Annotated in this window: 55 protein-coding genes, 1 tRNA gene and 1 pseudogene (1 of these 57 running past the window's edge); 32 read left to right on the plus strand and 25 right to left on the minus strand. The window is 45.4% G+C overall.

The features are described from left to right. Positions 1–427: 427 nt before the first annotated feature. Positions 428–1708, plus strand: a complete 1281-nt coding sequence (gene serS / locus QUB11_RS08685; RefSeq protein ID WP_333205942.1) for a serine--tRNA ligase — start codon at positions 428–430, stop codon at positions 1706–1708. Between the two features lie 224 nt (positions 1709–1932). Here the strand turns inward: serS and QUB11_RS08690 are convergent, their stop codons facing one another. Next, the gene (locus QUB11_RS08690) at positions 1933–2949 is read right to left on the minus strand and encodes a hypothetical protein (RefSeq protein WP_333205941.1); all 1017 of its coding nucleotides are present in this window, start codon (positions 2947–2949) and stop codon (positions 1933–1935) included. A 246-nt stretch (positions 2950–3195) separates the two neighbouring features. On the opposite strand from QUB11_RS08690, the gene QUB11_RS08695 reads away from it, so the two are divergent. Both QUB11_RS08695 and QUB11_RS08700 read left to right on the plus strand, forming a co-directional pair. Next, the gene (locus QUB11_RS08695) at positions 3196–5064 is read left to right on the plus strand and encodes a 3-oxoacyl-[acyl-carrier-protein] synthase III C-terminal domain-containing protein (RefSeq protein WP_333205940.1); all 1869 of its coding nucleotides are present in this window, start codon (positions 3196–3198) and stop codon (positions 5062–5064) included. Beyond that, the gene (locus QUB11_RS08700) at positions 5064–5993 is read left to right on the plus strand and encodes a DUF6999 family protein (protein ID WP_333205939.1); all 930 of its coding nucleotides are present in this window, start codon (positions 5064–5066) and stop codon (positions 5991–5993) included. The genes QUB11_RS08695 and QUB11_RS08700 overlap by 1 nt, the downstream gene beginning before the upstream one ends. A 259-nt stretch (positions 5994–6252) precedes the next feature. On the opposite strand, the gene QUB11_RS08705 is transcribed toward QUB11_RS08700, so the two are convergent. Beyond that, entirely contained in the window at positions 6253–6390 is a 138-nt protein-coding gene (locus QUB11_RS08705; protein WP_333205938.1) for a hypothetical protein, read from the minus strand. A 317-nt stretch (positions 6391–6707) separates the two neighbouring features. On the opposite strand from QUB11_RS08705, the gene msrA reads away from it, so the two are divergent. The 4 genes from msrA (at position 6708) to QUB11_RS08725 (ending at position 8890) form a co-directional block, all read left to right on the plus strand. After that, positions 6708–7361 carry a peptide-methionine (S)-S-oxide reductase MsrA gene (msrA, locus tag QUB11_RS08710; RefSeq protein WP_333134197.1) on the plus strand — a complete coding sequence of 218 codons (654 nt, stop codon included), beginning with the start codon at positions 6708–6710 and terminating at the stop codon, positions 7359–7361. Between the two features lie 126 nt (positions 7362–7487). Further along, positions 7488–7811 (plus strand): hypothetical protein, encoded by a 324-nt coding sequence (locus QUB11_RS08715; RefSeq protein WP_333205937.1) that lies wholly within the window; start codon positions 7488–7490, stop codon positions 7809–7811. 121 nt (positions 7812–7932) lie between these two features. Continuing rightward, positions 7933–8274: a YtxH domain-containing protein gene (locus QUB11_RS08720; protein WP_333205936.1), complete on the plus strand. Its 342-nt coding sequence runs from the start codon at positions 7933–7935 to the stop codon at positions 8272–8274. Positions 8275–8311: 37 nt separating this feature from the next. After that, a complete protein-coding gene (locus QUB11_RS08725) occupies positions 8312–8890 on the plus strand; it encodes a DUF948 domain-containing protein (protein WP_333205935.1) in 579 nt (192 codons plus the stop codon). Between the two features lie 14 nt (positions 8891–8904). Here the strand turns inward: QUB11_RS08725 and QUB11_RS08730 are convergent, their stop codons facing one another. Both QUB11_RS08730 and QUB11_RS08735 read right to left on the minus strand, forming a co-directional pair. Then, positions 8905–9741 (minus strand): Rpn family recombination-promoting nuclease/putative transposase, encoded by an 837-nt coding sequence (locus tag QUB11_RS08730; RefSeq protein ID WP_333205934.1) that lies wholly within the window; start codon positions 9739–9741, stop codon positions 8905–8907. A 159-nt stretch (positions 9742–9900) separates the two neighbouring features. Beyond that, the gene (locus QUB11_RS08735; protein ID WP_333205933.1) at positions 9901–10401 is read right to left on the minus strand and encodes a DNA-binding response regulator; all 501 of its coding nucleotides are present in this window, start codon (positions 10399–10401) and stop codon (positions 9901–9903) included. Positions 10402–10628: 227 nt separating this feature from the next. Here QUB11_RS08735 and QUB11_RS08740 point away from each other — a divergent pair, with 227 nt between their 5' ends. Further along, the gene (locus tag QUB11_RS08740) at positions 10629–10844 is read left to right on the plus strand and encodes a hypothetical protein (RefSeq protein WP_333205932.1); all 216 of its coding nucleotides are present in this window, start codon (positions 10629–10631) and stop codon (positions 10842–10844) included. Between the two features lie 312 nt (positions 10845–11156). After that, positions 11157–13511, plus strand: coding sequence for a dynamin family protein (locus QUB11_RS08745; RefSeq protein ID WP_333205931.1), 2355 nt, complete (start codon positions 11157–11159; stop codon positions 13509–13511). Positions 13512–13724: 213 nt separating this feature from the next. Here QUB11_RS08745 and QUB11_RS08750 read toward each other — a convergent pair whose 3' ends face one another. From QUB11_RS08750 to QUB11_RS08765, 4 genes are all read right to left on the minus strand, one after another. Continuing rightward, a complete protein-coding gene (locus tag QUB11_RS08750; protein ID WP_333205930.1) occupies positions 13725–14096 on the minus strand; it encodes a XisI protein in 372 nt (123 codons plus the stop codon). Continuing rightward, the gene (locus tag QUB11_RS08755) at positions 14084–14503 is read right to left on the minus strand and encodes an element excision factor XisH family protein (RefSeq protein WP_333205929.1); all 420 of its coding nucleotides are present in this window, start codon (positions 14501–14503) and stop codon (positions 14084–14086) included. The genes QUB11_RS08750 and QUB11_RS08755 overlap by 13 nt, the downstream gene beginning before the upstream one ends. A 241-nt stretch (positions 14504–14744) precedes the next feature. Next, positions 14745–15143, minus strand: coding sequence for a type II toxin-antitoxin system VapC family toxin (gene vapC, locus QUB11_RS08760; RefSeq protein WP_333144407.1), 399 nt, complete (start codon positions 15141–15143; stop codon positions 14745–14747). Beyond that, a complete protein-coding gene (locus QUB11_RS08765) occupies positions 15140–15340 on the minus strand; it encodes a type II toxin-antitoxin system VapB family antitoxin (RefSeq protein ID WP_333144406.1) in 201 nt (66 codons plus the stop codon). The genes vapC and QUB11_RS08765 overlap by 4 nt, the downstream gene beginning before the upstream one ends. Before the next feature lie 436 nt (positions 15341–15776). Here QUB11_RS08765 and QUB11_RS08770 point away from each other — a divergent pair, with 436 nt between their 5' ends. Both QUB11_RS08770 and QUB11_RS08775 read left to right on the plus strand, forming a co-directional pair. Next, the gene (locus tag QUB11_RS08770; RefSeq protein WP_333205928.1) at positions 15777–15986 is read left to right on the plus strand and encodes a BrnT family toxin; all 210 of its coding nucleotides are present in this window, start codon (positions 15777–15779) and stop codon (positions 15984–15986) included. Positions 15987–16172: 186 nt separating this feature from the next. Continuing rightward, on the plus strand, positions 16173–16469 hold the full coding sequence (locus QUB11_RS08775; protein ID WP_333205927.1) for a hypothetical protein: 297 nt from the start codon (positions 16173–16175) through the stop codon (positions 16467–16469). 119 nt (positions 16470–16588) lie between these two features. Here the strand turns inward: QUB11_RS08775 and QUB11_RS08780 are convergent, their stop codons facing one another. Then, positions 16589–16852 (minus strand): DUF4926 domain-containing protein, encoded by a 264-nt coding sequence (locus QUB11_RS08780; RefSeq protein WP_333156511.1) that lies wholly within the window; start codon positions 16850–16852, stop codon positions 16589–16591. A gap of 163 nt (positions 16853–17015) precedes the next feature. Then, positions 17016–17927, minus strand: a complete 912-nt coding sequence (gene argB, locus QUB11_RS08785; RefSeq protein WP_333079227.1) for an acetylglutamate kinase — start codon at positions 17925–17927, stop codon at positions 17016–17018. 246 nt (positions 17928–18173) lie between these two features. On the opposite strand from argB, the gene QUB11_RS08790 reads away from it, so the two are divergent. Then, on the plus strand, positions 18174–18965 hold the full coding sequence (locus QUB11_RS08790) for an HAD family hydrolase (RefSeq protein WP_333205926.1): 792 nt from the start codon (positions 18174–18176) through the stop codon (positions 18963–18965). Positions 18966–19045: 80 nt separating this feature from the next. On the opposite strand, the gene mreD is transcribed toward QUB11_RS08790, so the two are convergent. The 3 genes from mreD to QUB11_RS08805 all read right to left on the minus strand — a co-directional run bounded on the left by mreD (position 19046) and on the right by QUB11_RS08805 (position 21514). Continuing rightward, on the minus strand, positions 19046–19612 hold the full coding sequence (mreD, locus tag QUB11_RS08795) for a rod shape-determining protein MreD (protein WP_333205925.1): 567 nt from the start codon (positions 19610–19612) through the stop codon (positions 19046–19048). Then, positions 19612–20415 carry a rod shape-determining protein MreC gene (gene mreC / locus QUB11_RS08800; protein WP_333205924.1) on the minus strand — a complete coding sequence of 268 codons (804 nt, stop codon included), beginning with the start codon at positions 20413–20415 and terminating at the stop codon, positions 19612–19614. The genes mreD and mreC overlap by 1 nt, the downstream gene beginning before the upstream one ends. Positions 20416–20506: 91 nt before the next feature. Next, positions 20507–21514 (minus strand): rod shape-determining protein, encoded by a 1008-nt coding sequence (locus tag QUB11_RS08805; protein ID WP_006632285.1) that lies wholly within the window; start codon positions 21512–21514, stop codon positions 20507–20509. Between the two features lie 330 nt (positions 21515–21844). Here QUB11_RS08805 and QUB11_RS08810 point away from each other — a divergent pair, with 330 nt between their 5' ends. The 3 genes from QUB11_RS08810 to QUB11_RS08820 all read left to right on the plus strand — a co-directional run bounded on the left by QUB11_RS08810 (position 21845) and on the right by QUB11_RS08820 (position 25358). Beyond that, positions 21845–22204 (plus strand): single-stranded DNA-binding protein, encoded by a 360-nt coding sequence (locus QUB11_RS08810; protein WP_333205922.1) that lies wholly within the window; start codon positions 21845–21847, stop codon positions 22202–22204. Between the two features lie 47 nt (positions 22205–22251). Further along, entirely contained in the window at positions 22252–22773 is a 522-nt protein-coding gene (locus QUB11_RS08815; protein ID WP_333205921.1) for a tetratricopeptide repeat protein, read from the plus strand. Positions 22774–23597: 824 nt separating this feature from the next. Then, a complete protein-coding gene (locus QUB11_RS08820; protein ID WP_333390280.1) occupies positions 23598–25358 on the plus strand; it encodes a hypothetical protein in 1761 nt (586 codons plus the stop codon). 269 nt (positions 25359–25627) lie between these two features. Here QUB11_RS08820 and QUB11_RS08825 read toward each other — a convergent pair whose 3' ends face one another. Next, positions 25628–26689: a hypothetical protein gene (locus QUB11_RS08825; protein ID WP_333205919.1), complete on the minus strand. Its 1062-nt coding sequence runs from the start codon at positions 26687–26689 to the stop codon at positions 25628–25630. 52 nt (positions 26690–26741) lie between these two features. Between QUB11_RS08825 and QUB11_RS08830 the strand changes: the two genes are divergently transcribed. The 5 genes from QUB11_RS08830 to QUB11_RS08850 all read left to right on the plus strand — a co-directional run bounded on the left by QUB11_RS08830 (position 26742) and on the right by QUB11_RS08850 (position 32040). Beyond that, complete coding sequence (locus QUB11_RS08830; RefSeq protein WP_333205918.1) at positions 26742–28046, plus strand: metallopeptidase TldD-related protein; 1305 nt, start codon at positions 26742–26744, stop codon at positions 28044–28046. 213 nt (positions 28047–28259) lie between these two features. After that, on the plus strand, positions 28260–29084 hold the full coding sequence (locus QUB11_RS08835) for a DUF3153 domain-containing protein (RefSeq protein ID WP_333205917.1): 825 nt from the start codon (positions 28260–28262) through the stop codon (positions 29082–29084). 200 nt (positions 29085–29284) lie between these two features. Continuing rightward, complete coding sequence (locus tag QUB11_RS08840) at positions 29285–29674, plus strand: LapA family protein (RefSeq protein ID WP_333205916.1); 390 nt, start codon at positions 29285–29287, stop codon at positions 29672–29674. Positions 29675–29740: 66 nt separating this feature from the next. Continuing rightward, positions 29741–30559, plus strand: coding sequence for a segregation/condensation protein A (locus QUB11_RS08845; protein ID WP_333205915.1), 819 nt, complete (start codon positions 29741–29743; stop codon positions 30557–30559). A gap of 317 nt (positions 30560–30876) precedes the next feature. Further along, a complete protein-coding gene (locus QUB11_RS08850; protein ID WP_333156524.1) occupies positions 30877–32040 on the plus strand; it encodes an NDP-sugar synthase in 1164 nt (387 codons plus the stop codon). Between the two features lie 252 nt (positions 32041–32292). Here the strand turns inward: QUB11_RS08850 and speA are convergent, their stop codons facing one another. From speA to QUB11_RS08865, 3 genes are all read right to left on the minus strand, one after another. Continuing rightward, positions 32293–34302, minus strand: a complete 2010-nt coding sequence (gene speA, locus QUB11_RS08855) for a biosynthetic arginine decarboxylase (protein ID WP_333205914.1) — start codon at positions 34300–34302, stop codon at positions 32293–32295. Positions 34303–34612: 310 nt separating this feature from the next. Further along, positions 34613–35761, minus strand: a complete 1149-nt coding sequence (locus tag QUB11_RS08860; protein WP_333205913.1) for a helix-turn-helix domain-containing protein — start codon at positions 35759–35761, stop codon at positions 34613–34615. A gap of 175 nt (positions 35762–35936) precedes the next feature. Beyond that, positions 35937–36527 (minus strand): DUF3611 family protein, encoded by a 591-nt coding sequence (locus QUB11_RS08865; RefSeq protein WP_333205912.1) that lies wholly within the window; start codon positions 36525–36527, stop codon positions 35937–35939. Positions 36528–36694: 167 nt separating this feature from the next. Here QUB11_RS08865 and QUB11_RS08870 point away from each other — a divergent pair, with 167 nt between their 5' ends. From QUB11_RS08870 to QUB11_RS08890, 5 genes are all read left to right on the plus strand, one after another. Then, a complete protein-coding gene (locus QUB11_RS08870; RefSeq protein ID WP_172186391.1) occupies positions 36695–36865 on the plus strand; it encodes a hypothetical protein in 171 nt (56 codons plus the stop codon). Between the two features lie 354 nt (positions 36866–37219). Continuing rightward, entirely contained in the window at positions 37220–37513 is a 294-nt protein-coding gene (locus QUB11_RS08875; protein WP_333134164.1) for a hypothetical protein, read from the plus strand. Between the two features lie 90 nt (positions 37514–37603). Then, a complete protein-coding gene (locus QUB11_RS08880; protein ID WP_333257387.1) occupies positions 37604–38200 on the plus strand; it encodes an IS607 family transposase in 597 nt (198 codons plus the stop codon). 31 nt (positions 38201–38231) lie between these two features. Further along, on the plus strand, positions 38232–39281 hold the full coding sequence (locus QUB11_RS08885) for a transposase (protein WP_333205910.1): 1050 nt from the start codon (positions 38232–38234) through the stop codon (positions 39279–39281). A gap of 72 nt (positions 39282–39353) precedes the next feature. After that, entirely contained in the window at positions 39354–39782 is a 429-nt protein-coding gene (locus QUB11_RS08890; protein ID WP_333205909.1) for a heavy metal-responsive transcriptional regulator, read from the plus strand. A 469-nt stretch (positions 39783–40251) separates the two neighbouring features. On the opposite strand, the gene QUB11_RS08895 is transcribed toward QUB11_RS08890, so the two are convergent. Continuing rightward, positions 40252–41175 (minus strand): fused MFS/spermidine synthase, encoded by a 924-nt coding sequence (locus QUB11_RS08895; protein WP_333205908.1) that lies wholly within the window; start codon positions 41173–41175, stop codon positions 40252–40254. A gap of 402 nt (positions 41176–41577) precedes the next feature. Here QUB11_RS08895 and QUB11_RS08900 point away from each other — a divergent pair, with 402 nt between their 5' ends. Continuing rightward, positions 41578–41841 (plus strand): ISAs1 family transposase, encoded by a 264-nt coding sequence (locus QUB11_RS08900; protein WP_333205907.1) that lies wholly within the window; start codon positions 41578–41580, stop codon positions 41839–41841. Between the two features lie 162 nt (positions 41842–42003). On the opposite strand, the gene QUB11_RS08905 is transcribed toward QUB11_RS08900, so the two are convergent. The 5 genes from QUB11_RS08905 to QUB11_RS08925 all read right to left on the minus strand — a co-directional run bounded on the left by QUB11_RS08905 (position 42004) and on the right by QUB11_RS08925 (position 48136). Beyond that, positions 42004–42231 carry a type II toxin-antitoxin system HicA family toxin gene (locus tag QUB11_RS08905; protein WP_333205906.1) on the minus strand — a complete coding sequence of 76 codons (228 nt, stop codon included), beginning with the start codon at positions 42229–42231 and terminating at the stop codon, positions 42004–42006. Further along, on the minus strand, positions 42224–42436 hold the full coding sequence (locus QUB11_RS08910; RefSeq protein ID WP_333148509.1) for a type II toxin-antitoxin system HicB family antitoxin: 213 nt from the start codon (positions 42434–42436) through the stop codon (positions 42224–42226). Before QUB11_RS08910 ends, QUB11_RS08905 begins: the two co-directional genes overlap by 8 nt. Positions 42437–42581: 145 nt before the next feature. Further along, positions 42582–44213: a GTPase gene (locus QUB11_RS08915; RefSeq protein WP_333390285.1), complete on the minus strand. Its 1632-nt coding sequence runs from the start codon at positions 44211–44213 to the stop codon at positions 42582–42584. Between the two features lie 100 nt (positions 44214–44313). Beyond that, the gene (locus QUB11_RS08920) at positions 44314–46872 is read right to left on the minus strand and encodes a GTPase (RefSeq protein ID WP_333205423.1); all 2559 of its coding nucleotides are present in this window, start codon (positions 46870–46872) and stop codon (positions 44314–44316) included. A 13-nt stretch (positions 46873–46885) separates the two neighbouring features. Then, entirely contained in the window at positions 46886–48136 is a 1251-nt protein-coding gene (locus QUB11_RS08925) for a hypothetical protein (protein WP_333205424.1), read from the minus strand. Positions 48137–48351: 215 nt separating this feature from the next. Between QUB11_RS08925 and QUB11_RS08930 the strand changes: the two genes are divergently transcribed. From QUB11_RS08930 to QUB11_RS08940, 3 genes are all read left to right on the plus strand, one after another. Continuing rightward, positions 48352–49755 (plus strand): NB-ARC domain-containing protein, encoded by a 1404-nt coding sequence (locus QUB11_RS08930; RefSeq protein WP_333205425.1) that lies wholly within the window; start codon positions 48352–48354, stop codon positions 49753–49755. Further along, entirely contained in the window at positions 49752–50537 is a 786-nt protein-coding gene (gene xth / locus QUB11_RS08935; RefSeq protein WP_333205426.1) for an exodeoxyribonuclease III, read from the plus strand. Before QUB11_RS08930 ends, xth begins: the two co-directional genes overlap by 4 nt. A gap of 171 nt (positions 50538–50708) precedes the next feature. Beyond that, on the plus strand, positions 50709–51584 hold the full coding sequence (locus QUB11_RS08940) for an SDR family oxidoreductase (protein WP_333205427.1): 876 nt from the start codon (positions 50709–50711) through the stop codon (positions 51582–51584). Between the two features lie 174 nt (positions 51585–51758). On the opposite strand, the gene QUB11_RS08945 is transcribed toward QUB11_RS08940, so the two are convergent. Both QUB11_RS08945 and QUB11_RS08950 read right to left on the minus strand, forming a co-directional pair. Then, complete coding sequence (locus tag QUB11_RS08945) at positions 51759–52880, minus strand: EAL domain-containing protein (RefSeq protein WP_333205428.1); 1122 nt, start codon at positions 52878–52880, stop codon at positions 51759–51761. A 618-nt stretch (positions 52881–53498) separates the two neighbouring features. Next, positions 53499–53572: transfer RNA gene (locus QUB11_RS08950), tRNA-Pro, on the minus strand. Between the two features lie 91 nt (positions 53573–53663). Here QUB11_RS08950 and lipA point away from each other — a divergent pair. The 3 genes and pseudogenes from lipA to QUB11_RS08965 all read left to right on the plus strand — a co-directional run. Then, positions 53664–54539: pseudogene (lipA, locus tag QUB11_RS08955) on the plus strand (lipoyl synthase); the annotation flags it as partial. A 992-nt stretch (positions 54540–55531) separates the two neighbouring features. Further along, positions 55532–56797: an RNA polymerase sigma factor SigC gene (gene sigC, locus QUB11_RS08960; protein ID WP_333205429.1), complete on the plus strand. Its 1266-nt coding sequence runs from the start codon at positions 55532–55534 to the stop codon at positions 56795–56797. 465 nt (positions 56798–57262) lie between these two features. Further along, positions 57263–57671 carry the 5' portion of a transcriptional repressor gene (locus QUB11_RS08965; RefSeq protein WP_332943884.1) on the plus strand. It continues 119 nt past the right edge of the window, so 409 of the gene's 528 nt are visible here — the first part of the coding sequence; the start codon lies at positions 57263–57265; the stop codon falls past the right edge of the window.

Below are 57671 nucleotides of genomic sequence, written 5' to 3' on the forward strand. Positions count from 1 at the left end.
CCGTCCTTTTTGGACGGGCGGGACGCCCATCCCACAATAACAATTAAAATTGTAAGTTATTTAATTCGCGATCCTAACCTAGTCCAGGACGCAAAAACCCTGTTTCTTGACGTAATTGCCTCATTTGAGACGATAATCGCGAGAAACCGGGTTTTTTTAGACTGATAGTGCATTCAGGGCTTCAATTCCATGCCACACAACAAAAAAACCCCTACCATCGCTGGCTGGGGTAGAAAATTATCAGGGTGCATCTACTAATATTTGCAACTATAACATACATTTGTGGGGTGTCACCCTTCAGGGGTAACACCCAACGACGATTTTAGGTCAGAATAAATTATGATTTAATATGCCAATGATTAACAAAGCTTTTATATCATCTCGTTCTGTCCCAGCCGATCTAAAATTTAAGATTTAGAATAAATCTGTGCTAGACCTCAAATTAATCCGAGAAAACCCGCAAGCCGTGCAAGAAAGCCTCAACCTGCGCGGAGGTAACTATGAAATCGAGCCGATCGTCCAATTAGACAAACAGCAGCGGGAGTTGGAAGGCAAGCGATCGCAACTACAAGCCCGCAGCAACGAAATTGCCAAACTCATCGGTCAAAAAAGAAAATCGGGTTTACCCCTCGAATCTCCCGAAATTCAGGAACTGCAGGCAGAAGGCAACGCAGTCGGCACTGAATCGAACGAATTGCAAGCAGAGGAAAAAGACCTAAAAGCTCAAATAGAAGCTTTATTGCTACCGCTGCCAAACTTGCCGGGTTCCTCAACGCCGATCGGCAAAAATGAAGAGGAAAACGTCGAAATCCGGCGCTGGGGAGACGAATACATTCCCCAAAATTCCGGTATTTTGCCGCACTGGGAAATCGGCGAAAAATTAGGAATTCTCAACTTTGAACGGGCAGTAAAAATTGCTCAGCCCCGCTTTGTGAGCTTAATGGGAGCTGGTGCAGCCATGGAAAGAGCGATTATTCAATTCATGCTAGACCGCCACACAAAAGCCGGTTATGTAGAAGTAATTCCCCCATTTTTAGTTAACACAGAATCCCTCACTGCTACGGGTCAATTACCCAAATTTGCTGAAGAAAGTTTCAAGTGCGACCAAGATGATTTGTGGTTAATTCCTACTTCCGAAGTTCCGGTTGTCAATTTGTACAGAGGTGAAATTTTGACAGCCGAAGAGTTGCCAATTTATCACTGTTCTTACACTCCTTGTTTTCGCCGCGAAGCTGGCAGTTACGGCAAAGATACGAGGGGATTAATTCGATTGCACCAATTTAATAAAGTTGAATTGGTAAAACTTGTGCATCCGAGTACCTCCGAGGCAGAGCACGAAAAGTTAGTGCAGGATGCTGAGGGAGTTTTGCAGGCGCTGAAATTGCCTTATCGGGCGATCGCACTGTGTACCGGCGACTTAGGTTTCGCGGCCGCCAAAACCTACGATTTAGAGGTGTGGCTGCCATCGGCGGGCAAATACCGCGAGATTTCGAGTTGTTCCAACGTGGCAGATTTTCAGGCGCGGCGGGCAAATATTCGCTTTAAAGAAGCGGGTAAAAAAGGCACTCAATTCGTTCACGCCCTCAATGGTTCCGGTTTAGCTGTGGGCCGGACAATGGCGGCAATTTTGGAGAATTACCAGCAGCCAGACGGAACTGTAAAAGTGCCGGAAGCCTTACAACCCTATTTGGGGCGGGAAGTTTTATAGACAAGATGATTCGGCGATTAACTGGTTGCCCAGGCTCTGCCTGGGAACCGAAGTACAGAGGCTCTGCCTCGCTTGCTTGCGAAAATTGGAGGCAGAGCCTGTGGAGCTGCGTTACCAGGCTCTGCCTGGTAACGAGTAGAATATCCTCCTTATTTCTTAGTCCGCGTAGGCGGACTTTGTTTGAGAAGGAGCGGTTTCAACCGCCGAATCATCGCCGAATCATCTTACAGTTTAACTAATGCTTCCTTGATATCCAACGCTAAAAATCTATCCAATGCTAGATACATCCAATAAACAGATAATTGACTATCGCTGCTAGTCTTCTGAAATCCCAAAGCCAGGGACTGTTTTTCGTACATGGGGTGAATCATCAGGGTGTACAAGTCGCAAAGATTGGGAAAATCTGTTTGCATTTCGCCTAAAACTTTTTGTGCGTCTTCGAGAAAAGCAATGCGGTATTCTGACAAATACTGCGGATCGATCATCCAACTGCGGACAAATACTGACTGGCAATTTTGATCTCCTGGTAGCGCCATCTTGAAAGGATCGATATCGGAAATAGAACTTAAATGAAGGCTTTTGCTAGGAGCGTTAAAAAAATTGACTTCTGATTCGCTAGCTGTGGGATAAAGTAAGTAAAACCCGACTGGATTGAGATTATCTGAGCGGCGCAAAACTCGCATTCCCTTTGAGTATTTATCGGCCAAAAGCCGCAGGATTTTAGCAATTTTGTGGGGAACGGCGTTAGTGTTGCGGTTCATCCAGTTGTAATTGGTAGCTAATAAATTGGCAACGATAATTGCGTCGCACCGAGGGTTGAAATCATCTAATTCGAGTTGTACAGGCTTTTGAGGTTCGGCGGTTTCTAAAATTTCTGAAACTGGTTGAATTTGAATTGCCGTAGCGTTACCATCAAAGTGTTTTGCGATTAATCCGAGTGCTGCTAATTTATCTAACATCATTCCGGCGGCGCGATCGCTCCCGCGATCGGAATCGCAGTAAAATAGTTCGGCGGCTTCCCGGTGAGTGCACTGCACTTCTGTTGCTGGCACTTCCAGTTTCGCCAGCGGTGGTTTGAGACGGGGCTGGCTTTCCTGAAGCTGTTTCACCGATAAGTAAACCCAAAGCCTGATAAAGCATTCAGCCCTAGTGCGAGTTACGCCTACTCGTTTCATCAACAGCGAAACAACCGTGCGGCGTTGAGAAGGAGAATACCAAGTATCTAGTTTTGCAATATCCATTTCAGTCGGGAAGCTGCGAAGGAACTCTAGTTACATATTGGCTCAATTACATAAAACTTCACCCCGCTTCAGGTAACTTGTTGTCGCTGTTGCTCAACTTGCCTGATTTCCGGCGACTCTACAAGATAGCTGCTTCCTCCTTGCAACTTCACTGCTTCCCAAAGCACAATCAATTTTAGATGTTTTCTGGCTTGATTTAAGAAACCAACGCACCCGACTAAATTAGCAACTTTGGAGGTTTACGCCATGTACAGTGCTTATATCAATCGGATTGGAAAATTTTTGCCGGGAGAACCGATTAATAATGATGATATGGAAGAATATCTTGGCAAAATTGCCTCGCGCCCTTCGAGAGTCAGGCAGCGAATTCTCAACAGCAACGGGATTCAACAGCGCTACTACGCGATCGACAAACAGCAGCAAACACTATATTCTAACAGCCAAATGGCAGCGTTTGCCGTCCGTGACGCGATTTCTCAGTCAAATCTGGAACCAGGGGCGATCGACTTATTGGCCTGCGCTACTACTTTACCAGATTTATTAGTACCGGGATTTGCCAGCACAGTACATGGGGAACTTTCCGAATTATCTCCCCTAGAAATAGTCTCAACTCAAGGAGTTTGCTGTGCCGGAGTTAGTGCTTTAAATTACGCCGCCTCTCAAATCGAACTCGGCAAAAAACAAACCGCCATTGCCGTCGCTTCCGAATTTCCCTCGCGCCTGTTCAAAAACACCAAATTTGAAACAGAGACTTCACTGCAAGCGGGAAAAATCCTGCCTTTCGATACAGAATTTCTCCGCTGGATGCTCTCCGACGGTGCCGGAGCATTGTTGCTCCAAAACCATCCCAGCGCAACAGGAATTAGTTTAAAAATAGAATGGATTGAACTCGTTTCTCACGCCAATGCTTATCCTGTTTGTATGTATTCAGGATTAGCCAACGAAACATCCACTAAAAGCTGGCTGGATTATTCCTCCTACCTCGATGCAGCCACAGCAGGAGCTTTTGACTTGCGGCAAAATATTCGCTTGCTGGACAATGTAATGAAATTAGGCGTTGAAGGTTGGCTGCGGTTGATTAAAGCCGGGAGAGTTTGTCCGCAGGAAATCGACTGGCTGCTGTGCCACTATTCGTCTCACTTTTTCCGGGGGCAAATTGTAGAACTTCTGGAACAAGCAGGCTGCATGATTCCTGAAGAAAAATGGTTTACCAACTTATACACACGGGGAAATACAGGCTGCGCCTCGATTTATTTAATGTTAGAGGAATTGTTCAATTCGGGCAAGTTGCAGCCGGGACAGAAAATCTTTTGTTTTGTCCCGGAAAGCGGGCGCTTTACAACGGCATATATGATGTTAACTGCTGTGGAAAATACCCATAAGCCTATGATTTCTCAATTCTCTAACTTTCATGAGGTTCCGGAAGCTTCGCCTCTCGAAAGCGTTAAACCCGAACACCCCAACTCTCCGCAAGCTTATTTGTTGCGGGAGTTAGCCTGGATTTGGCTGAAGTTCGAGCGCGAAATTCGTTCTGTTCCTATTGTCCGCAAATTGTACCGCGGAGAGTTTACAATAGAAGATTATCAAGCTTTGCTGTGCAATCTCCGGCCGCAAGTTGTAGAGGGAGCTCGCTGGATTGCTCGCGCTGCTTCTAACATGAGTGACTTTCGCCTGCGATCGACTTTTATCGGCCATGCCCAAGACGAACATCGCGACTATCAAATGCTAGAACAAAATTATGTTTCTGTGGGCGGTGAATTGGCAAAAATTGTGGAATATGATAAGAATATTGGCAGCGAAGCGCTATCAGCTTTTATCTTTCACCAAGCATCGCGGGACAATCCGGTTGATTTAATTGGCAGTATGTTTATTATCGAAGGTTTGGGCAATCAGTTGGCGGGAAAGTGGGCAAGACAAATTCAAGAAACTCTCGGTTTGCAATCAGAACAAGTATCGTTTTTAGCTTATCACGGATCGAATGACGAGTCGCATTTAGCCAAACTGGAAAATTTGATTAATGCCGAATGGATGACAGATGATATTGCCCGTCGCATTGTCAAAACCGCTCGCGTTACTGCTCGTTTATATTTGCTGCAATTGGAGGAAATAGGCTAATGCAAAAGCTGCAAAAACAAGATACCGAAAATCTCCCAGATGAGCGAAAAATTCCTTACGCTACTAAACCCTACAACCGCCGAGATCCGAATGTTTGGGATGTGCTGTTTTGCGATCGATCTATTCCCGTCGATTTAGTGGCAAAAGCCTACATGATCCGGGATTTGCAAAACTGGACTCGCAGTTATTTGCTGATTCCGATCAAAGTAATTGCTAACTTGTTGCTGGCGGTAATTATGACAACAAAGCGCCTGTTGCCATTTCAATTCCGCGCTTACACTTTAATGCACAAATCGGCTGCATTTTTCCTAAATAATTTTGTATCGCCAGAAGCTTGTTATTTAATTGTCCGACACATCTGCATCGGCTCCAACATTATCAACTTCTTGATTGACAACGGCCCCGACACCCAGATAGAAAAGTCAAAGCTTTATCCGCGCACTGTTAGCGATTTAGCTGAGAATGCGTTTCTCGAACACGACTTAATTCTCTATAACTTTGTCTGGGATTACAACCAGGCAATGCTGACAAATCCTAACTGGTTGCAAGTCGTCAAAAAACGGGGAATAAATTATGATAGCATTCAACCTGTAGAAGTTGCCATAGATTTTGAAAAACGCAGATGGCTAAACATTCTGGATTTAGAATCGGCGATCGAATTGTTTAAAGTTTTTTATTCTTTGTGTTTGACTAGCGACGAATTTGCGCGAGCAGTGATGTCGCTTCAGTTAGATGAAAACTTCGGAGTGTACGTCAGCGAGATTATCGGAAATTGCGACTGGAATCATGTAATTGTCAATCGCCATCCGCTAGCGCCAAACAGTCCGTTTAATGCGGCACGCGACTTGTTTTTGCACGGGATAGTTTCGGAATATCTCTATCGGTATTTGGAACTGCAAAAAGAGATGAAATTAACTCCGATTAAATAACCATAAATACCCGTAGGGGCGGGTTTTACCAATAATATTTAAGAAGCGCAAACAATCTAGATAAACCCGCCCCCACACAATGAATAATCTACATCAACGCTGTCTGTGAACGAATGGAAAAAATGTACATTTGGATTGTTCGTCTTGGGAGGGCGGGTTTGTCAGATTATTCGTTTCCGACATAGATGGTTGGTAAAACCCGCCCCTACGCAATCTGAAATTATAGTTGATTTTTCAGGTATAAAATTAAGAGGAAAACTCAAGCGGCTGCTAGCTGTGCTTGTTCTGCGGCTTGGGGCAAATTTTGACTTACGACAATCCACTTGCCTGTAATTGGGTCGCGGTAAGTAATAAACGGATTAGATTTTAAAGGTTGACTGCAAGGTTTAGCGGCCATTTCTACACACTCCCAATAAATGGTATTGAATAACTACTACAACACCATACCTTTAATAATCGGCTGTTTTGCCTAAAATCCGCGTGATTTATACCTCAACAATAAGTGATATTTTAAGTATGTTTTGGTGACGTAGAACACTCCCTAATGTGATTTAAAACTAAGTTAGCAGTGAGCAATATCACCAAAAACCTTCCGTAAAAAAAATCGGCCTTCTGGTTTTTAGCTTCTACCTTTAAGAGGGCCACTATTTTCAGTATACATCTGATATTATTAAGTAAGGTAAAGACGTTTATCAGAGATCCCCTCACAAACTTATGGTGCTATTTGGATTTGGCAAAAAGTCGAGCCTGCCCTCTCCCCAAGAGGCATTACCGGGACGGGCAGAGTCGATGTCGGTACCGGCAAGTCACTTTGTTAACGGCAATCCGCTCAAACCTCCCTTTCCAAACGGCATGGAGACTGCCTTGTTTGGCCTGGGCTGTTTTTGGGGAGCAGAACGCAAATTTTGGCAACAAAATGGAGTTTTTTCGACGGCTGTTGGCTACGCGGCGGGGATTACTCCGAATCCTACTTACAACGAAGTTTGCAGCGGGATGACGGGACACAATGAAGTAGTTCTGGTTGTGTTCGATCCGAAAGTAATTAGTTACGAAACGCTGCTCAAAGTTTTTTGGGAAAGTCACAATCCTACTCAAGGAATGCGTCAGGGCAATGATTCGGGTACTCAGTATCGATCGGGAATTTACACATATTCAGCCAGCCAAAAGCAGCTAGCTGAAGCTTCGCGCGATGCCTACCAGCAGGCTTTGACTCCGGCCGGTTATGGCAAGATTACTACTGAAATTATTGATGCTCCTGAGTTTTATTACGCAGAAAGCTATCATCAGCAGTATCTTGCTAAAAACCCGAACGGTTATTGCGGCTTGGGCGGTACTAAGGTTTGTTTGCCTGCCATGTCTCAGGCTTAAAACTTTTACAAGGGGTATCTTGGGGCTGTTGCAGTCCGGCAGTCCGGCAGGGGTTTAAACCCCTGCCTCAAAGCTTAAGTCGTCTGAAGACGACTGACAGGTTATTGAGATGGTGAAAGGGATTAGTTGAAAGCAGGTAAAATAATGCTGGCTGGTGTGGTAATTATCAATTTAATGATATCTCTTGTCTGTTTTTATATCGCTGCGAAGGTGGGGAAAATTAGGCGGACGATCGCACGTTTGGAACTTCGGATCGCAGCAATCGAACGCTGTAGCAGCAATGTCCTCAGTACGTCGCCGGATTTCCTTGGTAAAAGGCAGCAAGGTACTCGCCAACTGCGACGGCGTTATCAACAACTAGAATTGCAACTGCAACAGGTTCAGCAACTTTTGGGATTGCTGGGTTTGGGACGGATGCTTTGGCCCAGGCGCGATCGACGTTTGAGGTAAGCTATCCTAAAACTGCCGCCCGTGCTAACTCCGTAGGATTTTCAACAATATTTCTACCTTTGTAAAGGGCTGCGATCGGGCAAACGCCCCTAAAATTGGTGTATGGAGAGAAGTTATAAAAATGTCAACTAAACGTTCAGGATTATTTATTGGCGGTTTGCTTGTGGGTTCTGCGATCGGGGCCGTGACTGGCTTGCTGATGGCACCGCGACCGGGCAAGGAGACGCGGCAGATATTGAAAAAATCGGCCGATGCTTTGCCGGAGTTGGCGGAGGATTTATCGACTAGCGTGCAGTTGCAGGCCGATCGACTTTCTGAAACTGCAATCCGAAATTGGGACGAAACTTTGATTAGACTCAAAGAGGCGATCGCGGCCGGTTTGGAAGCGACTCAGCGGGAACGCCAAACACTGGCGGAAACTGAAGCTGAAGTGAGTCCCCCGTCGCGCCCTCCCATCCGCTAAATGGCATGAAATTCTCAACCCCCAATCCGAGATTCAAGTGAGTGATCCCATATTTTGGCTAGGACTTTCGATTTTGCTAGTGGCAGTTAGCCTGACTGCTGTTTTAGTGACTTTAATACCTGCAGTGCAAGCGCTGGCCCGGGCGGCCCGCAGCGTGGAAAAGCTCGCTGACACGCTTTCTCGCGAATTTCCGCCCACTTTGGAGGCGATTCGGTTGACGGGGCTGGAAATTAGCGAGTTGACGGATGATGTCAGCGAGGGAGTACAAAGTGCGGGCGAGGTTGTCAAACAGGTCGATCGAAGTATTGGTAGCGCCAAAAAGCAGGCGCAAAATGTGCAGGTAACTACTCGCAGCCTGGTGACTGGGGTTAAGGCTGCTTGGAAAACTTTAACTCGGAAGCCGCCGATTTCTGGGACAAATCGCCGATCGACAGATAGATTGTCGCCGAGTCAAAGAAGTGCGATTTCGCTGAGGGATTCGGGTTTGGAGGATAGGTATTCTGGGGTTTACGGTGCGGGTGCGAGTAATGGGGAATCGCCACGGTTGAGGGGTAGCGAGGGTTCGGGTTTGCCGGGGGATGCTGAAGAGTTTGAGGAAGTGTCGAAGGATTCTTGATAGTCGATCGCTTTTTACCTGGCTTGTTTCAACTTTTGAATTTCCTCCATACTCAATCCTGTTGTTTGACTAATTGTTGCTTCATCTAACACATCCAGAAGTCCTTTGGCAATGTCGATCGCTTTTGCTTTCACAGCCTGCTTCACAGCTTTAATAGTAGCATTCCGCTGGTCTTGTATGTAAATTTCCTGATGTTCTAAATCTTCCAACTCTTCGCGGGTTAAATCGGCGCGATTGGCAACTTCAAAAGCTTTCTGAATTGCTTGGACTTCTCCCATTTGTTCCGGTACAACTTCTAAACTTTTGGCATTTTTCAGAAAATATATCCACTTATCGGTTAGAGTTTCTAATTCTTCTAATTTTTTGCCAAATTTCGGTAATTCAACAAACACTAACTCGATATCGTAAATTAGATAGTCAACCAGATAATCTCTTTCTTTGAGGACAAAGCGGGAAATTACTTTGTCGAGATTGGGAAACATTTCAAAGTCAGTAATAGTTAAGGCAATTACCGGATTGAGTAGCGTGTAATCTACTCCCGTGTCTAGTTGAATCGAATAAGCTTTAGCAGCATTGTACAAGATCCGCTTTTCAAAGCCTTCTACATTCAATACCTGCATTTTGATAATGACTGTTGGCTCGTTATTCAGCTTGGCTCGGATATCTAAGTAAGTATCTTTAACTCCTCTAATTTTGGGAGGTTGATAGGGATTGAGGATTTCTAAAGATTCGATCGCCGAATTACCTTGGTAGAGGATGGCGTTGAGAAAACTGATGAGGATTTCTTTGTTTTGTTCGTCGCCGAAGATTTTTTTCAATGCCAAATCTGTTTTGGGATTGATAAATCTCATTTTTAAAACCTCCCATGTGAAGGAATCGCTCTGGATTATAATTATACCATTTATACTGTTTGGTTGAGGGTATGATTAGAGCGCAAAGCTTTTCTATAAGATTGGTGGTTGAGGGGCGAGATCCCTTCAGTTAGATTAGTTATAGGGGCGATCGCCCATCTAATCCTCTTTATCCAAATCTTCTTTTTTCGGAGTTTCTGAAGTTGAGGGGAATTCTAGTCGAATGTTGATATCAATTGATACTGTACTTTCTTTAAAACCTATATTAACTATCTTTATTAATGCTTCTGTAGGTACAGAATTATTTATTTTAAATTCAGGAGAAGACTGAGTTTTATATCCGGCTTCCTGTAGCCGATCGCAAATATTGCGCCAATTTCCTACAGGTTCGTTAGGTACATCTGCGAGTTTTTTAACATATTGGTATAAAGTTTTACATAAATAAACCTCTGCACTTTTGGAACTCTGAAACAGTTGGCGGGCGATTTCGGCGGGACTGCAACCGGAAAGCAATCCTCGCAGGTAGAGTTTTTCTGTTTCTGTGAGTCCCCTGCGCGATCGAGGAGAGATTTGCCGTTTAGCTTCTGCAAAAGCTTGGTACAGCCTTTCTAAGTCCCAGTGTTTGGCGGCTTCGGCAAATAAGTCTTCTTTTGATGCCATTGTCGGGTGTGTTGAGATGTGGCTAACGATAGCATAACCGAAATTGCTAGCGTTTGTTAGTTGTTTGCTAACAATAGGTAGTCTAGTATTAAATTACCGACTCATCATCTAAGTGCAAATACTTAGAAAAGCGGGAAAGTGCGATCGTGATATTTCAAATTTTGCCTGTTTAGTTAACTTTCGTTAGTCAAAAAGTTAGTTTTTGTTCCTTACACTGAGGTATTTCAATGGCTAAAGGTGATGAAATAGCGAAAGCGGCAGGTTCCGCTGCTGCGGGTGCTGCTGCGGGTGCTGGTGTGGTAGCTGCTACAGGTTTGACGGCAGTTGGTGCCGTTGGCGGAGGTGCTGGTATTGGTGCTGCTGCTGGGCCCGTTGGTATAGCCGTAGGTGCATTAGCAGGTTTGGCATTTTACGGGATTAGCAAGGCTTTTTCTGACGACTAAACATTGACTCGCGCCAGGGACTTCAGTTTGCACCATTGTCAATAACGGGCAAGATGCCCGTTCCACAAAGAGTGAATTTCTTGTGGGATGGGCATCCTGCCCGTCCCTTCCACAAAGAGTGAATTTCTTGTGGGATGGGCATCCTGCCCGTCCGTTCCACAAAGAGTGAATTTTTCGTGGGATGGGCATCCTGCCCGTCCCTAAAAGGCTTATTGAGAATGGTGCAATACCTCAGTTAAAACCGACTGGAAACGCTCAGGCAATTATCTTTGTGTCTGTTCTCATATTTTATTCAATCAAGATTATTAACTTATGTCTTCTCAAGAATTTCAAGCAGCATACACCAGCATTGACAGTACAGGCACTTTCCTCTTAAAATATCTCAAAGAATTCCGTGACGGACTCCGCATTCAGGGAGATGAAAGTCAAGGACTACAAAGCATTGAAGATGAAATCAACAAAGCTTTAAAGGCTTTGCAAGATCAGAAGTATCAAGTAGCCGTCATAGCAGCAATGAAAGCTGGCAAAAGCACCTTCTTAAATTCTATCATCGGTGCTGATGTACTGGCGAGTGAAACGGCCGCCTGTACTATCTGCCGCACAGATGTCCGACACATTAAACCAGGCGAAACTCCTAAACTTTTAGAGTATCGAGAAGGACAAAAGAAACCAGTCATTCTTGTTGAGGGTGGCGCTGGCGAAATTCAGCAAAAATTCCTGCAGCGTACCCGTGAAATCCGAGAACAAGGCAATCCTGATAACACTACACGCTTTGAGATAGAGCATCCGATTGAAGCAATTAGCCAATTATCTTCTCTCACAGGCTTTACCTTAGTTGATACTCCCGGCCCTAATGAGTGGGAGTCTGCAAACTTCAACATAAATGAACTGAAGCAGACAGCACTAGAAGCACTGCGAACCTGCAATGCCATCCTGTTTATTTTAAACTACGCTTCCTACAAAGATAATGCAGTGGCTGATTTGTTTAAGGATGTAGTTGAAAATCGTAAGGATTTTATAGCTGAGAACACGGGAAAAATTTACTTTATTTTGAATAAAGTTGACCAAAAAACAGAGAGAGACAAAGAAATTGTTGATGTCATTAAAGATTTAGAGCGAGAGTTAGTTGGCTTTGGCTTTTGCAATCCAGTTATTTACCCTGCTAGTTCTCGACAAGGACTTTTAGCGAAACTGATTCAGCAAGGAAAAGCAACTGAAAAGGAGATAAAAGATTTTGAGGATTTCTTTAGTGCCAAATATGCTGAGAGAGATGAAAAAGGTAGGAGAGTAATTCCTTTACCTGAAGAGATTGCACCAAGAGCTTTGCAAGATAGCGGTATTCCGAGCATTCAAGAAACAGTCATTCAAAGGATTACGCAAAATTCAGGCTGGAATCTATTGAGTGAGGTTGTGGCAGAACTTGATAAAGCTGCTAAGGCAATTGAGGATACTCAGAATACACAGATTAGGGGTTGGGAAATAGGAATTGAAGCCCTAAAAGAAAAAGTAGAAGACTACAGAAGACGTTCGGAGAATGCGAGGGCGAACATTGAATCTGTAAAGAAAACTGTAGAGGAACAGAAGCAAACACTAATCAAAGGATTTAGTCAAGGCATTACCACATTTGCTAATGAGGCTAAAGCTCAGATAGCCAGTGAGATAGATAAAATTGCAAAGTCTCGTTCCGCCAACTCTCCAAAGCCAAAAAAAACTCAACAAAGTCGTCAACTACCACCAGCAACATCTGATAATATAGGCTGGGGACAAAGAGTAGGAGACATGGGAGAAGCCGTATTAGAATTAATCCCTGGCTTTGGTCAAAGCCTAGGGAGAGTCTTTAAGTTAGGTGCATCCTTGTTGGATATACTGGGTGAGTCTATTCCACAAGCTTTCAGTACCTCTGCCTCTGAACAGATTGTTGATAGTGAAGAGTTCGATCCGTGCATTATCCGGTGTAAAACGAAGGCAGAAGCTGGGAAAATTGTTGAAACTATCAATGAGTTTTGTGCGCCACACATTCATAATTGGTGGATAGATACTCAAGATGAGCTTGTTCGAGATGGAACAAATATTCGCAAAGAGTTAGCCAAAATAATTCAAAAAGATATCCAAAAAATCTCAGATGAACTGTCTGCTTATCTGGGCGATGCTTTGCAGGTGAAACTAAACATCAACCCGATTCAATTTCCCAGCTTTGATTTTCCCGGAATTGATGCACGGATTAAAGATGTCCAATTAGCAGTAGTTGTCGGAACTAGCAAGAAAGAAACAGGGAGAAAAAGTCGCTGTTGCAATTCAGATGAAGTCTATCATGCTGATGTTCCTGTAACGGAAAATCGCTCCTTCTTTGAAGTTGATTTACGCCAAACATTAGATTCGATCAACCGCAAAATAGATGAGCAGACAGCTAGAAATAAAAAACTGTTAGAGCGAGTCATTGGAAAACAGGTGGAAGCTGATTTCCGAAGTGCAGAACGGCAAATCAATGATTATATCAACAGGTTTCAGAATGACTTCGATCGCGTTTTGAAGGAACGGGAAACGAAAGAAGCAGAAGCGCCGGAAATTCTAGCTCGTCTTGAGTATCAAAAAGCCAAGCTTATTGAGTACCTCAGCCAATTAAGTTCGATTCGGGAATCTCTCAATAGTTGGAAGCCAGTTAAGTAAAGTTAGAGAAAGTACGATCGCCCTTATTGTCCCAAAGTGCGATCGTCCGTCTCTTGTCCCAAATCCATCCTTCGCTGCTACTTTAGCTTGCGTAAGTCAGGCAAGTCGGTATCTAGGAGGACTCGTCAAAGCTCGATCGCCCTTATTGTCCGAAAGTGCGATCGCCCTTTTCCTCCAAATAACCAAAAGGGCGATCGCTCTTCCCCTGCAAATTTAACCCACTTGCAATAATTCTTGAGACTGTATGGAATTTGGTACGCCATAAGCTGTATAAGCTCTTACTTCTGGCGGTTGAAGTCCTAAAACAATTAACTTAGGGGGAATGCCCGCTGCTACTAATTCTTCAGCGATCGAGCGATCGGTATTATTGGCTTGAATCCAAACTTGACCGTCGATAATATCCATGTGTATAACACAATCGTGAATTCTTCTCCCCTGAAACCATCCCATTGATAGTAACATATACCGATCGTTCTCTAAATCGAAAATTACTTGACTTTGTACCTCAATTTCAGAAGCAAAAAACCCTGAGTATTCAGTGAGAATCCCTTTAACAATCTGGCGGCAATCTACTAGGGTATCCATTTAACAATCTCCTCTATTTGTGGATTAAAAACAATCAACTTCAAATGATTATCGACCAATAAAAGATCGGCAAACTTATCTTCAATAAAAAGCTCCTCAAAAGACATCGCAGGTATGGCAAGATAGAGCGTTCTTTCCGGTTCAGTTTGTTCTAAAATTTTCTGATAAAGAATGTATTGTCCCAAAGCCTTCTCTAAATCTAAAATTTTAGAGTCACTGATAAAACTTTTAACTTCAACAGCTATCTTAGACTGATTATTTTCAGCGCCAATCAGTTTTTCTGCTCCGATATCTACAAATAGTTTTCGCTTAGCCCATTTCAATAACAACGGGTCATGAGTAACTTTCCAGCCAGCTTTAACAAGTGCCTGTTTCACAACTGGATGATAGTAATCTTTGGCTGACACTCTTGCTCCTTTTAAACGCTTTCGGACGATGCTTTAAGTATAGCAAAGAAATTACCGACATTACTACCAATGACCCGAAAGATGAATCTTTAGCTTGCGTAAGCCAGTTTGTCGGCATCTATGAGGACTCGTCAAAGCTCGATCGCCCTTTCCTTCCCAAAGTGCGATCGGCCCTCGGACATCTCAAATCCCAAAGTGCGATCGGCATCTCTAAGTTAAGATATAAACTGAGAAATTACCCTCATAGCAATACAACAGGAATGTGCGATCGGAAATTCTCAAAATCTTTATCAGTAGTGAAAATGCTGTAACCACGACGATGAGCAACGGCACATAACAGAAAATCAGTATTTGAACCCTGAATGCCATTACTGCGACAGGTATTGAAAAACTCTGCGGCTAACTCATAATCTTCAGTTGTTAGCTCTAAATCAGGAAAAGCACGAAGATACTCTTGTAATCGAATAAACTGTTCCTTGTAGCGCACCCCAGAAAGCACCTCCTGACGAATAGCCCCCAGTAAAACAACTCGTCCATCTGCAATCAAATCGCGTAGGACTTTAACGATCGCGATCGCATCATTTGTTGTGTTACGCCGCAAAGCCAGCGACCAAACCGAACTATCAACAAGAACATTCATGTTGTTTGTCGCTGTTGCTTGTAGTTATAATCTTCCTCGTATTCAATAGTACCAAACAATTCTAATATTTTTAATTGTTTGCGACGTTGGATGTACTCGCGTAAAGCTGCTTCGATTAATGTAGTAGGTGTTTGATGGTTACTCAAATCAAGGGCTTCTTGAAGAAGAGTTTTGTCAATTTCGAGCGTAGTTACCATGTATTTTCCTCGTGCAAGTAGGGTATCACGTAATTGCCACCGAACAAGGCTGTAATTTTAGTGTAGCACTGAAACTCTATCAATGGGCGATCGCTTTCTGCAATTAGTTCGCGGGAGAATGAAAGGCCTGTTTAGCTTGCGTAAGTCAGGCAAGTCGGCATTTATGAGAACTGCTCAAAGCTCGATCGCGATTTGGAAGTTTTGATTGCAGCCGGCATCCCGCGTCATTTATTTAAAATACTGACTTCCAACGATGACATCGATTTGAAGCCTGTAACGCAATACCTCAAAGCAGTCTCATAATGTCTTGAGTGTAGCGCAATTGTTCTTTTTCCGAAAGTGCGTGAAGCGGAGCTATCCCGTAGGGAATCGTCCTTATTGTCCGAAAGTGCGATCGCTCTTATTTAAATAATGTTAATATCGAAGCCTGGATAGTGTGTACAGACTTCAAGGCGTTGAGTTTGAATGGGACACAAACAAATTTCAGATTAACCTAGAAAAGCATGGCGTTAGCTTTGAAGAAGCCGCAGAAGTTTTCTTCGATCCATTCTATCAGGAGGGAGATGCAACGGCTAATGACGAACAGCGTAACTTTATCCTCGGTTACTCCCGCACTCAACGCCTATTACTGGTTGTTTATGTATAGCGATCCTAAATGATTCACAAAATTTGTAGGGGTAGTGCCCCTGTGCCTACCCCAGATAGAGAGGGGCAACCACGGGGGGATTGCCCCTACCAGAATTATACAAATGATTTAGGATCGCTATAGAACGCAGCTTGCGAATACGCATCATTTCTTCCCGTCCTGCTACCCGCACTAAAAGGAAATTCTATGAACAATTCTGAAGAAGAAATAAAATTGCAATTGCGACCTCGTACAGCGGAAATAGTCTCGCTAAACATTCCAATAGATACTTTAGCATCACTTCAGAAAATAGCGGCGAATCGAGATATGTCTGTAGAAGCATTGCTTAAGTTTTATATAGGGCAAGGCTTACGGGAAGACTTAGCTAAAGTTTTTTCGGAACGCTTGCTGGACAAAACTGCTCAAGTTTTGGCTAGACACCTAGAGTCAGCCGAAGAAATATCAACTATTATTCGAGAAATTCAAGCTGAAACTGCACGTTAAATGATGGCGCGATTTAAGTGCAAAACTAAAAGGCGATCGCCCTTATTTTCCGAAAGTGCGTGAAGCGCAGCTATCCCGTAGGGAATCGCCCTTATCTAACTTCTATTCTCCTCACATTACTAAGCAACTGCAAGTTCATATTGCAGAACTAAAATTTCATCAGCTTTCAACATAGCCATAGCATATTCACTCCCTTGACTATCAGCAAACTCCACCAAATACTGACATTCCTTTCCCATATCATACACTTCAATAATAGTTCCCACAAGTCCAACTGGCAAACTAGAAATAAAGGCGTATTCTGGTTCCACTAGCGCTAATCGCGTATTTGAAATCGGCTTAAGAATCGCAACAGAATCCAAAACTCTAAAGTGTTTGCTCATAGTTTAAGAAAAGCTGAAATTCAACAACGGTTAGAATTAGTTAAAGTAATTTCCCAAAAGTACCTTCTAAAGGTTGGTAGGGGCAGGTTTAGTTAGGATATACGCGATCGCAGCGAGTTTACCCATTTCACGCACCCGCCCTCCCCACGCTAGGATTTACGCCTTACTTAGGCCTTAAGTTCGCGCTGCTAAACTCAGAAGCAACAATCATCGACCCAATCCCCGCATCCGTAAATATTTCTTGCAGCAAAGCATGAGGAATTCGACCGTCAATAATGTGAGCACCCTTCACACCCTGAGCTAAACTCCGCACACAACAATTAACTTTCGGAATCATCCCCCCAGACACAACTCCCGACTCAACCAACTCTCTTGCTTCTTGAATATCTAACTTAGCAATCAGACTCTCTGGCTTGTGATAATCCTCTAAAATTCCCGCAGTATCAGTCATCAAAATCAACTTTTCTGCTCCCAAACCAGCCGCGATTTCTCCCGCCACCGTGTCAGCATTAATGTTGTAAGATTGACCTTTTTCATCCGCCGCCACGCTCGACACCACCGGAATATAACCGCTGTTCACCAAAGACTCCAAAATCTGGATTTTCACGCCGCTGACTTCACCAACAAATCCAATTCCTTCCCGGCCATCTGGACGAGCTTGAATCAGATTGGCATCCTTGCCACACAATCCCACTGCTTTGCCGCCAGCTTGGTTGATTAAGGAAACAATTTCCTTATTTACTTTCCCCACCAAAACCATTTCTACAACTTCCATTGTCGCCGCATCAGTCACTCTCAAACCATCCTTGAATTGCGGCTCAATTCCCAGTTTTTCCAGCCAAATATTAATTTCCGGGCCGCCGCCGTGAACCACAACCGGACGCATCCCCACGCAAGCTAGCAGCACAATATCCCGAACCACCTTGTCTTTGAGATTGCTATCTTTCATCGCCGCACCGCCATATTTGACCACTATGGTGCGACCGGCAAAGTGTTGAATGTAAGGCAGTGCTTCGGACAGCACCTCTACTCGATTAGTGTCCGAATTCCTAACAAAATCGCTTTGTTTGAGCATGGGTAAATTACACAAGACTAAAAACTTAATTCTAAACTTTAATGGCTAAAGCACATATCAACAGCCACAAAAATCACTTTTTCCCTTGAATTTATCCACGCACAGGCTCTCTGGCCCTTATTGAACCCCATCCTCAAAAAATTCATAGGTTTTTTTAATAAAAGCATTAAAATTTATGTATTATAACTTATACATTTTTTGCTACAGTCAAGAAATGTATAACTCCCTAGATTTACTTAACGTTTTATGTTAACTGCTGTCGCCCAAGACTCCGAAAACCTTCAGTACAAGCTACCATCAGAGGCTGACTCGTCCCCCCGGATGACGGTATTTTGCGATTTAGACGGGCCCATAGTCGATGTGTCCGATCGCTACTATGCCACCTATCAACAAGGATTAGCCGACACTCAAGCAGCTTATCTCGATCGGGGAATCAACCTCAACCTTCAAATACTCAGCAAACAGCAGTTTTGGCAAATGAAACAAAACCGAGTGCCCGATGCTGAAATCGCCAAAAGTTCCGGCTTGTCGGGAGAAGAAATTCACGTTTTTCTCGGATGCGTCAGTCAGATTGTCAATCAGCCAGACTTGTTGCACTTAGATCGTATCCAGCCGGGAGTGCAATGGGCGATCGGACTTCTGCACTCCCGGGGCGTGCGGCTGATTTTAGTCACCCTGCGGCCGAGAAATCAAGCCGTTCAACTGTTACAAAATTACGGTTTAGCCAGACTGTTTACCAGCATTCGCGGAACTCAGATGGCGGATGCCGCCTATCACAACTATACAGCCTTAAAAACTGAATTGTTGGCTGAAGTTGCAGAAGAATTTGAGTCATCGCTGGGTTCGGCTTGGATGATCGGAGATACAGAAGCAGACATCCTCGCAGGAAAAGCATTAGGAATACCTACAATTGCCGTTACCTGCGGAATTCGCAGCCGCTATCAACTCCAAAAGCACCAGCCTAATTTCATTCTCACCGACTTGATTATTGCCGTTCATCACTTATTAGGTTCGCGCCAACAAGTCATAGTAGAATGACTCCAGTTAACTGTTGACTGTTAACTGTTAACTGTTAACTGTTGACTAATGACTAATGACTAATGACTAATGACTAATGACTAAGACTTTTCTAAATTCCTGGTCATTTCCCACAAGCGATTGAGGGGAAAATAAATCACCGGAGCCCAAAGACTGCTAAGAATAGCAGAACACAAAGCCACTCGCTGGTGATAGCTCCAAATTTCCAGTAAACCCCGATCGCCCATAGAAAAAAATTGCAGCCCCATCACCGTTTCCGCTACCACTGCCATCCCAAACACAATTAACGCGATCGGAATCGGATCTCTCTCAACAATATCTACCGGAATCGACCAGGTTTTCTGCAAAACAACTGTTAAGACTCCTACAACAACTAGACTCACAGCGTGGCTGGGATGAGGAGCCGTCATCGCATCTTGAAGAAACCCCAAAACCAAGCCCATGCTAGCAGCTCCCCAAACTGTACGTTTCCGCTTAATACTCCAAGCTACCAACCAAATTAACAGCCAGTTAGGCCCAATTCCCAACAATTCCATTCCCGGCATCCGAGTGGGCAATATCAGTATGCACAGCATCACAGATAGAAATGTAACGGCGAAATTGAGAAATTGGCGCGATCGCGAAGACATCCGAGATAAAGCTTTCATTATTGCTGTGCTCCCTCAGATGCTGCTGAAGATTGACTCGGCGAATCCTTCGGTTCGGCTTGCTTAGAGTGGGGGTAAACCACCGCCCACTCCAGAGCATTCATCGGTGCAGAAAACTCAACCACAGCCTCTGGAGCCGGAGTTTTATTCATATCCACCGAAACCACTTTTCCCACCGGCAAACCAGGAGGGAACAACTGACTGTAAGAAGAAGTTGAAACCACATCCCCAGGCTTGACATTGGGAACATTCTCAAAAAACTCCATCACCGCCTGATTTCCGCCTTTCCCGCGCATAAAACCCATGTGACGACTGCGGGTAATTCCCACACCCAATTGACTCGTAGCGTCGCTAACTAACAGCACCAAGCTAGTATTAGGAGTAACGCTGACAACCCTGCCTACTAAACCGCCCGGACTCATCACAGTAAAATCTGTTTTGATGCCATCGTTACTGCCGCGCCCCAAGGTTACTTGCTGCCACCAGTGGTCGGCGCTGCGACCCACAATAGGAGCTACAATCCCTGCTGGTTTCTTAGCCGACACGTAACCTAAAAGCTCTTTTAGCTTCTGATTTTGATTGTCTAATTCTAATACCTGCGCTTGCAATTCTTGAGTGCGCGCTGAGATGAGTTCCTCTTGCGCTGATCCGTTGGCGTGAAACGGACGAGTCACCCAATTGTAAACTTCAAATACTGCCGCACCTTGTGTTTGTCGAACTCCCCAAGCGGCAGTTACAGCGAAACCTAGAAGAGCAATTTGCAGCCGCAGATCCCACCACTTTCGGAATGTATTTTTTAGCATAATTTCACTAATCTAAAATTGTTAAGTCAGGATTTTAGATTTGAGATTGCAGCCGTATTTATTTCTAAATCCACAATCCCAAATTTGTTAACTACATATTACGCGACGACTGCCCGCTGAAAACCCGTTCCAACTGTTTGTTTTCCAATACTCTACCAGTTCCCAAAACCACGCAGCACAGAGGATCGGCTGCCACGTGAGTGACAATTCCTGTTTCGTGACTGATCAGAGTATCTAAACCTTTCATCAGCGCGCCACCACCAGCCAGCATAATTCCCCTGTCAATAATATCTGCTGCTAATTCCGGCGGGGTGCGTTCCAAAGTACGCTTGACAGCTTCCACAATTACTGAAAGCGGTTCCGACATACTTTCGCGAATTTCTGGGCCCTTGATAGTAACAGTTCGCGGCAAACCCGACAGTAAGTGCAAGCCCCGCACTTCCATCATTACATCGTCATCCTCTGGAGTTGGATATGCAGAACCAACCTGAATCTTAATTTCTTCAGCAGTGCGTTCGCCGATGACCAAATTGTGAACTTTTTTCATGTATTGGACGATCGCCTCATTGAGTTCATCGCCGGCTACCCGCACAGACTCACTGATCACCGTACCTTGCAAACTCAAAACCGCAACTTCCGTAGTACCTCCACCTATATCTATAATCATATTGCCAGTCGCCTCAGCAACAGGCAGTCCAGCCCCGATCGCCGCCGCGATGGGTTCATCAATTAACCGTACTTCTCTAGCACCGGCCTGAGTCGCCGCCTCAATGACAGCACGCCTCTCGACTCCGGTGACACCGCTGGGGATGCCAATAATGATCCGTGGCGAAACTAAGCTTCGGCCTTCGTGAACCCTGCGGATAAAAGTCTTGAGCATTAGTTCTGCCGTATCGAAGTCTGCAATTACCCCGTCGCGAAGCGGGCGCAGTGCTATGACATTCCCTGGCGTGCGGCCGAGCATTTTTTTGGCTTCTTCTCCAACAGCCAGCGGTATTTTTAAATCTTGGTCGATCGCCACTACAGAAGGTTCCTGCAGAACAATACCTTTGCCCGATACATAAACGAGCGTGTTAGCAGTACCGAGGTCGATACCCATATCTCTAGATAACGAAAATCGATTGAGAAGACCCACTGATTCGTACCCCCCCCAAAAACTAAAATACTATTGTGTGCAATAATGTTGTTACAAAAGTGTAACCGAGGTGGATTCTATTACGTTTTTCATCCTGAGTCTAGTCAGAAATGTACATTGTCGAGCTCAGGTTGAGCGCAGACTTGCCAATCATCCACCATCAATATGTTCTCCTAACTCGGTGTACAATCAGGATGAAGCCTCACAAGCGTTGTTCCAAGTTCAGTTTGGAGGCTAATGCCCGTATGGACTGTTTAACTACATCACCGATCGACCACATTCCCAAAAAAGTTTATGAGTCTTAATGTTGTGCATTTAGTAGGCCGCGTCGGCGGCGACCCGGACGTAAAATATTTTGAGTCGGGTACAGTTCTGTGCAAGTTGACGCTGGCAGTGAATCGCAGAACCAAGAACAGCGATCAGCCAGACTGGTTCAATCTGGAAATCTGGGGCAAAACAGCGCAAGTCGCTGCTGACTACGTTCGCAAAGGCTCTCAAATTGGAGTAACAGGCTCTTTGAAGTTCGATCGCTGGCAAGACCGCAGTACAGGAGCTAATCGCTCGCTACCTATAATTAGAGTAGACCAGTTAGACTTGCTGGGTTCCAAACGCGACAACGAGTCGGGTATGTCGCAACACAACAGCGAATTCTAGTGTTTGGGGAATTTGGGAAGTAATATTTGTGAATTGGGTGGGTGCTCGTGACTTCAGAAAAGTTAGAAATTGTTCAAACTGAGTACCAAGCTGGGCAAGTAGCTTTTGAGAGTGGCCGGTATGCTCAAGCTGTGCAGAGTTTAGAAACAGCTACCGGTTTAGTCGATCGAAATTCCCGGTTGGGCGGTGAGGTGCAGATGTGGTTAGTGACCGCCTACGAAGCCTCTGGCAATACAGAAAAGGCGATCGAGCTTTGCCGTGCGCTCACCCGCCATCCCCGCCAAGAAACCCGCCAGCAAGCAAAGCGCTTGCTGTTCATTCTCGAAGCTCCCAAACTCACTATCCCTCCTGAATGGATGGTGAAAATCCCTGATTTGGCAGCTTTAGATGAAAATCAATCAATTAATTTTCAAGCTAATCCGAACGCTGATATCAAGTACGCTAAACCCAAGCCAGCCGTAGAGGAACCTGTAGATTTGAGTCAGGTTAATACGAAAGATAATAGGTTTATCTGGGTGGCGTTAATTGCAACAATTGTAACTTTTTGTTGTTTAGTATGGCTAAGTTAGTCATAATTAAATTTATAGAAGGGATAGCCGATTCATCAGGTACGGTAACAGCAGCTTTTCAACCAGTTTGTTAGATGTTACTGACTCCAAGATCCTCTATTTATCTGCCATCTGCTATAGGTTAAACGCAACCTTTGTAACAGGGTAAACGCATCTAATTTTTAAATTCCCATATATAGCGTTTGAGCAGAGACAAAAGCGCTACACGTGGATAAATCGTTCTCAATAAACAACAATAAAGCCGAGTCCGCAGTGCTAAAACCCCTCGTTATTGACAAGATGCGTTTACCCTGCTGCCGTGCGCTTGCGGTGCAACTATTATCGCTCGCCTGCAACTAGAGCGAGTGAACAACTTATTGATAATGATAATCGCTGGTGGTGGAGAGTCCGCAGACGGCGGACTTTCGCACTCTTACTCCTTGTTTGATTATCATTATTATTATTATTTAATAATATATCTACCCAAAGGGGTATTGACAAAATCTACTCCTTTTTAAAATTTTACCAAGGCTCCTTGACAGACTAGGAGATATTTGCTAGAGTTTCACAAGTAGCATTAGCAATTACGAAGTAAACGAGTTGAGTATTTGTTCAGTCTGACCTCAAAGCTCACGGTTGTAGATTAATATTGTTATTTTCCTGTAAGTTTCGATATTTTTCAACGTAACTTCTGATCCGAGTGTGTTAGCAAAACACTACTTCAAGAAAGCATCGAGAAAAAACTTGCATTTCTCGATCGAGTTGTCAGGTGCATCTAATATATTCCTGGAACACCTTTGAGAGTGTTAGTAAATTAAACAATTCTAAATTGGTATTTTTTGATAATGGCAAATATTTTAGGTACAGCAGCAATTGACTTTCTAAATGGAACCCCCAATGCCGACATTATCAGCGGATTGCAAGCACCCGACAAAATATGGGGGCTGGCTGGCAATGACCTGTTGTTTGGAGATCAAGGCAACGACATCATATACGGCAACCAAGGTTCCGACTCCATCTTCGGTGGCCAAAATGACGATGTTATTTACGGCGGCACGGGTAATGACTCTATCTCCGGCGGCAAAGGTAACGATTTTCTGATTGGAGAGCAAGGAGTTGACACACTGACAGGTGGCGCTGGCAATGACATATTTATGGTTGGGAGGGGCAGCGGCTTCAATGTACTAGGAGGACTCACGACTGACGAAGCTGATTCGATTACGGACTTTACTCAAGGTAAAGATCATATAGCTTTGGTAGATAGGTTGACTTTTAATGATGTGGCGGTTGTCTCTGTGAATGGCAACACAGCAATTCAGGAACTGGTAACAGGGAATTTTTTAGCGGTGCTGCCCGGTACGGTCAACCTTACAGAAACGGACTTTATTACATTACAAGTTGCTGGTGAGGGATTCATCACCATTCCTTCGCAAATTGCCGGACCAGCAGGTCCAACCGGTGCAACGGGCCTTCAAGGTCCAGCGGGAGTGCCGGGCCCAACCGGACCTCAAGGTTTAGCAGGAGTAGCGGGCGTCACGGGTGCAACTGGTGCTACTGGAGTTCAAGGGGTGCAAGGATTTACAGGAGCCACAGGAACTGCCGGAACTGCCGGAACTACCGGAGCCACAGGAGCCACAGGAGCCACAGGAGCCACAGGGGCCACAGGAACTACCGGAGCCACAGGAGCCACAGGAGCCACAGGAGCCACAGGGGCCACAGGAACTGCCGGAACTGCCGGAGCCACAGGAGCCACAGGACCTGCCGGAACTACCGGAGCCACAGGAGCTGCCGGAGCCACAGGACCTGCCGGAACTACCGGAGCCACAGGAGCTGCCGGAGCCACAGGAGCCACCGGAGCCACCGGAGCCACAGGAGCTGCCGGAGCCACAGGAGCCACAGGAGCTGCCGGAGCCACAGGAGCCACAGGAGCCACCGGAGCCACAGGAGCCACAGGAGCCACAGGAGCCACAGGACCTGCCGGAGCCACAGGGGCCACAGGAGCCACAGGACCTGCCGGAGCCACAGGAGCCACAGGAGCCACAGGAGCCACAGGAGCTGCCGGAGCCACAGGAGCCACAGGAGCCACAGGAGCTGCCGGAGCCACAGGAGCCACCGGAGCCACAGGAGCCACCGGAGCCACCGGACCAACCGGACCAACCGGACCAACCGGACCAACCATACCAACCGGACCAACCGGAGCCACAGGACCAACCGGAGCCACAGGACCAATCGTACCAACCCTACCAATCGTACCAACCATACCAACCGGACCAACCGGACCAATCGGACCAATCGTACCAATCGTACCAACCCTACCAATCGTACCAACCCTACCAACCGGACCAACCATACCAACCGGACCAACCGGACCAATCGGACCAATCGTACCAATCGTACCAACCCTACCAATCGTACCAACCCTACCAACCGGACCAACCGGACCAATCGTACCAATCGTACCAATCGTACCAACCCTACCAACCGGACCAACCGGACCAATCCTACCAATCGTACCAACCCTACCAACCGGACCAACCGGAGCTGACGGCTCCACAGGCTCCACAGGTGTGGCATCGGCGGATGCGGGGGGACTGCCACCGGAATAGGTATCGGAGGCATAATCTGAGCCAGCCGGAGCCACGGGAGCCAGGGGAGCGCCCTAGATGCCCTCTCCTGGGAGGGCCCCTCAATCATCAAGTCATCAGTTATCAGTTATGCTATTAACTTTTGACTGATGATTCTGTATCTCAAACTCCAAAAACTCAACGCTAAAAAATTAGGTAACTTGTGCGAAAGTAGGTTGTGAGATTTATGGATTGGGAGTTTACTGCCTTTAGATTTATGGGCTTGCTTCGGCTTTCATGCTTCGCTTAACCTACTTATCAATTCCACAATTCCGCATCCGCAGTTGGTAAGCATTTTGATAAAGTTGTTCTGCCAACTTAGCTCCCGCTTCATCTCCGCTGCGGAGCAAGGCATATTTCAGGACATCGTAAGGTTTTTCATACTGTGCTTCCGGGTATTGAAATCCTATCCTTTGAATACCTTTGCCATAGCCTTGATGTTTGCCCATTGCTATTGACAAATAAGCCCAATTAATCGCTTGAGAGTTCAAGCCTCCATAGTAAGACGCATAGGCTGCTAGCCAAGCTAATTCTGCAATTCCAGCGTGTTTGGTCAACCCTTTGGCACAGGCATTAATGGCTTCTCGCCACTCTTCTAAAGCCAGCAAACACTCCGCTTCTCGGTAGCAAGCCCAAGCTGCTTCTTCGTCCCAACCGTTCAAATTTGCACAATCTCGATAAGCAATTATTGCCTGTTGGTTATTGCCTAAACTTTTGAGAGTTTCTCCCAAGTAAAATAACCAGCGAGTATTAGTTGGTTCCTGTTTCACAAGTCGGCTGAGTATTTCTAAATCTCGGTTAAATTTAGCTAAACTAGCCGCAGCAGTTTTTGGAACTTCGGAAAATGCAAGCGCTTCCATAAAAGTGCGAATTCCTATGCCCACGTCGAAGTATTCGTGAGTCGCGCCGATATATTTTCCTGGTGTCGGGATTCTAAACAACTTTTCTTTGCAGTAAGTTCTGTTAGTTTCGTAAACCAGGAAAATGTCACCGACTAGACTATTTATTACATCTCGAATATTATTTAGATCGAGGTGAATGCGTTCGTCTGTATCTAGGATAATTGCCCAATCAGCTTCTATTTCTTTGGCAACATCAAAGCCAAAATTCCGAGCGAGAGCAAAGTCTGATACCCACTCGAATTTGCGCTCTACATATTTTTCTCTAGCAATGGCTGAGGCAATGGCTAGACTTTCGTCAGAGACGCCGGTATCAATTACAATACAAGCATCTACCCAATGGACGACACTGACTAAAGCAGCTCCTATTAAGTCGGCGTTATTGCCGGTAAGGGTGATAGAGACAATTTTCATGCGAGACAATCGCTAAAATTAAAAAAGAACAGCATAACAGGTTATTATTATTGTGAGCGATTCAACCGTAGACCAGATTTTGAAATTGGCATCTCAACGCGCCGATGCTGCTGAAGTATACTACCTGTCGAGTCAAGACACCCCCATCGAATTTGAAAACAATCGCCTCAAATCCCTACAAACCAAAGCACTGCAAGGCGTAGCACTGCGGCTGATTTCGCACGGCAAAATCGGTTTTGCTAGTTCCACAGATTTAACGCGGATAGACGATTTAGTAGATGCAGCGATTCAAACAGCCGAAATCGGCGACCCCGCAGAATTTGAACTCGCCTCCAGCTTCCACCTAAAAGGCCCGGAAACCACCTACACTCCGCCCACAACTCAAGAATTAGTGGAAAACGGCAAAAACCTGATCGAGCAAGTTCACGCCTACAATCCCGATATTATGGTAGATGTCGGCTTCCACGTCCGCAGCGGCCGCGTGAAAATTGCCACGACGCAAGACTTGTATGCCGAAAGAAGCAGCCAAATAGTCAGCGGCACTATTGCTGGCAATTTGGTAAAGGGAGAAGACTTTATGCAAGCATACAGTTACGACGTAGCGCGCGATCGTCCCCTGGACACCAACAGCATCCTCCAATCACTCCTCGAAAAATACCGCCTCGCCGAACATTCAGCCACCATCGCCAGCGGTTCCTACCCAGTATTATTTACCCCCAGAGCCGCCGCTAGCACCCTCGGCGGCCTCTTTGATACCATCCTTTCAGGCCAAGCAGTAGTTCAAAAAGCCTCTCCCCTAGCCGACAAAATCGGCGAAACCTTATTTGACGAACGCTTTACCTTTTTTGAAGACCCCACTTTAGGCCCTTCTGCTTGTCCCTTTGACGACGAAGGTACACCCACCACCCGCAAAGTCTTGATAGACAAAGGTACTGTCACCGGATTTTATTGGGATCGCAGGTGGGCCGCTCGCGCCGGTGTACAATCAACCGGCAACGGTTTTCGTGGCGGATTGTCTCGCCCAGGCCCTGATTTGACTAACTTTTGCATTTCCCCAGGAAATACCGCCACTCAAGACTTGATTGCTAGCATGGACGAAGGTCTAATAGTAGAGCAGGTTTTAGGTGCCGGTCAGTCCAATCAGTTAGCTGGCGAATTTTCTGTCAATTTGGACTTAGGCTATAAAGTAGAAAAAGGCAAAATTGTGGGTCGCGTCAAGAATACAATGGTGGCAGGCAGCATTTTTGAAGCCTTTAAAAATTTGGCAGATTTAAGTAGCGAAGCCGAATGGGTAGGCGGTGCAGCCTATTTGCCAAGTATGCTGTTTCAACAGTTGGGTGTAGCTTCGAGGCAATAAGTTCAGTGCGGTTTTACTCGTTACCAGGCTCTGCCTGGTAATACAGATGATGAGGCTCTGCCTCGAATTTGGATGAAAGCTTGCGAGGCAAAGCGTCTGGACATGGGTTCCCAGGCAGAGCCTAGGAACCAGTTAAACAAACATAGAAACAGTGTCGGCAATTCAACGCTTTGCTAATTCATGCAAATAGGTAAAAATAGGGAAAAATATATAATGAAAGAGCAAAATGTCAAGGATGGAACTGGGAAGAAGAAAAAGCACTTTTTCTTTCTTTTACCTTTGGTTTTTTGCCTTTTAACTCTAGTGACTGGATGCGTTCAGTACGATGTCGGGGTCAACTTTGAGAGTCAAACTCGCGGCGAAATCGTGCAGCACATTAAACTAGGGGAAAGGTTGACGAGCTTCAGCAGCGAAACTGTTGCAGAATGGTTGAAAAGCGTAGAACGCCGGGTGAGGTTGCTGGACGGAAAAACTAAACGGGTTTCCCCCACAGAAGTTCTAGTGAGGATTCCTTTCAATAATGGAGCAGAGTTGCAAGACAAGTTCAACCAATTTTACAATCCCGTCGCACCAACGACAAAATCTCTGGTTTCAAGTCGGCTAGAAACCGATTTGCCGAAGTTTGAATCTCACCTGAATGTCAAGCAGAATAATTTGTTATTGGTGCTGAGAAATCGGTTGAGTTTGGAATTGGATTTGCGCTCTCTCTCTTTGCTTTCCTCTAACGGCAGTCTGCTGCTGAGTCCGGGGGGACTTTTGGAGCTAGACTTTAGCTTGAACACGCCTTGGGGCGCAGAAAGTATTGAAACTGTCGCCGGTGCGCTGGTTCCCGAAAGCTATCAGCAAGGAAAACAGTTAGTGTGGAAGCTGAAACCCGGAGAAGTTAACTATTTGGAGGCGATATTCTGGATTCCCAGTCCCGTAGGAATTGGGGCGCTGATTATTGCCTTATTTGTGGCGGTGGGCATTGCTTTGAAATATCAAATATTGCCAGCACTGGGAATCGGCAAGAAACCGCAAAACATCGGTCAAACCTAAAGAGGATATGTCCTGCAGGGGCGGGTTAACCAATCTCTTCAATCAACTCTCAGAGCTGCAATAAACCCGCCCCTCCCCGGATATTATGGTTAATTGACCCGATTTGATTTTATAAAAAAAACTGAGAATATCTGCCAAAAAACAGTTGACAAGTGGTAAATAATTTGCTTAACCTGAATTGAGAATTAGGAACAGAGAAAATGCGATCGCTAAATTTCTTCTTCATCTTTCTGATTTGCTTGGCTCTAGTATTATTCAGCATCGAAAATACACAGCCAGTCGCCATTCAAGTTATCGAAGGCGTCCAAGTTAAAGCTCCGCTGTGCGTAGAACTAATTGTAGCGACCGGATTAGGAGCCACACTAGCGTGGCTGTTCAGTCTGTGGTCGAGAATGCAGCGAACCCTCGCCTCGCGCCAACAACTCCGCCAAGTTCGCGAAAAAGAGCAGCGGATTCAGGAATTAGAACAAAATCTTGAACGCTATAAAGCCGAAGTAGAAGGCAAACAACCTTTGTTAGAAAGTGCAGAACCGATAAGTTTAGAAATAGCAGCCATTGAGGCCAAAGCTGCTGAAATAACTGCCAATTAACTTGATATGCTCTCTGGTTTTCTCAGAGGCAAAATCTAAAATCTAAAATCTAAAATCTAAAATCGAATGGCCGTTTCCCGAGACCAAGATGGCTTAGAAACGATTTCCGAGGGGATCGCAATTTTAATTGACCTAGCCGAACGGGGAGAAATTGATCCTTGGGACGTTAAGGTAATTGAAGTGTTCGATCGATGTCTGAGCAAGCTTACGAACGCCTGCGATACAGATCAGAGTAAGGATTTCTCCGATTTGTCCCACTCCGGCCAAGCGTTTTTGTACGCTTCAATGCTGGTTTTGCTCAAAGCAGAAAGTATCGTCCTCTCCGAACCCCCCGCGAATCCCGACTCGGCCGACGAGCCGGCAGTAGAAGACGCAGAGCACTCAGGCGGGCGACACTTGCCGCAGCATTTAGAACGGCAATTGCGCCGTCGCGGTGTAGCTCAACTACCGCAAAAACGCCCGGTGACTCTCCCAGAACTGATTGAGCAGTTGCAGCTAATGAAAGCAGCAATGGAGCAGGAGACAGTTACCCCCCGGCGCCGCCCTACCTCAAAAATGCGATCGCAAGCGGCCCAGGCTATCTTTGAGCTAGCTCACCAAGAAAATCTCGTAGAAACTGCTAGTGAACTCGAACGGTTTCTGGCTCAGCGCGGGGCGGAAATTGACGAGGGTTGGCTGGACTTGGACAAATTGCTAGAACTCTGGCATGATAACGATTTGCACTCTCCTGTCAACCCAGAACACCCGGTATCGACTGGGGAAGTTCACTTGCCAAATCATGACCGCGTGGGTATTTTTTGGGCGTTGTTGCTGCTATCGGCTCAGTCTAAAGTAGAGTTGCTTCAAGAGGAGTTTTACCAAGACCTCAAAATCCGCGCGCTTTGAGCTTGCAGGGTATTAGGTTCTCGGAGGAAACTAATAACTATGCCACTGCGTCGGTTAAGATTCCAGGCAGAATCTCGCTCTATGGCATTCTGTTGCTGAGCCCCGGATGCGGAGAGCGGGAGTGTGAAGTTATTATTGCTGGTTCCCGATACCTGGTTTCTTAAATCCAGGTAAATTCGGAATAAATGATTGATAGCCTGGTACGATGTCGCCTATAAAGAGGTCAGGATTTTGCTGTGATCGATCGATTCGAGCGCAACCGCTAGCATCTAATTGTTCAGTTGATATCAGTTAACAGAGGGTTGAGGAAGTTAATAATGAAAGCGATGATTCTGGCGGCCGGTAAAGGCACTCGCGTCCGTCCTATTACTCAGACAATACCCAAACCGATGATTCCCATCCTGCAAAAGCCAGTGATGGAGTTTTTGGTTGAATTGCTCCGCCAGCACGGATTTGACCAGATTATGGTCAATGTTTCCCACCTGGCAGACGTGATTGAAAACTACTTTCGCGACGGTCAAAAGTTTGGGGTACAAATTGCCTATTCTTTTGAAGGGCGAATTGAGGAGGGAGAACTGATTGGAGAGGCTCTCGGTTCTGCTGGTGGCATGAAACGAATTCAGGATTTCTCGCCGTTTTTTGACGATACTTTTGTGGTGCTGTGCGGCGACGCTTTGATTGACTTGGACTTGACTGCTGCTGTGAAGTGGCACCGGGAAAAAGGGGCGATCGCTACTATTGTTATGAAATCGGTTCCCCGCGAGGAGGTTCCCAGTTACGGAGTGGTGGTAACAGACGAGTCTGGCAAAATTAAAGATTTCCAAGAAAAACCTTCTGTAGAGGAAGCTCTGAGTACCGACATTAACACTGGTATTTATATTTTTGAACCGGAAATATTCAAATACATCCCTTCGGGCCAGGAATACGATATCGGTTCGCAGTTATTTCCCAAGCTAGTAGCAGAAGGCGCGCCTTTTTACGGAATTAGCATGGACTTTGAGTGGGTGGATATCGGCAAAGTTCCTGACTATTGGCGGGCAATTCAGAGCGTGCTGCTGGGACAAGTTAAAAATGTTTCGATTCCGGGAATTGAAGTACGCCCCGGCATTTACGCTGGTTTGAATGTAGCTGTCAACTGGGATAAGGTTGATATTACTGGGCCTGTTTACATCGGCGGGATGACGATCATTGAGGATGGAGCAAAAATTATCGGCCCGACAATGATCGGCCCAAATTGTTGGCTTTGCAGTGGCGCCACTGTGGAAAACAGCGTGATTTTTGAGTATTCCCGTTTGGGCCCGGAGGTGCGGTTGGTTGACAAACTGGTGTTCGGGCGCTACTGCGTTGATAAAACCGGGGCTGCGATCGATTTGCAAGCGGCGGCTCTCGATTGGCTGATTACTGACGCTCGCCAAGTTTTACCGACTCAACACGGAGAAGAGCGGCGCGCGATATCTGAAATTCTCGGTAATGGTGGATAATTGCTAATTGCTAATTGCTAATTGGTAATTGCTCAAGGTAAGGTGCGCTAGGCGCACCCTACTTTTACATTTATGATCTCAGCTTTTAATTCTGGTAATGTGCTTAGGTTGCACCTCACCTCTTCCACCATTCTCAAGAACAGGCAAGATGCCTGTTCCACAAAGAGTAGATTTTCTTGTGGAACAGGCCGGAAAGCCTGTTCATAAAAGGCTTATTGACAGTGGTGCAACATCTCAGTTACACCCTACATTTTAAGACTGAAGATAAGTATATTGGCTGAGACTCCGCTCGTAATTTTGCAGCAAAAGTTGAGCCTCGGAAAGAGTAATTTTATTTTGCTGCAAAGCTGCTTCTGTCTGACGGCGGATGCTTTCCACCAAATTTTCTGCATCATACTGTACGTAGCTGAGGACTTCTTTCATCGTGTCTCCTTTCACAACGTGTTCGATATGATAGCCAGAAGGTGTTAGCTGAATGTGAACTGCATTAGCATCGCCGAATAAGTTGTGAAGGTTGCCCATAATTTCTTGATAAGCACCTCCCAAAAATAGCGCCAAATAGTAAGGTTCTCCAGGTTTGAGAGTATGCAGTTCCAACACAGACTTGACATCTCGCAAATCGATGAATTGGTCGATTTTGCCGTCGCTGTCGCAGGTGAGATCGGCTAAAATACCGCGTTGAGTTGGTTCTTCGTCGAGTCGGTTAATTGGCATTATTGGGAACAATTGGTTAATTGCCCAACTGTCTGGTACTGACTGAAAAACCGATAAGTTGATGTAATAAATGGACGCCATCACCTTTTCTAAATCTTCCAAATCGTCCGATACATATTCTTTTTGCCGCGCGATCGTCTGTATCTTATCGCAGCAAGCCCAGTACAACTGTTCGGTTTTCGCCCGTTCCGCAATTCCCAAATAGCCTAAGTTAAATAAACTGACTGCTTCTTCCTTGAATTGGATAGCATCGTGATAAACTTCTTGGTAATTTTCGGGACTGATAGATTGGTAAATTTCGTAGAGATTGCGCGGAATTTGGTGCGCGTTTTCATCTACTGGTTCTGGTACTTCTCTGGGGACATCGCTAGTACCGAGTACGTCAAAAACTAACACTGATTGGTGAGAAGCGATCGCCCGCCCGCTTTCGCTAATGATAATGGGAACCGGGATTTTGCGCTCGTCGCAGGCATCTTTCACTCCCGCTACTACGTCGTTAGCGTAGTTTTGCATATTGTAGTTTTTGGAAGCGTGGAAGTTGGTTTTAGACCCGTCGTAGTCAACGCCGAGTCCACCGCCTACGTCCAAGTAGTTCATATTAGCTCCCAATTTAGCTAATTCTACATAAATGTGGCTGGCTTCTCGAATGGCGTCTTTGATGACGCTAATTGAGGAAATTTGAGAGCCGATGTGGAAGTGCAGTAACTGCAAACAGTCGAGCATTCCAGCTTTTTCTAGTTCGCCGACTGCACGGATAATTTCAGGAATTGTCAAGCCAAATTTTGCCCGATCGCCCGTGGAACCTCCCCAGCGGCCAACGCCTGTAGTAGTGAGTTTTGCTCGCACTCCCAAAATCGGTTTAATTCCTAATGCTTTGCTGGCGGCGATTGCGAGTTCTACTTCCTCTATTTGCTCCAGCACAATTACGGAAGTTTGCCCTAGTCGCTGCGCCAAAATAGCAGTTTCTATGTATTCGCGGTCTTTGTAACCATTACAAATTAACAAAGCGCCTGGGTTTTTTAAGGTAGCCAAAGCTATCATTAATTCCGGTTTCGAGCCGGCTTCCAGTCCGAAGTGATGGGGTTGACCGAAACGCACCAAATCTTCTATTAATTGTCGGTGCTGGTTGCATTTTACTGGAAAGACACCGCGATAGACATTTTTGTAATTGTACCGAGCGATCGCTCTGGCAAAACAAGAATTTAAGCGCTCGATCCGGTCTTCCAAAATATCAGAAAATCGAATCAGCAGGGGCAAAGCCAAATTTCGCTGTTTTAGGGATTCTACCAGTTCGCACAAGTCCAGGGAACCGCCGCGATCGCCCTTGGGAGAGACTGTAACGTGACCGGCTGCATTGATCGAAAAATACGGTTCGCCCCAACCTTGAATTCGGTAGAGTTTCTCACTATCTTCTATTGTCCAAGATGCTTGTGGCAGTTGAGCCGCCGTTACCAAAGCACTGTCTGGTGCCGCCAAACTCGTGACTGTTGGCGAGTGAGTCGATAACGGATCAAGATCGGAGAAAGCAGCGGTGGCTGGGGAACTCATCTTATGGGAAACCTCTTTTAGGAGTGGTCAAATAGATAGTTTATCGCAGATATCGGGTTTCCTGATGCAGTTGAAAAATCACTTTGAGTACACGGGCGGGCGATTTTAGATTTTAGATTTTAGATTTTAGATTTTAGAATTGACTCTACAGATAGATGAAAAGCGGGGATTGAACTACAATCTCAACCGTATTTGCTTTGCGGGACTTATTTCTTCAAGCAAGTATCCCTATGCAGGTGAACTCTGAAACCGAGTTTCAGAGTTCACCTGCGCCAAGAGAGTTATCGGACGATCGCTCGCCCGACACACACTAACCAAAAATCACCTCCGGCGGCGCCATGTCAGCCCCCATCCTCAATCCCCCGTTATTAGACTTCTTCAAGCCCGGTTGAGGTGCTTTTTCTGGGGTCTTCTGAGCCGGTGCAACTGAGGCTGGCGGTGTCACCTGCGGTTGAGGTACTGCCTGTGCTCCTGGCACCACGGGTTGCTGCGACAGCCAACCCAAACCCCCTACAGCCCCAGCCATCAAAGCGGTGTAGCCGATGTACAAATGCACCGGACGCATTTGAAAGCCTTCGCCTGAGTCGGAATCGGAAACAGACACATACATACTGGGAATTGGAGTCGGAGCGGGTTTGGGCAAAGCATTCGCCATAGCGCTACCGTCTAGTCCCAAGGCGTCGCCAAGTCTGCGGATAAAACCTCTAACGTAAATATCTTGGGGCAGTTTGTCGATTTCCCCATTTTCGATCGATTCGATGTGGTGCACCGGCACGAGAGTTTGACTGTGGAGTTGCAGCAGGGATAGGGAGCGAATTTGCCGTCCCTTACGCAATTCTTTACCCAACTCCCGCAGGCACTCTTCTCGCTCTTGAACGGCTAAAGCTGCTTCTTCTTCCTTGGTGAGTTTTTTCGGCTTTTTGGGAAAACCGAACCCTGGGAAGGATTTTCCGGGGACAGTGACAGTTGCAGGTGGAGCCGACTCGACTTTAATTTCGTCTTGGGGCGCTTCTTTGCTGTCTTCAGAAGTGTTAGTGTCTCGATCGGAAGTTTCAGTGTCGGACTCGGTTTGGGGCGGCGCTTCCACACTAGCGCTGCGCCAATAGAAGACAGGAACAGCTACTGGTGGCTCCAATTCTTGAATTTCTGTCACCGTCTCAATGACGGGACTTACAGCAGTAAAACTCTCTTGGGCTACTTGCGGTTCAATTTTGTTTTGTTTGGGAAATCGATCGAATGCGAGCTTGACGGCTTCTCTGCTAACTGCTCTAATTAAAATTTCGGCAGCGGAGGCTGCTTCGCCCAACATTGTTTGCAAGCTAGCTAGAGCTTGGCTATAGGTGTCGCTACAGAGGAGTTCAGCTTCTATTTGACCTAGGACAGAACGAAAACTTTCTTGAGAAATTTCAATAGTTGGGTGATCTGTCACCCCAAAATAAGCCTCGGGTTTCAGTGCCATGATATTCATGTTGTCTTCGTAGAAGGTATCTGAGTACGTTCTTCGACAGCTTGGCAGTGATTCCGGATGTGGGTTGGGGGAGAGTGGGGCATCGGGCATCGGGCATCGGGCATCGGGCATCGGGCATCGGGCATCGGGCATCGGGCATCGGGCATCGGTTGCCCCTCACCAATAACTATTGCTTGTGGATGCGATCGAGCAACCAAAGAGCCCCGAAAATCCCGACAAAATGGGCAACAGTGGCGTGAGTATTGGCGAGTACCACAAATATATCTAGGGGCTGAATAAATCGGCCCACATCAACTGCGGCACCGAACAAGGCTTGCGGCTGAGCTAGAGATTTGGCTAAAAGCGTGCCGCTGATGGCTTCTGCGCCGATCAGCGTCAGCACCATTCCTGACAAGTTGCTCATCAGTGACAGGCGCACCTCTTTGATGGTGTCTGCTTTTTTGGGGCGGACAGCGTTACCGGGCGATCGCAGTTGTCTCGACAAACGAGTGAAGCGGAAAGAGCGATATACGCTGTAAGCGAGTACGGCCAGCCCGCAAATGGCAAAAAATACGCCGCCGCCGGTGCCGGCACTGGTTGAACCCGCACCGGCGGTAGCCCTGGGGAGGGCGAAGGGGATGGCAAAGAGCAAAATGATCGCCGCTACCACCCCTAGCACTACCTGTACCCAGAAGCAAACCCAGCCTGTTGTACGAAGGGCAAAGGCTACTCGCTGTACGGCGACAGGAAGCTTATCGTTATCTAACTGATTAGTCATATTTTGAGCGGGTATAATTAATTGGCATTAGTTGGCAGCAGTTTTTTCTCTTCCGGGACGGTTGACGGCGGTTAACCCTCTTTATAATAGAAGTAGCAATGTTTAAGATTTGTAACTAACATTGGATTTCACATTTGAATAGCGTCGATCGCCAGGTACCCAAAGCAATGACACAACTACAACCCACCGTCACCCCCAAACTGGAACAGCCAAAGTTTGGTTTCAACAGCTACGCGGAACGCCTTAACGGTCGAGCCGCGATGATCGGTTTTTCTCTAACTTTAATTATCGAGTATGTCACAGGCCAGGGCTTGCTGTCCTGGTTAGGTCTCAACTAATTTTAGCAATGGCGCGGTCAGCCTTACACTTTGTCTTGACTGGAACGGCAGCGGGTGTGGCTTCTGCTGACCGCGACAAATTCGGGAATTGATTAAAATATTAATTAGAAACAAGCCCAGCGACTTCTCTGTCGAGAGAGTTCTGTTCCCGAATGCAATAGCTGGCTTTTGGAGGTATATATGGGGTGGAATTTTGATTTGACAAGCTTGGCAATTTTGCCTCGCTCCCGTACAATTCCCCACAGGCGAGAAGATTAATTTAGGTGAAGCTACTCTTTGAGCTAGAAATCCCGATCGTTCCGCCAACTCTAAGTTTTAGAGATTGTAAATAAATATAGAACAGAGTAAAACCAAATGAATGCTTCGTGGACGCGACTTTTGAGGTCAGCTTACCGTAGAGAACCAATTACCAGCTTTGTTGTGACAGTGGGCGTTGTCGATGCAGCCATCGGCAGCATGGGTGCGAGTGGCTCTTTATTGGCTTTTGGGCTGGGGACTGCTGGGGTGGCGATGGCTCTCCGCTGGTGGCAATTTTACCGCTCTGCAGCCGAACAAACCGCACCTGCTCCCGAATACTATCTTCCTCCTCAGTCTTCTAGACCTCAGTTGCCAGTGCTTAACGTGTCTAAAAAAAATCCTCCTTATTAAGATTACTGGGCAATGGTGACTGGGCGAGGTGCCGATCGACTCCCTGGATCGGAGGTTGACGCACAGTAAAGTATTTGCTTACATTTGTTAATGTATGCTACTATTGGCTGCATGGCGTACATACCACTCAGAAAAGCAGTCGAATTTCTGGGCTTGCATCCACACACATTAAGAAAATATGCGGACTCCGGGAAGATCAAAAGCATCAAAAACGAAGCAGGGCAACGACTCTACGATGTCGAGTCCTACCAGCGCGGTGCAATTAGAACTACCGTTGTTTGCTACTGTCGCGTCAGCTCACCGAAGCAGCGAGACGATCTCACCCGGCAAGTTGACTTCATGCGACAGCAATACCCCGACGCCGAAATCATCCAAGATATCGGGTCGGGACTCAACTTCAAAAGAAAAGGACTGCAAGCCCTACTGGTCAGATTTATGCGAGGCGAACAACTTACGGTTGTTGTTGCCTGTCGCCACAGATTGTGCAGGTTCGGATTTGAATTATTCGAGTTCATGGCCCAACAAAACGGTGGACAAATCCTGGTTCTTGACCGAACTGTTCACTGCACAGAAGCCGAACTCACAAGCGATCTTCTTGCCATCCTTCACGTCTTCAGTTGTAGAATGCACGGACTCAGAAGTTACAGCAAGAAGATCAAGGAAGATCCGTCTATTCCTAAGTCCTGAACAAAAAGCTTTAATCAGGCAGTGGTTTGGAGTGAGTCGTTTTGTTTACAACACGACCATCAAATACCTCCAAGAACCAGGCACGAAAGCTAACTGGATGACGATCAAAACTGGAATACTCAACAGTTTACCAGAATGGGCAAAACCTGTACCTTTCCAGATCAAATCGATTGCCATCAAAGATGCTTGCTCAGCAGTCAAAGCAGCTAAGCAAGGTTTTAAAAAAGATGGGCAAATCCGCAAATGCAAATTTCGCAGCAGAAAAGATACTAGACAATCTATATATGTGCCGAAGTCGGCTATAAAATATTGCGGCGTCTACCATTCCATTCTAGGTAAGTGTCGGTTAACAGAATCTTTGCCTGAAAATTTCAGCGATGGAAGGTTAACTCTCGGTTATGGAGAATACTACCTAGTTGTTTCTGAAGAAGTGCAACAAGCCAAGACCGATAACCAAGGTCGGCTTGTTGCCTTAGATCCCGGTGTCCGCACGTTCATAACGTTTTTCTCTGAAGATTCCTATGGCTGGCTCGGAAATAATTCTAATTTGTACATCCAGAAATTGTGTTTTCGGCTAGACAAGTTGATATCGAAAATCTCTAAAGCCCCCAGCCGGCAGAAAAGAAGATTCAAGAAAGCAGCCAGTAGGCTTCGTTGTAAAATCAAGAATTTGGTTAGAGAGTTGCATCACAAAGTAGCTAAGTTTTTAGTAGATAATTTTGATGTAATCTTACTACCTACGTTCGAGACTTCTCAGATGGTGTCTAAGTCCCGCCGTAAAATAAGGAATAAAACGGTGCGACAAATGTTAACCTTGAGCCATTGCGAGTTCAAGACTTTCCTAAAGTGGAAAGCTTGGGAAAATTCAAAACTCGTAATTGACTGCAACGAAGCTTACACGTCAAAAACTGTGTCATGGACGGGCGAAATTGTCAAAAATCTAGGTGGCGCTAGAACTATTAAGTCCGCAGCCACCGGGCTGAAGATGGATCGGGATTTAAATGGTGCTCGCGGGATTTTCCTGCGGGCATTGGTTGACACGCCTTTGTTGAGAGATTCTCTTAACTTATATGTTTGTTAGCATTTGTTAGCAAAAAAGTGTCGGCACTAAAAGATAGGGCAAGAAAGTATTTCGATCTTGGATGCTTGGTTTATGAATATTTCTGTTGCCGAGAAACTGTACAAAATTGGCTCTGTAGCTGCCTTTAGTGGTTTGTCGGTGAAAACTGTTCGTTACTATGAGGAGATGGGCTTGCTGTCTCCTGCGGTGGAGCGATCGCCCGCTGGTTATCGCTTGTTTGGCGAAACGGTATTTAATAGGTTGGCGTTTATTAAACGCTCTCAGGCTCTGGGTTTGAGCCTTCAGGAGATTAAGGATATTTTACAGGTTCGCGATCGGGGAGAGTTGCCTTGCTCTGAAGCGAAGCAGCATCTCACGGCTAAGGTAGAGGAAATTTCTGTGCAAATTGCAGCCTTAGAAACTTTGAAGAGGGAGTTGCTAGGCATTCTCAACTGCTGGCAAGAGCAACCCTCCGAGGCGAGCATTAGTAGCACGATTTGTCCGAACATTCAGCGGGATTGAGCGGCGGAAAGATACAAAAAAAGGGAAGGAATTATGGGTTTCCTTCCCTTGATGGTTTTGTGGGTGGTTTTGTGGGTGGTTTTGTCGATCGTTTTGTCGATCGTTTTGTCGATCGTGTTGAGCTTTTAACTGTTTTCGCAGAGTTTGCTGTTGCTTTTTGAGTTGCCGAGCCCTGGCTGAGCCGCCTTTACCTTTGGAGTTTCTACCCTCGCTGCGAGGAGACTCCCAACTTTTTAGTCTCATGTTTTTCATTCTATGCACTACTTCTATACTACACTGCCAGATTTTCACTGTCAAGTATTTTTTAGAGCGATATTTCCTAGTGTCAACTTTTGACTGATGGGGATTTGCTACAGACATAGGGATGCTGGGCCCCTAAACACCCTACAGCCCGATGATACCCCCATAAGCACCCTACAATTAGAGTTTTTTGTCGGATGCCGTTAACAGCCCTAATTGTGTATATTTATCAGTCCAAATATCCGGCGGGTATTTCAGCATCTGTAAAAATTGGCAGCGTTTCCCAAATTTTCACCCATTCCGGCAATTGGGCTACTTTTTTTAGCTGGAGCGAAATTTCTATTAAGGAAAATCCTAAATTGTGGAAATCTTGAATAAGTTCGGCTTTCAAGAAAATTTCATTTTTAGCTAAATCGGGAGCATTAGTCGCAATGACAACGCTGTTGCCGGCTTCTAAATTGCATATATAAACTTGTGCGAACACAGTTTGAATTGTTTTCACCGCTGCCGCATTAAACTCTTGTTTGTGGAACAGGTGGACAACTAGAACACCTGCGCTTGACAAGCGAGTTTTGCACAGTTGGTAAAATTCTTGTGTCACCAATTTATAGGGCATATAGCCGCTGCCAAAACCAGCATCCACGATAATTATATCGTTTTTTACTGTGGAATTTTGTTGGGCTAGATATTCGCGCCCGTCTTGAATGGCTACTTTGAGTCTGTCGTCGAATTGAATGCCAAAAAATTTTTGAGCTACTTCGACTACTTTTTGGTCAATATCTGTACATTCGACTATGGCGTTAGGGAAATAGTGGTGAAAAAATCTGGGGAGGGTGCCGCCACCAAATCCAATTACATAGATTTTTTTTGGGTGAGTTTTCCAGACTAATGCTAGCAGCACGGATCGGGAATAGGGAAAGATTAAATTTAGTGGATTGTTGAGGTCTAGGATTGATTGAGCTACATTTGTGATTAAGGTTTCTCTGTCTGCTAAAAGCAGTAGTAGAACTGAGTTTATTTTTTTTACTGCGATGCAGTTGTCGCCGGAGTTTTGTTGAAAGAGGATGCCGTCTGGCTGTTGCTGAAGCCAATTGATTTGTTGGTGAATAGCTGCTAAATTGCTAGTTTGTCGATCGCCTTTATAATCAGTCATACGATTTTAGATTTTAGATTTAAGATTCAGGGTAAACGTATCTTAACTTTAACCCAAAATATGCTACAGTTATCTGCGACTATTTTTTTTGTGTAGTTTATTCTAGTTCATGAGTGTTATCAATGGCAAGAGGTTTTAGTAAAACTGTAACTTGCCAACACAAACAAATAAATTCATTGTCTTCAGTGAATATTTTAACTGCCATTTTTTTAAAATATTTTGCCACCTTGAACGACCAAAAAATAGAAAGAAGTAAATAAGATTTGCTCAAAGATATTAGATCGATTGCGATTCTAGCTATCATCAGCGGTGCCGACGGATTGGTGGCAATAGAAGCCTATGGTAACGCCAAATATGAATGGTTAAAAAGCTTTCTATAATTACCGAATGGTATACCATCTCATGACAGGTTTAGTCTCCTTATTTGCCCGAATTGAACCGCAGCAGTTTCAAGAATGTTTTTTGAGTTGGGTAAATGCGATAGTCGGGGAATTAGAACTAAACGTGATTGCCATTGATGGCAAAACAATGAAACAATCTTATGACCGAAATGACCAGCAAAAAGCGCTACATATAGTCACTGCATGGTCTTCATTTCATCAATTAGCGTTAGGGCAAAAAAAAGAGATAAAAAATTTAATGAGCTGGATGAGTATGAACCCGTAGAAGGGCGGCTGAGTGTGTCGGAGTTAGTTTGAATAATTCATGTAGGGGCGATCGCACTTTGTGACAAGTTGGGATGTAAGGGCGATAGCTATTTCATTACGATCGCGATCGACCCCTACAAGCTACAAAAACTCATCTACTGGGAAACCCGTTTATTCTCACTTATAAATTAGCTATAAACTCATCAGGTGTGACCTTTGCTTGCTTTAGAACACCGCTGAGAGTACCAATTTTTAACTCGCGGTGGAGTGGCACAACGCAAACAATTTCTCCGTCTGGAAGAGGCTTTTTAAGGACAACGTAACTACCCGTTTGTCGGGCTTGATAAAAGTCTAAACGCTCTAGTACGCGAATTACTTCTAGGCTTGATATTCTGGGCAACCTAGGCATAGCTAACCTCTATGCTAGTTACAAACCTGGGAGTGATTTCGTCGGGTAAAGGACACTCTTCGAGATAGAGCCTTGTAGCTTCTTTGAGATTGGCGATCGCTTGTTCTATGGTTTCGCCTTGGTCAATTGTGCCGACTTCTGGACATTCGGCAATGTACATATCTTCTTCTTTGTAAATGATGACTGTGAAGCTTTTAGTTTTCATTATATTTTTGCTTTCAGCATCAGAGGTTGCTTAGTTTCTATTTCCTAGTTTATCTTGGATGTAATTTTTTTGCAAGTACAGGGGAAGAGGCGCGATCGCGCTTTGGGACAAGTTGGGACGTAAGGGCGATCGCACTTTTTCAGCTTCAAGTATTCGGATTAGCTGTTGCCTTCGTGATGTACTGGATAATCGCGTCAAAATCCTTACGGATTTCTGCCAGTTGTTTTACCCAAGTATTAGAAGCAGAAATCGCTTCCTCTCCCTCCTGACGAGCGGCTGCAATTTGCTTCTCAATCTCTCCGTAAACTTGTTGCTCACATTCAAAGAGCTGTATTTCAATTTGATTTTCCAAGTCTTTTGCTATTAATTGAAATTGACTCGTAATATCGCGACGAACATCAGACATTTGCTTTTCTCGCTCATGTTCCTGTTGCATTTGTAAAATATCTAGTCCTACTGAAACAAGTGCTAGAGCTGGCCCCAGGAATTTAGCAGCATTGCCGATGTTTTTAGCCATACCAACCGCCTGCCAAGGCTTAAACTTAAAGCCGACAAATTTTCCCACAGCCACAACACCTTGATGTAAACCGCTTCCTGCTACATCTATAGAACGTAGAAATCCTTGTTCAGCAGCGGTTTTTGCAAAACTTCTCGATGCCAAAGTGGTCAGCTTCACCCCGGCCGTCTCACCAATTTTTTTAAGCAAGTTAACTTGGCTTTTTAGTCGCTCCATATCCATACCAGCCCCCAGATTTTGGGCTGATATATTTTGATTTTTATCTAGGCAAGCAACAAAACTCTTGACTAGATCACCTTCTAGCACTTTTTCAACCTCCTGCCGGATATCTTCAACTGCTACATTTACAGCATCTTGCAGCTTGGTTTCTGCTTTCTCATAGTGCTTCTGCACATTCAGTTCAGCTTGTTTATTCAGGTTTTCAAATTTCTGCTCGCTACCTACTGCTGCGGCAAGAGTGTTGCCTTCGCTAGCAACTCCTGATGACATCTCTAGGGCTATATTTTTAACCTTGGTTCGCAGGCGATCACGCTCTTTACGCACTGTGCGAGATAACCGTGTCAGCACTTCAAAAAAAGCAGAATCTTCGCTAGAGTTGCGACTAAAGCTCAACTGAGCCTCATCAACGCAGCTTAGAGCAATTCGGACTGGTGTATCAAAACGAGCAAGGGAGCCACGACGCTCTACAAACTGATTGAGAGCATCAATAAAAGTTGAAAACCGGCTGATTTCCGTCAGAAAATCATCTTGGCCGTCCATGCCTTCACAGTAGTCTTTGGCATCGATAAAGCAGAGCGGAAATTCATCAATACTGTAAGGCTTCAGTGCCTCGGCAAGACTTGTGCGGTAGTTGGCAATCTTTTGCTCTTCTTCTCCTGCTTCATCAGACATTTTATTGATAACCAGCATCATTTTCCAGCGATAGCCTTTTTCATAGGCTAACTTCTTGAAATTCTCTGCTGTCAATGAGTCAAAGAGCATATAGGTGAGGCAAAAAACCAGCAAGTCTGATTTGTTAATGGCATCATAAGTAGTCTCATCGTGATCTTGGCGGTCTGTAAAAAGTCCAGGCGTATCAATTAGCTGGATGCCGTTCCAGTCATAATTGGTAGTTTTATCAGTAGCAATATCAGCATTAATGCGGATATCGCGCCGTCCTGTCATGCCAGAAATGATGGTTGATTTACCTGCACTGTACTGCCCCACAAAAGCTACTCCGAGAATCCCCTGATCTCGATACTCTTTTAATTCATCACGCACTTTTTTTCGGATAGCTGTTAGTTCGGGTGTGTTTCCCTGAGCCAGTAAGTTGTCAAAATTTACTAGCGTTTTCGTGAAATATCCAGCAACATCAGCAGCTTTAAATTTCGGGTGGTTCTGAGTCATGGTAGTTTAGTTTTTTTTGGGAAGATTCGAGATTGCTAAATGAAATATCCTCTTGAAGGATGTGTTTAATATCCTCTAGGGATTTTTTTAGTCGTTGAACTTTAGATTTTGTGACAATCTTCATGCTACGTCCGAAATCTCTTTCGACTCTAGCAATGGTGTGGTTGATGCACTTATCTGTTAGAGTTTCCTGTTGTTCAGTAGACCAGTCAATGATTCGCTTTGCATAAGCACGATTTAGATAATTTGCTGTCCCTGATAACTTCTTTTTTGCTTCTTCAAGCTGAGTCGCGATCGCTTCTAGCCCTGTAATCAATTCTTCAAAATAGATGTTGATGTTCGTGGTTACGGAATCAGAATACTTACCAAATTCCCTGTGAGCCTGCTGTAGAGTCTTTTGCCTCTGAGTGTTGAGCTGACTTTTTAATGAAGTTGAGATATTTATAACAGCCTCGCGTCGCTTTTCATCTTTGGATTTAAAAAGTCCTGTCATCATGCTAACAACAGTAGTTCCTATCCCTATAAAAATCCCAACAGGAGCGGCTACGAATAACGCTATAATAGTTCCTGCTATCCCTAGAATGCCTCCACCAATTCGCACAAAATCTCGAAAATTGTTTGAATCCTGCTCAGGAAAGTTGAAATCGCTACTACCAAGCTCAGATATTAGCTGTAATTCATTTCCTATTTCCTCCAGAACTTCCTGAACTTCCTTATTGAATTTTTTGCTAGTCTCTTCATAAGCTATCTTTAAGCGTTTCTCAAAGCGAAGTGCTTTTAACTTTGTTTCCCATCCCAGCTTCATGGCAACTTCGTTACAGTTCCAATGATCTTCTGCAAAAGATGGAACAGCTTCTATAGCCTCTTGAAAAATCCTCTCGATTTTTTGCAGTAAAGAGTCTTTAGCATCCTTAGCTGTTTTTCGGATGTCCTTTTGGATTCCCTCGCGCTCATTTTTCAGAGTTTCTGTCAATTTTTCATAGACTAAAGCTTGTTTATTTACCCACTTATAAGGCTTATCGATTTCGCCTACGGTAGAACCGAGCAAAGTTTGAGAGCGACGAATTACCCCATGATCAACGAGAGATAGACGGATTGAACCTAGAAACTTCTGCATCCGACTTGCCTGAAAAAGCTCCTGTTTCTTCTTTGCGTGTTCTGGTTCGCGGGAAAGCTGCGCCGCCAACAGCATCACAGGAACAATATCGAAATAGTCATTAGCATAATGCTCACGAGCGTAGCGACGGATACGTTCAATGTGCCCGCCTAGACCACTTTGACCATCCATTTCAAACAGTTTATCGGGGTTTTTTAAGAAATCCTCCAACCGATGAGAGTGGCGTAGGTTCTTCTTGACATTCAGTAGAATAATTAATGGCTTGGCTTTTTCCTTTAATAGCCGCAAGAAAGCAAACTCACTCTCTTGGATACTCTCATTTGTCACCACATAACAAATCACATCTGACTCGTCGATAATACTTTTAGCAATTTGTTCATCACTTTGGCCACCCGGAGCACCAATCCCAGGAGTATCAATGATGCGGATATTCTTCCACTCGTACACCCGATTAAACCGAGTTGTGCGCTGCTTTCCTACACCTATCGCATCCCATCCATCATCTGTAACTATGGCGTGAAGAGTGCTTTTGCCAGCCTTAGTCTTGCCCATAAATGTGATGCTGAAATGATTGAGAGCGCGTTCCTTGGCCCGAAGCGACTCGCGCACAATTTCCATTTCTTTGATAATTTCGGCACTTAGAGCATTTCTAGTATCCTCAAGTTGCTTGGCGACTTCCTTAGCAGTGGTAGCTTGACCTTTACCGCTTGTTTTATGTTTGATGTCTTCGATAGCCACTTGAATATTTGTTTCCAAGTTGGAAAGGGCTGATAGAGCTGTTAGAAGTGCCGATTTTGCAAATTTATAATCTTCATCAGCGATGACTGCACACTGACGAATCGCCTCATCATATTCTGGCCCAGTTAACAGGATTTCCCGGCGTATTTGCTCAACTTTTTGCTCACTCCCAGTGAGCTTTGCTACATTATCCACTAATGCGCGTGAAAGGAGAGAATCAGCCCCTGCAAGGAAACGCGCACCGATAGAGGGTTTCTGTTGTTGGTTGTGTTCGCCTATGAATCGGGTATCAGCGAAGGCTCCTGCTTCTACAAGCTGCCGCTGTACTTCTCCCGTTGGCCAGTTCCAAATCCGTGCTACTTGTTCCGCCATCTGGCGTTCTAATGCAGAACAGAAACCGTCAACATAGGCGATCGCCAACATTTGCGACATGGCCTCGCTTTGCTCACCGGGCGACACTTTTCGAGCTAAATCCTCTACAGAAAGCTGGTTTTCCTCTTGAGCTAGAATTTTTTCCATCTCAGCGAGAGTGCGTTGAGAAGCGCCGATCTGCGTTGCTAGTTCGCGTAGTGCTTTCGACTCTTCACTGTGAATCTGCTGATCCGCACAGACCATGTGTGTGACTAATAGGAATGGGTAGTCTAGGTGTGCGGTGGTTTTTGAGATTAGGTCAGACATTTTAACTTATTCACTATTTTGATTTATCACTGATAAAGGCAACACACCAGCCATCGTGCAAGGTGCTGGATTTAGTCTGATCTTCTTCCTTATCCAAAAAAATTAACCAATTATTTGTAATTTGCCCACCCCCCTTGTTGCTGGAGTCAAGCTGAATCGTAACCGATACGGTAGTATCAGATGCTACCATATCTAGAATTTTGGCGTTTCTAGGTGCAAAGAAAGATGATGCAAAATCTTGAGACTTACTACACCAGTAAGAAGTGCCACTATTTCCCTTGTTAACAATGTCATCTAAATATTGCTCCATAAACTTTGTAGCTGACTCTTTTACTGGATCGCTGGTTGGTGACGGCTGACTAGAGGAGGTAACGACCGTAGGTAATGGAGTTTGTTGAGCAATTGGTATTGCTTTAAAGCTTAGAGCTGCTAAGACAATAACTCCTCCTGCCAGCAAAATTTTTTGACTCTGTGGATTCTCCTGAAGATGATTTTTAGATATTTCTAATACTTCTTGAAACTTTTGCTGTTTCATTAACTGAATAACTTGAGTCAAAATTTCAGGTTTATTTGCAAATTTATCTGTTGATAATTTTTTTGAATCTGAACTAACCTCTGCCTTTAGCTCAAACTCTCGATTCCACGCCGGAAAATCCTCACCCGCCTGCTGCCCGTAAACCTTCACAGAAGCGATCGCCCCCGCCTTCAAATTCGTCAACTCCCTGCGGACAATCCTAACAGCCGCTTCCTCATCAGGAACCACATCCGACTCCAGCATCACTTGCAAACAACCGTCTTGCAAACTCGCAGTCGCCGTAATTCCCTTATTTTGCAACGGCAGATTTAACAAAGATGCGATCGCCTCCACATCCCCAAGCTTAGCCCGTTCCTTCAAACTAAGCTGATTTGACTCCGTATTTTCACTAGAACTTGCCCGCCCCTGTGTAACATCCGTAACAGGCAACTTTAGCCCCGCCACTTCCAACTCTTGACTCCACGCCGGCACCTTTGCGCCCGTCTGTCGCCCGTAAACCTTGACTTTCTCAATCGATGCAGCCCCCAAACCAGCGATCGACTTACTCACCCACGGGGCCAAGACTTGCTGACTAGGCGCTTCTGTGGCTTCCAGCATCACCTGTAAACAACCATCCTTAAGGGAAGCTGCGGCGGTGATGCCCTTGGCTTGTAGCTGGCGGTTCAGCAGAAGCGCGATCGCCTTTGCATCTCCCTGTTTCGCGAGTTCCAAAATATTCGGTTGTGTCATAACAGTTAGATACCAGTAGCGCTTAGCATAACCTTTTACTGTCTTAAGTATAAATTCTTTCCTAAATACCAAATCTTGTCAAGCCATATAAAGTCATATTTAGTAGTTTTTTCATCCCAACTAGGTCATAAAAAGTCACATTTAGTTGGTTGCTACTGAAAAAGTCATATTTAGTTGGGTTACAATCAGGTCAACCCCTTGCATCTGCCTGACCGATGGACGTTGAAGAAGCTTTAGAATTTGTAGACCGTCTAGCTTTGACTACTACGGGAAAACACTTAGATAGTCTGCAAAAAGCTATACTACGTGGCGCTTGGGACAATCAGAAATATAAAGAAATTGCACAGCATCACAAACGTTCAGAGAAATACGTTAAAGAGGTTGGCTTTAAATTATGGAAACTTCTATCAGTTGCATTAGAAGATGAAGAGGTTTGCAAAGCAAATATTAGAGAAAAATTACAAAATTGGCGATTTTCCAATATCTCATGTTTCGGGAAAGACTATATACAAATTGGTAGCGTCTCCGCTGAGACTTTGCACTCCCTAAAAATCTCACAACCTGAACCGCAAGACAAGGATAGATTTAACGAAAAAACAAGCAATTCCGAACCTGAAGTACATTTAGATTTAGCTGATGCACCAGAACCCAACCTATTCTATAACCGCACATCCGAACTCACCACCCTAGAAAACTGGATTTTGGGCCGCACCCGCCTCATCACCATTTTAGGCTTATCCGGTATTGGCAAAACCGCCCTTACACTCCAACTAATCCCACAAATTCAACACGAATTCGATCGCACTATCTGGCGAAGCCTCCGCAACTCCCCACCGCTGGCGTCACTCCAAACCGACTTAATTAAATTCTGTAGGGGCGGTGTCCCCGTGCCCGCCCCCTATCCCGAAGAAAGGGCAACCACGGGGGGATTGCCCCTACTAGAATATTTACGATCGCACCGCTGTCTCATCATCCTCGATGATATCCAAACAATCTTTAGCAGCCAACAACTCGCAGGAACTTACCAGCCAGGATATGAAAATTACGGCGCATTCTTCAAACAACTAACAGAATCATCCCACAACAGTTGCTTAATCCTGCTGAGTTGGGAAAAACCCAGAGAAATCGCCGCCTTAGAATGCGAAAACCGCCCCTGCAAATCTCTGCAACTCAAGGGTTTAGGCCCGGAAGCACAAGAAATCTTTAGAGAAAAAGGTTTAGGAGAACCGGAGAAATGGTCAGAACTAATCGACCTTTACCGAGGCAATCCATCCTGGTTAAATATAGTTGCAACTATGATTCAAGACTTATTCGGCGGTAGCGTTTCCGAATTCCTCTCCTATGATACCCTGTTCTTAGGTGACTTAGAATCTCTGCTGCACCAGCATTTCGATCGCCTAACCGCATCCGAACAACAGGCGATCGCATGGCTAGCCAATACCCCCGAACCTGCCGACATCTCAAAAATACCAGAAAACCTGCAATTATCACCGCCCGAACTCTTGAAAGTCATGCAATCTTTAGGACGACGGTCATTAGTTGAAACAGTCAAACAAAATGGGCGATCGCACTTTACGATCGCGCCAGTAATCAGAGAGTATATAACAAACAAAAAATGAAAATCGCCACCTGGAACGTCAACTCAATCCGCACCCGCCTAGAACACGTTACTAGCTGGTTGCAAACCAACTCCCCAGACGTTCTCTGCCTGCAAGAAACCAAAGTTCCAGACAAAGACTTCCCCCTAGAACCCTTTACAAACCTCGGCTATAACTGCTACATTTCCGGTCAAAAATCCTACAACGGCGTCGCCATTTTTAGCCGATCGCCCCTAACGAAAATCAGCACCGGATTTGCCCCCCTTCTCGGCGACGAAACCGCAGGTATTTTTGACGAACAAAAACGCCTAATAGCCGGGGTTATAGACGATATTTGCATTATTTGCGTATACGTTCCCAACGGTTCCGAAGTTGGCAGCGAGAAATATGAGTACAAACTAAAGTGGCTCAAACTGCTGCAAGAATACCTCAAAATAGCACTAGATAAATCCCCCAACTTGTGCATTTGCGGCGACTTCAACATCGTGCCGGACGATCGAGATATCCACAATCCCAAAGCCAATGCTAACTCCGTCGGCTTGTCTGTCGCCGAGCGCCTCGCACTAACAGAAATAATAGAATTAGGATTAAACGACCCCTTTCGCAAATTCACCACAGAAGGCGGCCATTATAGCTGGTGGGACTACCGCGCCGCCGCATTTCCACGCAACAACGGCTGGAGAATCGACCACCATTATCTCAGCCCTCCCCTGTACGAACAAGCAAAAAACTGTACAATAGATATTGCTCCCAGAAAATTAATCAAACCCAGCGACCACGCCCCCGTAATTGTCGAAATTTGATTTATAAGTTATAAGGTTAATAACAATTGACATCTTGCCCCATTCTCAATAAGCCTTCGATGGGCGGACAGGATGCCCACACCACAATAAAATTAACTCTTTGTGGAACAGGCATCTTCCCTACTATTGAGAAAAGTGCAATATGTAAGTAACAACCAACAACTAAAAATCATGTTCTTAGTAACCGGAGCAACAGGCGCACTAGGCCGCCGAATTGTACGAGAAATCAGACAGCAAGAGAAGCCTGTCCGCGCATTCGTTCGCCTCGCATCTCGCTACTCTGAACTAGAAAACCGAGGCGCCGAGATTTTTATCGGCGACTTAAAACAAGACAAAGATATTAAAAAAGCCTGCCAAGGAGTGCAGTACATCATCAGCAGCCACGGCACCGGCGGCGACGTTCAAGCAGTACACTACCGCGCTAACATAGAATTGATCGACTGCGCCAAAGAAGCCGGAGTGCAGCACTTTGTCTTTATTTCGGTACTGGGAGTCGATCGAGGATACGAAGATTCCGCAGTATTCAAAGCCAAGCGAGAAGTTGAAAAATACCTGCAAAACAGCGGATTGAATTATACAATCTTGCGGCCTGCCGGTTTTGCTTCCAGCTTGTTACCCCTAGCAGAAAGATTTCGAGAAACCGGACTTTACCTGCTGATTGGCGATGGCAAAAACCGCACCTCTGTTGTCAGTACCGACGACTTAGCTCATATTGCCGCAAACTCGGCAACAGTCGAAGGCGCCCGCAACCAAATTCTGCGAGTCGGTGGCCCGGATGTGCTGACAAGAGACGACATTCCCCGCATTTTTGGACGATTATTCAAGCGCGAACCGATAGTAATCAACCCGCCACTGATGGTGTTTGACGGTTTGAGAAATGCGTTGGGTTTATTGAATCCTCAAGCTCAAAAAGACTTAGGAACTTTGCGCGTATTGCTGGGTAACGAGTATTTCTGCACTCCCGAAGAAGTGCAAAACTTGGAATCAATCTACGGCATGAGAATGGAATCCTTAGAAAGCTTTCTGCGACGCAATTTGAGCGTTTAAAATGCTAGTTATTCTCGTTACCAGGCAGAGCCTGGTAATGAAGATTCGGAGGGTCTGCCTCCAAATCGTTGTCTCATTTTAATGGAGGCAGAGCCTCCTGATATGCGTTCCCAGGCAGAGCCTGGGGACGAGCAAAACGAGCAAATGTAGCGCCAAATCGCAACTGGAAACCATCTAAGCAGAAATAGGTACTGCTTGAGCACCAATATAGCTCGTAACTGCGATCGGCGGAGAAGTCGGCTTAGCAATCAAATAACCTTGAACAAAAGTTGCTCCCCGTTCCCGCACCCACTCAAACTCTTCCAAAGTTTCCACACCTTCAGCAATAGTTTTAATTTCTAATTGAGCGGCAATTTCTAACATCTTTTCAGTAATTAGTGCCTTATAATAATCTTGATGGACGTTGCGAATTAATTCCATATCCAACTTAATAAAATCAGGACGCAGTTGGTGCATCAAATTTAAATTAGAAGAACCGCTGCCAAAATCGTCCAGGGCAATTAAAAATCCCGCTTCTCGGTAAAACCTCAGAATATTAATCAAGTGATCCATATCAGGAGGGTGCTGAGATTCGGCTACTTCAAAAACAATATTGCTGTGAGGAATTCCCGCTTCATCAATAGCCTGTACTGTCCTTCGCAGACACGTAGCGGGATCGTAAACTGAAGTCGGAGAAAAATTAATAAAAAGTAGTTCTTTGATATCGTAAACATGGGCTTCGCGGATAGCGCGAGTCCGGGCTAAAACATCTAGTTGAAAAATTAGGCCTGCTGATTCTGCTTGGGCAAAAATCCGACCCGGATAAATTAAGTTTCCTTGTTCGTCAATTCCTCGGAGCAGGGCTTCATGGGCAAAAATTTTAGAAGTGTCTGAGGTATAAACAATGGGCTGAAAATGCGTAGTAATGCGTTCTTCGGACAATAAATCTAACAGCCAATCAGACTGGCTGAAGTTAATAAAAGAGTCTAAGGAAGTGCTGCGATAAAAATCGCTAAGTTTTGGCTGTTCAACTTCGCGCATCCACAAAACTTTAGTCTCTTTCAACTCTTGACTTGTCAGCACCGATGATGCTAGGGCGTTAAACTTTTCTTTTGCTATTCCGTCAAGCATAATGTACAAACACTTGCTCTCTTCTAACAGCCGGAATTCAAGTTCAGCCTTGGTTAGTGCAGAAATAACCTTGGTCAGCGTGTGCGATACTGGAAACCACAGGTATAGACCTCCCCTGCCCTCTATTTTGGCGGGTACTGTTTCGCAGCGAGAGCAGGAGCCGAAGGCTTTGCCACTTATTTGCATTGGAATATCCTCCGGTTTTCGGGTTAATTTTAGACCCGCTAAGAACTAGCTTTTATTATAAGCTCATTCAGCTATTAATTCATCTATCTCAAGATGTAAATCTTAATTAACTTGTATTTAAGAATTATTGCAGTATTTATACTTGCCTCCGGTTTCAAACCTTGCTCAAAGTTCTCAGCATTGAGTAAGTACCTGCGATCAAACACAGTCCCAAATCATCACAGAGGGAGAAGGCAAAGACTTGTTCTCTACTCTCTACTGCTGCTCTGATTGTTTACGTTTTATTCTATAATTCCGTCTGCCAAAACAGTCGCTAGAGTTGATTTTTTCGCAAAGGAAAATTAACCCGCCCGTGAAGCGCAGCTATCCCGTAGGGAATCGCCCGATCGACTAATTTATGCGTACCACAAATATACACACCCGGACGATCGCCCAAAACACACTCACTTGCGGGGGCAGATCCAATCTAATTTTATAATCTGGATGACAGGATTTGAAGCAGTTTTGGAGATACTCAGCTACTTAGAAGAGTCGGACTGAGCGAAGGATGAGCGGAAAGTGGAATATCCTAGAGGGTAATAAATTTGAAACCCGTTACCTGTGAAGAGTTAAAAGCAATCGGGATGACAGGATTTGAACCTGCGACCCCCTCGTCCCGAACGAGGTGCGCTACCAAGCTGCGCTACATCCCGAAATTAGTCACTAGATTTTAAGCTTATCACATTCAAGTAAAAATTTAGCAACCTCGTATATAATTATTTGTAAAACACTACTCAGGCGGAGACAGACGTGACAGTTAAGCCCCAGTGGTTGCGAGTTAAAGCCCCTCAGTGGGAGCGCGTCGGCAACGTCAAAGAAATTTTGCGGGATTTATCCCTGAATACGGTTTGCGAGGAGGCGTCGTGTCCGAACATCGGCGAATGCTTCAACGCAGGTACTGCGACATTTTTGATTATGGGCCCGGCTTGTACCCGCGCCTGTCCTTACTGCGACATCGATTTTGAGAAAAAGCCCCAACCTTTAGATCCCACAGAACCCCAAAGATTGGCGCAAGCAGTGCAGCGACTCAAACTCAACCACGTCGTGATTACCTCTGTCAACCGGGACGATTTGCCGGATGGGGGCGCGTCTCAGTTTGTCGAGTGCATTCAAGCAGTGCGATCGGCGATGCCCGATACAACTATAGAAGTTTTGATTCCCGACTTGTGTGGCAACTGGCAAGCTTTAGAAATTATTCTCGCAGCCCGCCCAGAGGTACTCAACCACAATACCGAAACCGTAAAGCGACTTTACCGCAAGGTGCGGCCGCAAGGAAAGTACGATCGCACCTTGGAACTATTGCAGCGAAGTCGCGAACTCGCACCTGGGGTTTACACCAAATCCGGCATCATGGTGGGACTCGGAGAAACAGACGCCGAAATTCGGGAGGCGATGCAGGACTTACGGGCTGTCGGCTGCGATATTTTAACAGTTGGACAGTACCTGCAACCGACTCAAAAGCACTTGAACGTCGAAAACTTTGTGCCTCCAGAACAGTTTGATGCTTGGAGAAAGTTTGGCGAATCTTTGGGATTCTTGCAAGTTGTCGCTTCTCCCTTAACTCGCAGTTCCTATCACGCCGAACAGGTGAGGGAACTGATGAAACTTTACCCCCGCTAGCAATTTTAATTTGAGTTGACTCGCGCCCATTGGTGACAAGTTAAGACTTAACTGCATTTGTCAATCAGTAATATTACTCAAAAAAAACTGCTTTTTTAGGAGTGGAAAATTTACGATTTGAGAGGGAGTAAATATAAATATCATGGGAGGCATGATTCCTCGATCGCCCAAATCTCAGTTTTATGCCCAAAATCCGAGTAAATGTTGAGCATAATTGCTGATTGACAATGCTTTCTTAGCTTAACTTGTTACCAATGACTCGCGCGCGTTAGCGAAGCCCTCGAAGAGGATCGCACCATTCTCACTAAAACCCGATCAACCGGGTAACAGCGAGGAAAAACTTGCGCTTTATATGCAGGCCCAGGGCAAAAAACCCGGTTTCAGATGCCGGTGTGCTGGGCCTGATGTTAAGCCCGAAGCAGCCGCCAATAGCAAAACAATTATCGGTCGATCGCCCCCTCAAACTCATGACTTACGCAAAAGACATCGAGAAACCCGGTTTTTGCGTCAGCCAATAACTCGGTACTGGGGACTCTAGCCACTCTGAAACCCATATTCTATAATGGATTAAACTCCCGCGCTCACGGCAGCGTATTTAATCCACAGCGCCGAGTTATATAAAGTTTTATTAAAAAAATGGCTAATTTTCCGAAGTGATCGGGAACCAGCTTATCGGTGATGAAGATTAACTTAACTTCTGACTAACGTCACTTGTTTCTAGCCAGTCACTATCTATACTAGCTACATAAACAAAGAAGTAAAGCACACTTTTCGGGCCTTCAACCTGTTACATCAGAAAGTTCTTAGCGTTTTCCAGAATCTTGGTAAAACAAGTGGGGCAGCAAAAGTTCGATCGAACAACAGCAGAAAAGTCAGAAAAGTTACTAAAGAAACACAAAGCGGTGATGCTTCGTCTTAACCAAATGGGCATCTTAATTATAAATAACCGCTAAGCGTAGCATCTTTTCACCGGAGCAACTGAGAAAATCACTATGCCAGCCACCTCTTTTTACGCTGAAGCTGAATTCGACGAACAACTGCAAGTCAATCCCTTGCAAGGTGATGTGTTGGATGAAGATGCTGAAGAAGCTGGAGACGAACTGCTCGACCAAGACCCAGCAGAGACAGAAGATGCAGACCCAGCAGCCAAATTGCAAAAAAATGCCAACCGTCGCACTACAGATTTAGTGCGCCTGTACCTCCAAGAAATAGGTCGGGTTCGTCTCTTGGGTAGAGACGAAGAAGTCTCGGAAGCTCAAAAAGTTCAGCGCTATATCAAATTGCTGGAATTACGCAACACCGTCGCCTCCCAGGAAGAAGGACTAATTGGACGCTTCGTGCATTTAATTGAAGTGCGCGATCGCTTGTCCGCACAATTGGGACATAAACCTTCCCTGGAACGCTGGGCATTAACCGCCGGTGTCGGTGACGTGCCAGAACTCAAGCGAATTATGTCCGAAGGCAAGCGCCAGTGGGCCGAGTTAGCAGAAATGACGGTGGAGGCGATCGAAAGAATTCAAGCTGAAGGCGTCGAAGCTAAAGACCACATGATTAAGGCGAACCTGCGCCTAGTGGTTTCGGTGGCGAAAAAATATCAAAATCGCGGTTTAGAATTGCTCGACTTAATACAAGAAGGTACTCTCGGACTGGAGCGAGCTGTAGAAAAGTTTGACCCGACGCGGGGCTATCGGTTTAGCACCTATGCCTACTGGTGGATTCGGCAGGGAATTACGCGGGCGATCGCCACTCAAAGCCGCACCATTCGCCTCCCCGTCCACATCACCGAAAAACTGAACAAAATCAAAAAAGCCCAGCGCAAAATTTCTCAAGAAAAAGGTCGGACAGCTACGATCGAAGACATCGCTGTCGAGTTGGACATGACAGCGCCCCAAGTCCGAGAAGTTTTGCTGCGAGTCCCCCGTTCGGTTTCTTTGGAAACTAAAGTGGGCAACGAAAAAGATACAGAGTTGGGCGACTTGCTCGAAACCGACAGCATCTCCCCAGAAGAAATGCTGATGCGAGAAGCTCTGCACCGCGACTTGCAGCAACTGCTGGCAGATTTGACCAGCCGCGAGCGAGATGTAATTCTGATGCGCTTTGGTTTGGGTGACGGACACCCCTATTCGCTGGCAGAAATCGGTCGTGCCCTCGACTTGTCCCGCGAGCGTGTCCGCCAAATTGAAGCCAAAGCTTTGCAAAAACTCCGCCAACCTAAGCGTCGCAACCGCGTCCGCGACTATCTGGAGTCTTTGACTTAAATTGGGACGGTCAGTCAGCGCGATTAATCAGGGAGCAAGGCATCTGGCACTTGTGCAGAAGGCATGAGGCATTCGGCAGAAGTAACAATATTTACTTCTCAACCACTTCTCTGTCCTCTGCTGCAAGTCAATCGATTTTAGATTTTAGATTTTAGATTAAAGAATTGAAGTATTGACCCCACGGATGAATCCGGGGGCTTGTATCCTGGATGCTTTCATATCGTTTCCGGTTGTATCGGAATGATTTAACCGCAGAGGGCGCAGAGAACGCAGAGGGAGAGAATACAGAGATGAATAATTCCGATGCTACCGGATTTGAGATCACTCATAAAACTGGTTAAAAGTCAAACAATATCAAAAACCAAATTTTTTCCTCAACCTTTTTTCAATAAGCTGCGATATTTGCAAAATATCTCGATCGTTGTGTATTATTGTCAATAGGCAGACTTTCTTGAGAGGGTCACTATGGCACTTTATACCGCGTCCTCATTCAAATCCGAACTCAATGACAAAGGCTGGCGGATGACTCCCCAACGGGAAACCATCTTGCACGTGTTTCAGAACCTCCCCAAAGGCAATCACCTGAGTGCCGAGGATTTGTACACTTTGTTAAAAAATCGCGGCGAAAACATTAGCTTGTCCACCATTTACCGAACTTTAAAGTTAATGGCAAGGATGAGCCTCCTCCGCGAACTCGAACTAGCAGAAGGTCACAAACACTATGAAATAAACCAGCCTTACCCGCATCACCACCACCACCTAGTCTGCGTTCAGTGCAACAGAACGATCGAATTTAACAACGATTCGATTTTGAAAATTGGCATGAAGCAAGCTGAAAAGTCTGGGTTGCACCTGCTAGACTGCCAGCTAACCA

The sequence above is a fragment of the Microcoleus sp. B6-A1 genome (assembly GCF_036705085.1).
In the GTDB taxonomy this organism is placed as follows: Bacteria; Cyanobacteriota; Cyanobacteriia; order Cyanobacteriales; family Microcoleaceae; genus Microcoleus.

Excerpts from the sequence above, each read along its gene's own strand:
- QUB11_RS08690 (WP_333205941.1), bottom strand. The coding sequence starts at position 2,949 with ATGGATATTGCAAAACTAGATACTTGGTATTCTCCTTCTCAACGCCGC.
- QUB11_RS08695 (WP_333205940.1), top strand. The coding sequence starts at position 3,196 with ATGTACAGTGCTTATATCAATCGGATTGGAAAATTTTTGCCGGGAGAA.
- QUB11_RS08700 (WP_333205939.1), top strand. The coding sequence starts at position 5,064 with ATGCAAAAGCTGCAAAAACAAGATACCGAAAATCTCCCAGATGAGCGA.
- QUB11_RS08705 (WP_333205938.1), bottom strand. The coding sequence starts at position 6,390 with ATGGCCGCTAAACCTTGCAGTCAACCTTTAAAATCTAATCCGTTTATT.
- msrA (WP_333134197.1), top strand. The coding sequence starts at position 6,708 with ATGGTGCTATTTGGATTTGGCAAAAAGTCGAGCCTGCCCTCTCCCCAA.
- QUB11_RS08720 (WP_333205936.1), top strand. The coding sequence starts at position 7,933 with ATGTCAACTAAACGTTCAGGATTATTTATTGGCGGTTTGCTTGTGGGT.
- QUB11_RS08730 (WP_333205934.1), bottom strand. The coding sequence starts at position 9,741 with ATGAGATTTATCAATCCCAAAACAGATTTGGCATTGAAAAAAATCTTC.
- QUB11_RS08735 (WP_333205933.1), bottom strand. The coding sequence starts at position 10,401 with ATGGCATCAAAAGAAGACTTATTTGCCGAAGCCGCCAAACACTGGGAC.
- QUB11_RS08740 (WP_333205932.1), top strand. The coding sequence starts at position 10,629 with ATGGCTAAAGGTGATGAAATAGCGAAAGCGGCAGGTTCCGCTGCTGCG.
- QUB11_RS08745 (WP_333205931.1), top strand. The coding sequence starts at position 11,157 with ATGTCTTCTCAAGAATTTCAAGCAGCATACACCAGCATTGACAGTACA.
- QUB11_RS08750 (WP_333205930.1), bottom strand. The coding sequence starts at position 14,096 with ATGGATACCCTAGTAGATTGCCGCCAGATTGTTAAAGGGATTCTCACT.
- vapC (WP_333144407.1), bottom strand. The coding sequence starts at position 15,143 with ATGAATGTTCTTGTTGATAGTTCGGTTTGGTCGCTGGCTTTGCGGCGT.
- QUB11_RS08765 (WP_333144406.1), bottom strand. The coding sequence starts at position 15,340 with ATGGTAACTACGCTCGAAATTGACAAAACTCTTCTTCAAGAAGCCCTT.
- QUB11_RS08775 (WP_333205927.1), top strand. The coding sequence starts at position 16,173 with ATGAACAATTCTGAAGAAGAAATAAAATTGCAATTGCGACCTCGTACA.
- QUB11_RS08780 (WP_333156511.1), bottom strand. The coding sequence starts at position 16,852 with ATGAGCAAACACTTTAGAGTTTTGGATTCTGTTGCGATTCTTAAGCCG.
- argB (WP_333079227.1), bottom strand. The coding sequence starts at position 17,927 with ATGCTCAAACAAAGCGATTTTGTTAGGAATTCGGACACTAATCGAGTA.
- QUB11_RS08790 (WP_333205926.1), top strand. The coding sequence starts at position 18,174 with ATGTTAACTGCTGTCGCCCAAGACTCCGAAAACCTTCAGTACAAGCTA.
- mreD (WP_333205925.1), bottom strand. The coding sequence starts at position 19,612 with ATGAAAGCTTTATCTCGGATGTCTTCGCGATCGCGCCAATTTCTCAAT.
- mreC (WP_333205924.1), bottom strand. The coding sequence starts at position 20,415 with ATGCTAAAAAATACATTCCGAAAGTGGTGGGATCTGCGGCTGCAAATT.
- QUB11_RS08805 (WP_006632285.1), bottom strand. The coding sequence starts at position 21,514 with ATGGGTATCGACCTCGGTACTGCTAACACGCTCGTTTATGTATCGGGC.
- QUB11_RS08810 (WP_333205922.1), top strand. The coding sequence starts at position 21,845 with ATGAGTCTTAATGTTGTGCATTTAGTAGGCCGCGTCGGCGGCGACCCG.
- QUB11_RS08820 (WP_333390280.1), top strand. The coding sequence starts at position 23,598 with ATGGCAAATATTTTAGGTACAGCAGCAATTGACTTTCTAAATGGAACC.
- QUB11_RS08825 (WP_333205919.1), bottom strand. The coding sequence starts at position 26,689 with ATGAAAATTGTCTCTATCACCCTTACCGGCAATAACGCCGACTTAATA.
- QUB11_RS08835 (WP_333205917.1), top strand. The coding sequence starts at position 28,260 with ATGAAAGAGCAAAATGTCAAGGATGGAACTGGGAAGAAGAAAAAGCAC.
- QUB11_RS08840 (WP_333205916.1), top strand. The coding sequence starts at position 29,285 with ATGCGATCGCTAAATTTCTTCTTCATCTTTCTGATTTGCTTGGCTCTA.
- QUB11_RS08845 (WP_333205915.1), top strand. The coding sequence starts at position 29,741 with ATGGCCGTTTCCCGAGACCAAGATGGCTTAGAAACGATTTCCGAGGGG.
- QUB11_RS08850 (WP_333156524.1), top strand. The coding sequence starts at position 30,877 with ATGAAAGCGATGATTCTGGCGGCCGGTAAAGGCACTCGCGTCCGTCCT.
- speA (WP_333205914.1), bottom strand. The coding sequence starts at position 34,302 with ATGAGTTCCCCAGCCACCGCTGCTTTCTCCGATCTTGATCCGTTATCG.
- QUB11_RS08860 (WP_333205913.1), bottom strand. The coding sequence starts at position 35,761 with ATGGCACTGAAACCCGAGGCTTATTTTGGGGTGACAGATCACCCAACT.
- QUB11_RS08865 (WP_333205912.1), bottom strand. The coding sequence starts at position 36,527 with ATGACTAATCAGTTAGATAACGATAAGCTTCCTGTCGCCGTACAGCGA.
- QUB11_RS08870 (WP_172186391.1), top strand. The coding sequence starts at position 36,695 with ATGACACAACTACAACCCACCGTCACCCCCAAACTGGAACAGCCAAAG.
- QUB11_RS08875 (WP_333134164.1), top strand. The coding sequence starts at position 37,220 with ATGAATGCTTCGTGGACGCGACTTTTGAGGTCAGCTTACCGTAGAGAA.
- QUB11_RS08880 (WP_333257387.1), top strand. The coding sequence starts at position 37,604 with ATGTATGCTACTATTGGCTGCATGGCGTACATACCACTCAGAAAAGCA.
- QUB11_RS08890 (WP_333205909.1), top strand. The coding sequence starts at position 39,354 with ATGAATATTTCTGTTGCCGAGAAACTGTACAAAATTGGCTCTGTAGCT.
- QUB11_RS08895 (WP_333205908.1), bottom strand. The coding sequence starts at position 41,175 with ATGACTGATTATAAAGGCGATCGACAAACTAGCAATTTAGCAGCTATT.
- QUB11_RS08900 (WP_333205907.1), top strand. The coding sequence starts at position 41,578 with ATGACAGGTTTAGTCTCCTTATTTGCCCGAATTGAACCGCAGCAGTTT.
- QUB11_RS08905 (WP_333205906.1), bottom strand. The coding sequence starts at position 42,231 with ATGCCTAGGTTGCCCAGAATATCAAGCCTAGAAGTAATTCGCGTACTA.
- QUB11_RS08910 (WP_333148509.1), bottom strand. The coding sequence starts at position 42,436 with ATGAAAACTAAAAGCTTCACAGTCATCATTTACAAAGAAGAAGATATG.
- QUB11_RS08920 (WP_333205423.1), bottom strand. The coding sequence starts at position 46,872 with ATGTCTGACCTAATCTCAAAAACCACCGCACACCTAGACTACCCATTC.
- QUB11_RS08925 (WP_333205424.1), bottom strand. The coding sequence starts at position 48,136 with ATGACACAACCGAATATTTTGGAACTCGCGAAACAGGGAGATGCAAAG.
- QUB11_RS08930 (WP_333205425.1), top strand. The coding sequence starts at position 48,352 with ATGGACGTTGAAGAAGCTTTAGAATTTGTAGACCGTCTAGCTTTGACT.
- xth (WP_333205426.1), top strand. The coding sequence starts at position 49,752 with ATGAAAATCGCCACCTGGAACGTCAACTCAATCCGCACCCGCCTAGAA.
- QUB11_RS08940 (WP_333205427.1), top strand. The coding sequence starts at position 50,709 with ATGTTCTTAGTAACCGGAGCAACAGGCGCACTAGGCCGCCGAATTGTA.
- QUB11_RS08945 (WP_333205428.1), bottom strand. The coding sequence starts at position 52,880 with ATGCAAATAAGTGGCAAAGCCTTCGGCTCCTGCTCTCGCTGCGAAACA.
- sigC (WP_333205429.1), top strand. The coding sequence starts at position 55,532 with ATGCCAGCCACCTCTTTTTACGCTGAAGCTGAATTCGACGAACAACTG.